This window comes from Agromyces sp. NPDC055658 (genome assembly GCF_053618155.1).
Map to the genome: position 1 here is coordinate 1 of NZ_JBSHHD010000014.1, position 56,048 is coordinate 56,048.

Here is a 56,048-nt window from a genome sequence, read left to right on the forward strand (position 1 = left end):
GGTCGCGGGCGGGGCATCCGGTCACGACCCGCGTGGGAGCACGCGGGTCGCAACGGTGCGCACCCCTCGCGGCCGCCTGTGCAGTGGCGGCCGATCGGCTGCGAGGGGTGACGATCGAGCGCGTGGGTGCCTCGGGCCGAGGCACCCACGATCGAGCGGCTCAGCGAGCCGAGTACTCGAGACCGTGCGCCAGGGCCACCGGCTCGTTGGTGAGCTTGCCTGCGGTGGCGTTGAGGCCCTTGGCGAGCGCCGGGTCGGCGTCGAGGGCCGCCTCCCAGCCGAGGTCGGCGATCTTCAGCGCGTACGGGAGCGTCGCATTGATGAGCGCGGGCGCCGAGGTCGCCGGCACCGCACCGGGCATGTTCGCGACGCAGTAGTAGATCGCGTCGTGCACCTTGAAGGTCGGCTCGGCGTGCGTGGTCGGGCGCGAGCCCTCGAAGCAGCCGCCCTGGTCGATCGCGATGTCGACGAGCACCGCGCCCGGCTTCATCGTGGCGACCATCTCGTCGGTGACGACCTTCGGCGCGGCCGCACCCGGGATGAGCACGGCGCCGACGACGAGGTCGGCGGTCTTCAGCGCGCGGGCGATCTCGTACGACGACGAGGACATCGTCTTGATGCGGCCGTGGTAGCGGCCGTCGATCTCGCGCAGCTTCGGCAGCGAGATGTCGAACACGGTGACGTCGGCGCCGAGGCCGAGCGCGGTCGCCGCAGCCTGCTCGCCCGCGACGCCGCCGCCGATGACGACGACGTTGGCGGGGGCGGTGCCGGGCACGCCCGCGAGCAGCACGCCGCGGCCGCCCTTGGAGGCGTGCAGCTCGGCGGCGCCGACCTGCGGGGCGAGCCGGCCGGCGACCTCGCTCATGGGGGTGAGCAGCGGCAGCGAGCGGTCGGCGAGCTGCACGGTCTCGTAGGCGATCGCGGTGACGCCCGAGTCGAGGATGGCCTTCGTCAGCGGCAGGTCGGCCGCGAGGTGGAGGTAGGTGAAGAGCGTGAGGTCGTCGCGGAGGTAGCCGTACTCGCTCGCGATCGGCTCCTTGACCTTCAGCACGAGCTCGGCCGACCACGCCTCGGCGGCGGTGGCGACGATCGAGGCACCGGCCTCGGTGTACTCGGCGTCGGTGTAGCCCGCGCCGAGGCCGGCGCCGGCCTCGATCGCGACCGAGTGCCCGCGCTGCGTGAGCGCGTGCACGCCGGCGGGGTTCATCGCGACGCGGAATTCGTTGTTCTTGATCTCAGCAGGCACGCCGATGCGCATGTTGGCTCCGAATGGTGTGTGGGGTGTTCCTCATATCATCGCCGGTTGTTCGTCGTCGAGAAAGAACCACCGTGGAAAATTCGGTATCATCGACCAATCCTGTTCGTTCGTTCGAAAGGTGGTCGCATGATGACCGATGCACCGCAGATCAGCGCCCCGGGGTCCGACCCCACGGCGGTCGCACTCGACGCGATCGACCGGCAGATCATCGCGCTCCTCCACGAGAACGCCCGCATCCCGAACGTCGAGCTCGCCCGCGCCGTCGGCGTCTCGCCGTCGACCTGCCTCGCCCGCGTGCGCTCGCTGCGCGAGCGGGGCGTCATCGTGCGCTACACGGCCGAGATCTCCCCGGCCGCGCTCGGCTACCACCTGCAGGCGCTCGTGAGCGTGCGCATCCGACCCGGAGCGAGGCACCTCATGGAGCAGATCTCGGACGACCTGCGACGCGAGCCCGAGGTCGCCCAGCTCTTCTTCCTCGGCGGCACGGAGGACTTCCTCATCCACGTGCGGGTGCGCGACAGCGACCACGTCCGCCAGTTCGTGCTGAAGAACCTCTCGGCGAACCCGGCCGTCGCCCTCACCGAGACGAACCTCGTGTTCGAGCACCACACGGCGATGTCGGCGGGTCTTCGCGCGGTGCTCTGACCCTGGTTCGCGACCTCGCTCCGCGCCTCTTCAACCCTCGGCGGGACCGAGCGGCAGGATCTCACCGAGGTCGAGCCCGTCGGGCGCCTCGAGCTGTGCGTACGTGCAGCTCTCGGGCGTGCGGTCGGTCCGCCACCGGCGGAACTGCGCCGTGTGCCGGAACCGGTCGCCCTCCATGTGGTCGTACGCGACCTCCACGACGCGTTCGGGCCGCAGCGGCACGAACGAGAGGTCCTTGCCGGCGCTCCACCGGCTCACCGCTCCGGGCATGCGGGTCGTCGCATGCGCCTGGGCCTCGGCCCATTCTCCCCACGGGTGGTCGGACAGGTCGGTGGCGACGAGCGGTGCGAGCTCGGCGACGAGCTCGGCGCGACGGGCCATCGAGAACGCGGCCACCACGCCGACGTGGTGCAGCCGCCCGTCGTCGCCGTACAGCCCGAGCAGGAGCGACCCGACGACGTCGCCCGACTTGTGCCACCGGTACCCGGCGACGACGCAGTCGGCCGTGCGCTCGTGCTTGATCTTGAACATCGCGCGCTTGTCGGGCAGGTACGCGCCCTCGAGCGGCTTGGCGACGACCCCGTCGAGCCCGGCACCCTCGAAGCGCGTGAACCAGTCGCGGGCGACGTCGAGGTCGGCCGTCGCCGGCGTCACGAACACGGGGTCGGATGCCTCGGCGAGCGCCTGTTCGAGCCGGCGACGCCGCTCGCCGAACGGCGTGCCGGTCAGGTCGTCGTCGCCGAGCGCGAGCAGGTCGAACGCGACGAACGAGGCCGGGGTCTCCTCCGCCAGCAACTTCACCCGGCTCGCCGCGGGGTGGATGCGCTGCTGCAGCGCGTCGAAGTCGAGCCGGCCGCCCCGCACGAGCACGATCTCGCCGTCGACGACGCACCGGTCGGGGAGCTCGCGCCGCAGCGCCTCGATGAGCTCGGGGAAGTAGCGGGTCATCGGCTTCTCGTTGCGGCTGCCGAGCTCGACCTCGTCGCCGTCCTTGAACACGATCGTGCGGAAGCCGTCCCACTTCGGTTCGACGTGCCCGACATCGGGGATCTCCTTCACCGACTTGGCGAGCATGGGAGCGACGGGCGGCATCACCGGGAGATCCATTCGACCATCCTGCACCCGGCCGCCGACGAGCGGTAGCACGCCCCCACGGCGGGGTCAATCCCTCGCCGTGCCGCGTCGCCGACGCGTAGCGTCGTCAGCGACCGACGGGGACGTCGGCATGAGCGAGTCGACCGCGAGGGAGCTGATATGAGTTCGATCATCGACCGCCCCGTTCATCGTCGTGACCGGGACCCCGACTTCGCGCTGCCGCCGATCGGCCTGTGGTGGCCGATGCTCGAGGGCACGCTCCGACGCGAGATCCTCGAGAACCTCGAGGCTCCGCTGCGTGCCGTCGTCGTCCGCCGCATCTTCGAGCTGTGCGAGCTCGACGTGGGCCCGACGCCGCGCATCGGCGTGCACCTCGACGAGAACCAGCGCGCGTACATCGCCGGCTGGATGCACGCCGTCGACTGGACCTGAGCGCCGTCCGGTGTGCGCAGGGCATCGTCGTGATGCGACGATAGACGGATGCCCTCCGATTCCTACCCGCTCGTCGAGGAGCTCGCGATCGCCCGACTCGTCGGGCCGTTGAGTCTCAGTCGCGGGCGCACGGTCGAGCGCGCGGGCGCGGTCCGGCACCTCGCCTGGGATGCCTCGGGCTTCCGTCTCTCGGCAGCCGTCGACGGCACCGCGACGGCGCCGTACCGGGTGGAGGTCCGCCTCGACCTCGGCGTCCCCGGCCGCACCACGATCCTCTCCGGCACCTGCACCTGCCCGGTCTCGCGCAACTGCAAGCACGTCGCGGCCGTGCTCCTCGCCTCCGGCGAGCGCCATCGCCTCGACGAGGCGCCGCCGGCGCCCGCGTCCCCCGTCGATCCGGCAGAGCCCGAGTGGCGCACGGCGCTCAACGCGCTCACGGCGACCGCGACCGCGACCGACGTCGAGGCCGCGCCGCGGCAGCCGCTCGCGCTGCAGTTCGAGCTCCGCGAACGGATCACCCGCCGCGGGGCGCGCCAGTCGGCACGCGACGAACCCGCGACCAACGAGGAGGCGGTCGAGCGGCTCGCCGTTCGACCGGTGACCCGCGGTGCACGAGGCGGCTGGATCAAGGCGAACCTAACCTGGCAGAACGTCGGCTTCCAGGGGCGGGCGGGCGGATTCGACCCGCGACAGGCACGCTGGTTCGCCGAGTTCTCCATGCTGAAGGGCGCGAGGCACGCCGGGTTCGCCGAGTACGGCTCCGCGTGGATCTCGCTCGACGACTACGAGAGTGCGACCCTGTGGGCGCTGCTGGCCGCCGCCCCGGCCCACGGCATCGAGTTCGTGGGCACCGGGGCGCGCACGGTGATCTCGGTGGCGGCCGCCGCCGACATCGGCCTCGAGGTCCGGCGGGCCGACGCCGAGACGGAGGCGGCGCCGACGGACGACGCCGAAGCTTCGTCCTCGGCGACGAACCGGCTCGAGCCCGTCGCCGAGGCGCCGACCCCGATCGCGCTCGAGCTCGCCTCGAGCGTGACCGTCGACGGGGAACGCCACGCGAGCCGACGCGCTCGGCTGATCGGCGACCACGGCGTCTACGTCTTCGACTTCGCCCGCGGGCGGATCGTGCTCGCCCCGCTCGCCGCGCCGCTCCGTCCCGCCGCGCGGGCGGCGGTCCGGCGACGCGAACCGATCGTCGTGCCGGCCGACGAGGTCGCGACGTTCACCCGCGAGCAGTACCCCGTCCTCGCCCGCTCACTGCGGATCTCGAGCGACGACCCGGCCGTCGACCTTCCCGAGCTGCCGCCCGCGACGCTCGTCGCGGTCCTCGCCCACGAACCGGGCCAGGTGCTCCGCATCGGCTGGGAATGGGAGGCCGACGGCGGCCGCCGGCTGCCGTTCGACGTGCCCGACGCCGAGTTCCACGATCCCGTGCTCGAACGCCGGCCGGCGTTCGAGGCCGCCGGGATCGCCGCCGACGAGCCGGCGGGTGCGCCGCTCCTGCGCGCCGCAGCGCGCGACGGACGCTCCGACCCCGCGCTGCGGCCGACGACCGTGCTGCGCGGCATCGAGGCGGCCGAGTTCTCGACCCGCGTGCTGCCGCGACTGCGCGAGCTCGAACGCCTGCGCATCGACGAGACCGGCGAGGCACCCGAGTACCGCGAGCTGACCGAGGCACCCAGGCTCGCCGTCACCGCGGTCGAGAGCGAACGCACCGACTGGTTCGACCTCGGCGTGATCGTGACCGTCGAGGGCAAGAAGGTGCCGTTCGGCCCGCTGTTCCGTGCCCTGTCCCGCGGGCAGAAGAAGCTGCTCCTCGTCGACCACAGCTACCTCTCGCTCGACCACGAGGTGTTCGCGCCGCTGCGCGAGCTCCTGGAGGAGGCCGGGACCCTCGACGAGTGGGAGACCGGCGAACTCCCCATCCATCGCACCCAGACGGCGCTGTGGTCGGAGTTCGAAGACCTCGCCGACGAGTCCGAAGCCGCGGTGTCCTGGCGCGAGACGGTCGCCGGGCTCCGCTCCCTCGAGCGCATCGACCCGGTGGCACCGCCCGCGGGCCTCGCGCTCGAGCTCCGTCCCTACCAGCTCGAGGGCTACCGCTGGCTCGCCTTCCTGCACCGGCACCGGCTCGGCGGCATCCTCGCCGATGACATGGGGCTCGGCAAGACGGCCCAGACCCTTGCGCTCGTCGCCCACGCCCGCGAGCTGGATGCCTCGGAGCCGCCCTTCCTCGTCGTCGCGCCGACCTCGGTCGTGTCGAACTGGGCCCGCGAGGCATCCCGCTTCGTGCCGGGGTTGAAGGTCGCGACCGTCACCGCGACCCAGGCGGCGAGCCGGGTGCGGCTCGCCGACGCGATCGCGGGCGCCGACCTCGTCGTGACGAGCTACGCCATCCTGCGGCTCGACGCCGAGGCCTTCGCCGAGCCCGAGTGGGCCGGGCTCGTGCTCGATGAGGCCCAGTTCGTGAAGAACGGCAACTCGAAGGCGAACCAGGCGGCCCGGGACATCCGTGCGCCGTTCCGGCTGGCCGTGACCGGAACGCCCGTCGAGAACAACCTCATGGAGCTGTGGGCGCTCATGAAGGTCGTCGCGCCCGGGCTCTTCCCCTCCGCACGGGCCTTCGCCGAACGCTATCGCCGCCCGATCGAGAACGACCGCAACACCGAGCGGCTCGCGACGCTCCGCCGACGCATCCGCCCGCTCGTGCTGCGCCGTACCAAGGAGCTCGTCGCGCCGGAGCTGCCGGAGAAGCAGGAGCAGGTGCTGGCGGTCGCGCTCGACCCCGCGCACCGCCGCATCTACGACACATTCCTGCAGCGCGAGCGGCAGAAGCTGCTCGGCCTCATCGACGATCTCGACCGCAACCGGTTCACGATCTTCCGCTCCCTCACGCTGCTGCGCATGCTGAGCCTCTCGCCGGCGCTCATCGACTCCGAGCAGTACGCCGACGTGCCCTCGGCGAAGCTCGACGCCCTCTTCGAGCAGCTCGACGAGGTCGTCGCCGAAGGCCACCGCGCGCTCGTCTTCAGCCAGTTCACGTCGTTCCTGCAGCTGGCGGCCGCCCGTCTCGAATCGGCGGGGGTGCCCTACGCCTACCTCGACGGCGCGACCCGCCGCCGCAGCGAGGTCATCGACCGGTTCCGCACCGGCGGTTCGCCCGTCTTCCTCATCAGCCTGAAGGCCGGCGGCTTCGGGCTCAACCTGACCGAGGCCGACTACGTGTTCCTGCTCGACCCCTGGTGGAATCCCGCGAGCGAGGCCCAGGCGGTCGACCGGGCGCACCGCATCGGGCAGTCGAAGAACGTCATGGTCTACCGACTCGTGGCCGAGGACACGATCGAGGAGAAGGTCATGGCGCTCAAGGAGAAGAAGGCGGCGCTCGTCTCGTCGGTGATGGACGACGAGGAGTTGTTCGCGACGGCGCTCACCGCCGACGACCTCCGCGGGCTGATCCAGCCCTGAGCAGGGCCGACGAGGTGCCGCCGGGCCGGTGAGGGGGAATCACCGGCCCGGCCGTCGACAGCCCACGCGGGTAGGGTCGCGAGCCCATCGACGGCGTACACCTGAAGGCACACGCGTCGCAAAGGCGAGGAAGGAGCACATACCCCCGAGCTTCTCCCCCGTCGCTCTCCGCGCACGCAGTAACGAGGAGGCGATGAACCCGAATCATCGCCGCCGCTACGTCGCGGAGTCCTTCGACTCTATCGGGTGTCGTCCCCCGGTCAGGGGGACGACACGTGCCGAACGTCCCGAATTGGACGATTCGGCTCGAGCACGCGTGGTGCCCCTGGAGGGACTCGAACCCCCAACCTGCTCCTTAGGACGGAGTTGCTCTTCCATTGAGCTACAGAGGCTGACCGGAAGAGTCTAGCCGCTCCGCTACCGTGGAACGCGGCGCACGCGGGTGCGCCATGGAGCGGCTCGTCCGCGAGCGACGGAAGGCGGGCATCATGGCCGACGGCACCACGAGGTTCTGGGTCGGCGCCTCGACGCTCGGAGCCCTCGGCTCCGCCGCGACGGGCGTGCGATCGCTCGACGTCGACACCGAGGGCCGCGCCGTGCTCGGCGACCCCGTCGAGGTCGGCGAGAACCCGATGTTCCTCGCGATCTCGCCGGCGAACGGCGTGCTCGCCATCGCGCACGAGCTCACCGACGGGCGTATCTCGACCTGGACCCTCGAGGGCGACGGGCTCGCCGCGTTCGGCCGTGCCGGCTCCGCGTCGGGCGATCCCTGTCACGTCGCCTTCGACGAGTCGGGCGAACTCGCGTTCGCCGCGAACTACTCGGGCGGCCGGCTCACGGTGCACCACATCGCACCGGATGCCTCGGGCGACGCCGTGCTCGAGGCCGAGTTCGCCGGCACCGGTCCCGACCGAGCGCGCCAGGAGTCGTCGCACCCGCACCAGGCGGTCCTCGACTCGGCGCGCGACCGGTTGCTCGTGCCCGATCTCGGCGCCGACCGCGTGCGGGTCGTCGGCCTCGCCGCCCTCCCCGAATCGCTCGGGCACGACCCGGCCGCCGACATCGTGATCCACGCCGGCGCCGGGCCCCGCCATCTCGTGGTCAGCGGCGACCTCGCCGTCACCGCGAACGAGCTCGACCGCACCGCGAGCGTCGTCGACCTCGCCGAGGGCCGCGAGCTCGGCTGGTTCCCGATCGGGCCTGAGACGCCTCCGCGCGGCCTCGGCTGCTCTGCGATCCGCCTCACGCGCGGCGGCATCGTGCTCGTCGGCGACCGTGACGCGGACGCGCTGCGCGGCCTGCGGCTCGACCGCGATGCCGCGACGCTCGAGCTCGTCGCGACCGTGCCGACCGGCGGCCGCCACCCGCGCGACCTCGAGCTGACGCGCGACGAGCGATTCGCGCTCATCGCCGACCAGGGTTCCGACTCGATCGCGATCGTCGCGCTCGACGGGGAAGGCGTGCCGGTCGAGGTCGTCGGCACCGTGTCGACGCCGGCGCCGGCCTGCCTCGCACGGGTGCCGTAGGGGTCTCGATACGCGTCGACTCCGTCGGCGCTACTCGACCGACGGAACCCACCGGGTCGGCTCCGTCGGCGCTGCTCGACCGCCGGATCAGCCCGTCAGACCGGCGGGTACAGGTACAGCGCATCGCCGGCGGGGATCGTGCGCCGGTGGTACGAGTGGTCGGAGTTCTGGTTGTACTCCTCGATGTTCACCGAACCGTCGGCGTTGATCGACTGCACGTAGGCGACGTGGTTGTAGGGGAACCACGCGACCGCGCCGACGACCGGCGTCGACGAGGTCGGCCAGCCGTGGGCGACCCATTCGTCGGCCCACGCATAGGCGCTGCCGGAGGCCAGGTTCGACCAGTCCCACTTCCACGGGGCGCTCGTCACCCCGGCATCGCGGTTGAGTCGCCACGCCACGAAGTCGACGCACTCCCGGTAGTAGTAGCGCAGCGGCGACAGCCCCCCACCGTAGTCGTCGGGCAGCTGGTCCCACCAGGGGTAGTCGTCGCCCTGGGCCTGCACGGCCGGCTTGGCGTACGCGCCGTTGCCCCGTGACGCGAGTTCGGCCGCCCAGGCTCGCCGTTCGGCCTCCTCGGCCGCGAGCCGGGCCTCCTCGATCTCGGCCTTCGTCGTCACCGCGTAGCCGTCGACCGTGATCGGGGCATCGCTCGCCATTGCGCCGACGCTGAGCCCCTGCGCCTCGGCGACCGACTTGCTGAAGGCTCCGGATGCCTCGAACTCGGTGCCGTTCGGCACCATCGCGTAGGCCGGCAGCGCGACCGTGCCGACGATCGCGGGCACGATGACGATCGTCGAGAGCACCCGCAACCGGCGGTCCCGCGAACGGGCCGTCGCGCTCGGTACGGGCGCCTGGCGCGGGGACGGAACGCGCCGTGCCGTCCGATGCGTCGACCGGGCCTCGGCAGCACGACGACCGTGCTCGGGTTCTCGGGGGCGGCTCCGCACCCGACCTACCCTAGGGCACCTCGCGACGCTTTGTCACGATCGACCCGCGCCGGCTCCCCCGCGTGTCCCGAACCGGTGGACGGACGTCAGGCGGCGGCCGCGAGGAACTCGCTCCACTGCGGCAGCGGGCGCTCGACGCCCCGTACGACCCAGGTGCGTCCGTGCGGCATCTTGGGGGTGAAGCGCAACTCCCACCCCATCTCCGCCGGAGTGCGATCGCTCTTCACGTTGTTGCACCGCAGGCAGCATGCCACGAGGTTCTCCCACGTGTCGCGCCCGCCGCGCGAACGTGGAAGCACGTGGTCGATCGTCGCCGCGCTGCGTCCGCAATAGGCGCAGCGGTGATCGTCGCGTCGGAGCACGCCGCGTCGGGTCACCGGAATACGGTGCGCTCGTGGCGCCCTGACGTAGCGCGTGAGCAGGATCACGCTGGGTCGCTGCCAGCTTCCGCTCGCCGCGCACACCGGATTGCCCTCCTCGTGCACGAGGACCGTGGCCTTCTGGTTCATGACGAGCAGGAGCGCCCGCTTGAACGAGACGACGGCGAGCGGTTCATATCCGGCGTTGAGCACGAGAGTGCGCATGGGGGGCCTTTCGTTCGGTGCTGGATGGCTTCCAGCCGCGTGGACGGTTCGGCGACCCGGTGTCGGCCGTCCTGGCCGAACCGGCAGGGCGTGCAGCGCCGAGCCCCGGAGAACGCGAAACGGGCACCGCCATGAAGACAGTGCCCGTCGAAGTGCTCGCCCGGATGATGCTCGGCTGACTGCTCGGCCGATGGTCGAAATGCGCGCGCGCATCCGTGGAATGGATGCTGCGCCAGCCCGCCATCGCCCTCCCCCTGCTCGGATTCTGGGATCGTCAGGGCTTCAGGGTAGAACACGAACGGCGCGCCGGATACTCCCGGCGCGCCGTTCGTCGCGTGCGAGTCACGCGGTGTTCATGTTCAGATGCCGATTCGGACGATGTAGTAGTCGCTCGTCCAGATCGGCTGCACGCGCACCGAGGCCCCCTCGTACGGCGCGTGCAGGATCATGCCGTTGCCGGCGTAGAAGCCGTCGTGGCCGTCCATGATGACGAGGTCGCCCGGCTGCGCGTCGGCCTCCGAGATGACCGTGCCCATGGCGCCCTGGCCGGACGACGAGTGCGGCATGCTGACGCCGAACTGCGCGTAGACGTACATGACGAAACCGGAGCAGTCGAAGCCGGCGGGCGTCGCGCCGCCGTAGACGTAGGGCACGCCGACGTACTGCGTCGCGACGTCGTAGACGCTCGCGAGGTCGAAGTCGGGGTAGGGCGGGTTCGCGAGGAGCTCCGAAGCGCTCGGCCCGTCGTACGACGCGGCGTACGAGGCCATCGCGTTCTCGGCGGCGATGCGAGCGGCCTCGGCCTCGGCCGCAGCGCGTTCGGCGGCGCGGATCGATTCACCGGTGACCGTCTTGTACCCGTCCTCCGTGACGGGGGCGGCGATCACGTCGTCGGTCACCTCGACGGTCTGGGCCTGCGCCTTCGAGAGCTTCGTCGCATCGGTCTCGCCGAACTGCGGACCGATGCTGCCCGGGGCGATGGCGTAGGCGGGAATCGCGAGCGTGCCGACGATGCCGGCGGCGACGGTCATCACCATGATGTTCGCGAGACCGCCGCGCCGGAACCGGCGGGTCGACGGCAGCGGCTTCGTTGCGACAGCCTTCGCGAGATCGGGAGTGGGGGGATTCTGGGGCGCCTTCGAGGCGATGATCGCCTTCGTCGCGGCCCCGCGGGTGCGGCTCTTCGAGAGCCGACGCCGTGAGAGTCGAGCCAAAACGTGTACCTCCGTCGCCCCGCGACACCTGGATGCCGCTCCACCTGTTGCGCACGCGGCGCTTCACGGGTACCGGATCGAGCAGTGGAACGCGGGAGGCGTCTCGACCCTGGTCCACCGGCGGGCTTCTCGCCAGCAGACTCGTACGAGGGTACGCGAGTGCCGCCCGAATGTCACATTCTGATCACGGCGCGGCGCAGATCACCCGATCAGCGGCCAGAATGCGCCATCACTCGGCGATGAAGATGTGGCTCGCGACCTCGGTCGGGAGCTCGAGGCCGCCGCCCGCTCCGTCGACGCGTACGAGCACGTAGCCCCCGGCACGACTGAAGGTCGCCACGGCGCCGGGGACGATCCCGGCCTGCTTCAGCTGGCCGAGCAGCTCGGGGTCGAACTGCACGGGCTCGCCGAGGCGGCGCACCGTGCCGCGCACCGGTTCGTCGCGATCGGCGACGAGCTCGACCACGTTGACGACGCCGGCGAGGAAGGGATCGGCGGGTGCGAGCCCGAGTTCCTCGAGGCCGGGGATGGGGTTGCCGTAGGGCGACTCCTTCGGACTGCCGAGGATCTCGATGATGCGTCGCTCGACCTGCTCGCTCATCACATGCTCCCAACGGCATGCCTCGTCGTGCACGTACTCCCATTCAAGCCCGATCACATCGGCGAGCAGGCGTTCGGCGAGCCGGTGCTTGCGCATGACGTGCACGGCCTTCGAACGCCCGGTCTCGGTGAGCTCGAGGTGGCGGTCGCCGGTCACGACGACGAGTCCGTCGCGCTCCATGCGCGCGACCGTCTGCGAGACGGTGGGACCGGAGTGACCGAGACGCTCGGAGATGCGCGCGCGCAGGGGGACGATGTTCTCTTCTTCGAGGTCGAGGATCGTGCGCAGGTACATCTCGGTGGTGTCGATCAGATCGGTCACGCGTGTCCTCCCATTGCGTCGCAGCCCGTCATCCAGCCTAGTGGCCGCCGCCCGCTCGCTAGACTCGTCGCATGCCGAGCCTCGTGATCCCCGCTTCCCTGCTGCCCGCCGACGGACGCTTCGGCTGCGGCCCGTCGAAGGTGCGTCCCGAGCAGCTCGCGCACCTGGCCGAGTTCGGCCCGGCGATCCTCGGCACGTCCCACCGCCAGGCGCCGGTCAAGGACCTCGTGGGCCGCGTGCGCACCGGCCTCGCGGAGCTCTTCTCGCTGCCCGACGGCTACGAGGTGGTGCTCGGCAACGGCGGCTCGACCGCGTTCTGGGACGCGGCGTCGGCGTCGCTCATCGACCGTCGCGCGCAGCTCGCCTCGTTCGGCGAGTTCGGCGCGAAGTTCGCGAAGGCCGCCGGTGCCCCGTGGCTCGAGGCACCCGATGTGCGCACCGCAGCTCCGGGCGCGAGTGCGCGGCCCGAGGCTGTTGCCGGCATCGACGTGTACGCGTGGCCGCAGAACGAGACGTCGACGGGCGTGCAGGCCCCCGTCGCCAGGGTCGCGGGCGACGACGGCGCACTGACCGTGATCGACGCGACGAGCGCAGCCGGCGGCGCCGCCGTCGACGCACGCGAGTTCGACGTGTACTACTTCGCGCCCCAGAAGAACTTCGCGGCCGACGGCGGCCTCTGGTTCGCGATCCTCTCCCCCGCGGCGATCGAGCGCATCGAGCGCATCGCCGCGACCGACCGGTACATCCCCGAGTTCCTCTCGCTGAAGAACGCGGTCGACAACTCCCGGCTGAACCAGACGCTCAACACCCCGGCCCTCGCGACGCTCCTCCTCATGGAGAACCAGATCGACTGGATCAACGCCTCCGGCGGCCTCGCCTGGGCCGACGCGCGTACGCGCGAGTCGTCCTCGCTGCTCTACAGCTGGGCCGAGGCGAGCGACGTCGCGACGCCCTTCGTCGCCGACCCCGCCGACCGCTCGCAGGTCGTCGTCACCATCGACTTCGACGAGCGCGTCGACGCCTCGGCGATCTCGAGGACGCTCCGCGAGAACGGCATCGTCGACACCGAGCCCTACCGCAAGCTCGGTCGCAACCAGCTGCGCATCGCGACGTTCACGGCGATCGAACCCGCCGACGTGCGAGCGCTCATCGCCTCGATCGACCACGTGCTCGAGCGGATCGGCTGACCCGATGCGGCTCTGGCTGAGCGAGAGCGAGCGCAGGCCCGATCCGGCGCCGGCCCGGGCCGACGCGCGCAAGGCACTCGTCGCCGGAACGATCGGCTGGATCGCCCTGCTCGGCGCGTGCCTCGCGTTCGGCGACTGGTTCGAGGCGTCGGGCCTCGGCTGGCTCACCGCGGCGTCCGTCGTCGGGGTCGCGCTCGGCCTCATCGGCCTCGGCGTCGTGCAGACGATGCGCCGACGCGCACGTCAGTCGCCGGCGGGCGTCTCCGACTCGGGCGCCTGAGCGGCGTCCACCTCGGGCGATGGGTCGTCCCCATCGACCTGGCCGGCATCGTCGTCGTGGTCGCCCTCGTCGTCGTCTCCGTCGTCGAGCGCGTCGATGTCGATCCCGTCGAAGTCGTCGTCGGCCTCGAGCCCCTCGTCGAGCCCGTCGTCCTCGTCGTCCTCGTCGTGATCGTCGCCTTCGCCGTCGTCGAGACCCTCGTCGTCGTCGATCTCGTCATCGGCGGAGGTCTCGTCGTACTCGTCGTCGTCCGCCCCGGCGGCCTCGGCGGCCGCAGCTGCCTGGACGGCCCGGTACTCGGCGAGCCGCTCCGACCAGGGCACCCACTCGGGCGCGAGCAGCGCGTGCTCCCCCGGCATGAGTTCGGTCTCGAGCACCGTCGGCTCGGCGTCGTCGACCCTCGCGATCGTGACGCTCCAGTGCCAGCCCGGATAGCCGGCGAGGTCGGCGGCGAACTGCAGGGTGAGCACGTGCTCGCCCTCGGCGATGTGCCCGACGACCGAGCCCACGGTCTCGGGCGCCGTCACCTCGAGCAGGGCGCGCTGGGCGAGCGAGGCCGAGGCGAGCAGCACCTCGTCCGCGACGAGGGCCGGCGCCGCGTCGTGTTCGGTCGTCGTCTCGGCGACGACGTCGTCCGTCGCCGTCGCGGGGACGACCTCGTCGTCCGCCGTGTCGGGTTCGCGCGGCTCAGGCATCCAGCTCGTCAGCCACCTTGCGCAGCAGCGCCGCGATCTGACGGCCCCGCGCCTTGTCGGGGTAGCGGCCGCGACGGAGGTCGCTGCCGGCGGCGTCGAGCCACTTCACGAGGTCCTCGACGATGACGGCCATGTCGTCGGCCGAGCGCCGGTTCATCTTCGCGAGGCTCGGCGGCGTCTCGATGACGCGCACCGAGAGCGCCTGCGGCCCGCGGCGCCCGTCGGCGATGCCGAACTCGACCTTCGATCCCGCACGCACGGTCGCGCCGGCGGGAAGAGCGGAAGCGTGGAGGAAGACCTCCTGGCCGTCATCTGAGCTGATGAAGCCGAACCCCTTCTCCTCGTCGTAGAACTTGACCTTGCCGGTGGGCATCGCAGAACCTCGCTTATACGTCGCACGGCGCGCCGAGAGCAACGCGCCGTTCAACCTCCAGTCTAGAGTCCCGGCGACCCACGCGCCGCCCCGCTGCCCTATCCTTGACGAGTGAGCGATTCCGGCCCTATCACCGAACATCGCGCCGAACGCGTCCTCGCCGTGATGTTCGCGGCGATCATCGGCTGCTCGATCGTCGCGTTCTTCGCCGTCATCATCGGCAGCGCCGCGGGCGCCGCTGCGAACGACGGCTTCAGCCAGGGCATCTGGCCGTTCGTCATCATGTTCCCGTGGTTCGGCCTGCCGATCGCCTTCGTGCTCCTCATCACGCTGCTGATCGTCAACGCGGTACGCCGTTCGCGCGAGACGCGGGCCGGATCGAGCTGAGCGGAGACGATGCTCGAACTCGCCGGACGACTTCGCGAACTGCCACGGGACGACCTCGCCGCAGCGCTCCGGTCGCGCGAGTTCGACGCCACCGGGGTCAACGACCTGTTCGACCTCGCCGAGTCGCTCCTCGCACCCGACTCGGTCGACCGCGCGATCGCGCGACTCGACCGGCCCCGCCTCGCCGTGCTCGTGGCGGCGGCCGACCCGGCCTCGACGGTCGACGGCGTGCGGCGGACCCTCGCCGAACTCGGCGCGCCGGCATCGATGGTGGATGCCTCGGCGACGCTCATCGATCGCCTGGCCGAGTCGCTCCTCGTGGTGCGCGGCGACCAGCACCTGCACGTGCCCGCCGGCGTCGCCTCCCGGCTCCTCCCGCGACTGGGCGTCGACTTGCCGACGCTCGCCGAGCTCGCGGCGCCCGCTCCGCCCGTGCTCGTGGGCGACGACCCCGTCGACCGCTCCCTGCTCGAGCGCCACTCGTCGGACGCCGCGTACGCGACGGTCGCGGCGACCGCCGAGCTGCTCGCCGCGCTCGGTGCGCAACCGGCCCGCGAACTCGCGAAAGGCGGGCTCGCCCTGCCCGACTCGAAGCGGCTCGCCGAGGCGAGCGGCACGCCCCTCGAGGCGCTGCCCGGCCTGTTCCACCGGGCCGACGAAGCCGGCCTCGTCGTGCGCGACGGGGCGTACTGGCTCGAGTCCGATCGTGGCGCGGCTTGGTCGATGGAGTCGGCGCGCGGCCGCTGGATCGTGCTCGCGGGGTGCTGGCGCGATCGCATCCCCGAGACGCTGCGGGAGCTCGTCGCGCGGCGAAGCGACACGCTCACCTCGGGGGCGCTCCGCGACGACGTTCGCTGGCTCTACCCCGCCGGCGGCGCCTGGCTCGACGACGGGCTGCAGCGCCTGCTCGGCGAGGCCGAGGCGCTCGGGCTCGCCGTCTCCGGCGAGCCGGTCGAAGCGGGCCGTCTCGTGCTCGCCGGCGAACTCGAGCGGGCCGCCGACCTCGTCGCCGCCCACTTCCCCGCCCAGGTCGATCACGTCTACCTGCAGCACGACCTCTCGATCGTCGCGCCCGGGCCGCTCGAGCCCGAGCTCGACGCGCGACTCCGCGGCATCGCCGACGTCGAGGCCCGCGACCTCGCATCGACGTATCGCGTGAGCGCGGCATCCGTGAACCGCGCGCGCGCCGCGGGCGAGCGCGCCGATTCGATCCTCGAGTTCCTGTCGTCGATCTCGCTGACCGGAATCCCGCAGCCGCTCGCGTACCTCGTCTCCGAGGCCGCCGAACGTTTCGGCGCCGTCAGGGTCACGGCCGCGGCCGAGTCGGAGGCACCCGCACAGGCCTCCATCCGATCCGACGACGCCGAGCTCGTCGGCACGCTGGCCGTCGACCAGGCGCTCGCCTCGCTCGCGCTGCGCCGCGCCGGCCCGCACCGGCTGCTCACCCGGTTCACGCCCGACGTGGTGTTCTGGGCGCTCTCCGACGCCAAGTACCCGGTCGCCGCGGAGAACGCCGACGGCGAGATCGTGCGCCTCCAGCGGCACCGGCTCGCGCCGGCCCCGGTCGTCGCTCCTCGCGCCGACCCCGTCGCCGCGCTCCTCGACCGCCTCGAGGCGACGCAGGGCGGCGACGGCACCGAGCAGGCCTGGCTCGCCCGCCAGCTCGAGGCGGCCGCCCGCTCGAAAGAGAGCCTCACCGTGACCGTCCGCATGCCCGGCGGCGACACGGCCGACTACCTGCTCGCGCCCGCGAGCGTGGCGAACGGGCGGCTGCGCGCGCGCGACCACAAGGCCGACATCGAACGCACGCTGCCGCTGTCGGCCATCGCCGCCGTCGCGCCGGCGCCCGCGGCGACGCCGGAGGGGTAGCCGGCAGCGCGACCGCGACCCACGCGACCGGGACGAGCACGAGGCATCCGCGCCGGCCGGGCGCCCACGAACCGGGCGTAGACTGGACGGTCATGTCGGACGGCCCACTCATCGTTCAGAGCGACCGCACGGTCCTCCTCGAAGTCGCGCACCCCCTCGCGGAGGACGCGCGGCACGATCTCGCCGTGTTCGCCGAGCTCGAACGCGCGCCCGAGCACGTCCACACCTACCGCATCACGCGCCTCGGTCTCTGGAACGCCAGGGCCGCGGGCCACGACGCCGACGACATGCTCGCGACGCTCGAGCGGTACGCGAAGTTCCCGGTGCCCCAGACGGTCGCGGTCGACCTCCGAGAGACCGTCGGCCGATACGGCCGGCTCGTCATCGACCGCACCGACGACGGCGCGCTCCGCCTTCAGAGCACCGACCTCGCTGTGCTCACCGAGGTCGTCGGCGCGAAGAAGATCGCTCCGCTCGTCGGCGACCGCATCGACGAGCGGAGCTTCCTCGTCGCGCCCTGGGCGCGCGGGCAGCTCAAGCAGGAGCTCGTGAAGCTCGGCTGGCCCGCCGAGGACCTCGCCGGCTACACGCCCGGCACCCCGCACGAGATGGGCCTCGTCGAGAACGGCTGGCACCTGCGCGACTACCAGCAGAAGGCGGTCGACAACTTCTTCGACGGCGGCTCGGGCGTGGTCGTGCTGCCGTGCGGCGCCGGCAAGACCCTCGTCGGCGCGGGCGCGATGGCGACCGCGAAGACCACGACGCTCATCCTCGTGACGAACACGGTGAGCGCCCGCCAGTGGCGCGACGAGCTGTTGAAGCGCACGACCCTCACCGCCGACGAGATCGGCGAGTACTCGGGTCAGGTGAAGGAGGTCAAGCCCGTCACGATCGCGACCTACCAGATCCTCACCGCGAAGCGGAAGGGCGAGTACGCGCACCTGTCGCTGCTCGACGCGCTCGACTGGGGCCTCATCGTCTACGACGAGGTGCACCTGCTGCCCGCACCCGTGTTCAAGCTCACCGCCGAGCTGCAGGCTCGCCGCCGGCTCGGGCTCACGGCGACCCTCGTGCGCGAGGACGGCCGCGAGGGCGACGTGTTCAGCCTCATCGGGCCGAAGCGCTTCGACGCCCCGTGGAAGGAGATCGAGGCGCAGGGCTTCATCTCGCCCGCGGCCTGCTACGAGGTGCGCATCGACCTGCCGCAGTCCGAACGGCTCGCATACGCGGCATCCGCCGACGACGAGCGCTATCGGCTCGCCGCGACCGCCCCCGCGAAGCTCGGCGTCGTGAAAGAGCTCGTCGCCCGCCACGCGGGCGAGCGCATCCTCGTGATCGGCCAGTACCTCGACCAGATCGACGAGCTCGCCGAAGTGCTCGGCGCCCCGCAGCTGACCGGCTCGACGCCCGTCGACGAGCGCGAGCGCCTGTACCAGGAGTTCCGCGAGGGCACGACACCGGTCCTGGTGGTGTCGAAGGTCGCGAACTTCTCGGTCGACCTGCCCGAGGCGACCGTCGCGATCCAGGTGTCGGGCTCCTACGGCTCGCGCCAGGAGGAGGCGCAGCGGCTCGGCCGCCTGCTGCGCCCGAAGGAGTCGGGCCTCAGCGCCAACTTCTACACGCTCGTCGCCCGCGACACCGTCGACCAGGACTTCGCGCAGAACCGGCAGCGGTTCCTCGCCGAGCAGGGCTACAGCTACACGATCCTCGACGCGCACGCGCTCGAGGCCGCCTGATCGTCCGAGCGGCCCGAGACCCGACAGCGGTCAGCGTGCGCGCTCGTAGCGCAGCAGCAGCAGGTCGCCCGCCGGGATGGCGTGCACGAGACGCATCGGGCGGTCGAGCTCGGGCGCGCCGCGCACGATGCGCCCGGCATCGCCGGCGACGATCGTCGGACTGAGGCTCAGGCACAGCTCGTCGACGCGGTCGGCCTCGAGGAGCGAGCCGAAGAGGTGCGGCCCGCCCTCGCAGAGGACCTGCGGCACTCCCGCGGCGGCGAACGCGTCGACGGCGGCGCCGAGGTCGACCGCGACGTCACCGCACACGAACACGTCGGCGACCGCGGCGAGCGCCTTCCGCCGCTCAGGGTCCGACGCGGCGTGCGTCACGACGATCGGGCGGGTGGTCGCCTCGGCGAAGAAGGGATGCTGCGGCTGAAGCTCGAGCGCCGACGACACGACCGCGAGGCGGGGCTGGTCGGCGAGGCCGTGCTCGCGTCGCCAGGCCACGTTCTCGGGACGCAGCCGCACCCCGCCGTAACCTTCGACCCGCACGGTGCCCGCCCCGACGAGGACGAGATCGGCGAGGGTGCGCATGACGCCCATCGCGAGCCGGTCGGAGGCGTCGCCGAGTCCCCCCGACCGCCCCTCGATCGTGACGGCACCGTCGAGGCTCGACACGAAGTTCATCCGCACGCGCGGGGTCGTCCGGTCGGCGAAGGCGTAGGCCTCGACCAGCCGCTCGCGGTCGACTCGCGGCGCCTCGGCCTGCTCGGGGGCGTCGCCCGGTGTCTCGGTCATGGCTCCTCGTTCGGCCCGTCGACCATGTTGTGCTTGAGGTACGCGGGCTCGCGCCATCCCATGATCGCCTCGACCATCCGGGCCGCGTCGACCGACTCGGGCACGTTGTGCATGCGCAGGATGCGTGCGCCCTGCGCCGCGCAGAAGACCGCCGCGGCGATCGACCCGGCGAGGCGCTCACCGCGGGGGCGGTCGAGGCTCTCACCGATGAAGTCCTTGTTCGACACCGCAGCGACGAGCGGGAAGCCGAGCCTCGTGAACTCGCCGAACCTGCGAGTGAGCTCGAGCGTCTGCAGCGTGTTCTTGTTGAGGTCGTGCCCCGGGTCGAGCACGATGCGCTCCTCGGGCACGCCGCGCGAGACGGCGAGCGCGACGCGCTCCTCGAGGAACGCGCTGATCTCGCCCACGACGTCGTCGTACTGCGGCTTCGGGAACCACTGACGGGGCTCCGCTCGGCTGTGCGTGATGACGAGCGTCGCGTCGGAGCCGGCCACCACCTCGGCGAGCGCCGCGTCGTGCACCCCGGTCGTGTCGTTGATCACGTCGGCGCCCGCGGCGATCGCCGCCGCCGCGACCTCGGCGTGGAACGTGTCGACCGACAGCGCGGCCCCCGCCCCGGCGAGCGCCGCGACCACCGGCACGACGCGATCGATCTCCTCGGCGATCGGGATCGCGGGTCCAGGCCCGAACCTCGCTCCGCCGACGTCGATCCAGGACGCGCCCGCCTCGATCGCGCGGCGCCCGGCCTCGACCGCGGCATCGAGGCCGAAGGTCGCGCCGCGGTCGTAGAACGAGTCGGGGGTGCGGTTGACGACCGCCATCACGGCGATCTCACGACGGAAGTCGACCTCGCGGCCGGCGATCACGCGCACCGGCCGGGCGAGGTTCGGCTCGACCCAGCCCGCAGGCTCCGCCGTCACGCGGATGCCTCGGCGACGAGCCGCTCGAGCGGCACCGACGCATCGGCGAGCCGGGCCGGGTCGATGCGGGCACCCGATCGGATGAGCTGCTGGACCTGGTCGTTGACGTCCCAGACGTTCACGTTCATGCCCGCGACGACGCGGCCCTCCCGCTGCCAGAACGCGAGGAACTCGCGCGCGGCCCGGTCGCCGCGGAAGACCGGGTCGATGCCGTCGGCGAGCGTGCCGTAGCCCGAGTACTCCATGCCGAGATCGTACTGGTCGGTGTAGAAGTACGGGATCTCGGCGTACTCGACGCCCTCACCGGCGAGCGAGCGACCGGCGGCTCGCCCGGCGTTCTCGGCATTGGCCCAGTGCTCGACGCGCAGGTGGGACTGGAGCACCGGGTGGTAGACGCTCGCGACGTCGCCGACGGCGTACACGTCGTCGGCGCTCGTGCGGAACGAGGCGTCCGTCACGATGCCGCCCCGCACCTCGAGTCCGGCCGCCTCGGCGAGGCCGGTCTCGGGCACGGCGCCGATGCCGACGAGCACGAGATCGGCGGGCACGGTCTCACCGGTGTCGAGCTCGACCCCGGTCACGCGTCCGCCCTCGCCGCGGATGCCGGCGACGCCGGTCGACATGCGCAGGTCGACGCCGTTCGCCCGGTGCAGTTCGGCGAACACCTCGCCGACCGCGCTGCCGACGGCCGCAGCGAGCGGCACCGCCTCGGGCGCGATGACCGTCACCTCGTCGGCGTACCCGCGCGCCGCCGCCGTGGCCTCGAGGCCGATCCAGCCGGCGCCGATCGCCACCATCCGCCGGCCGCCGACCGCGAGCGCGGACCGGAGCGCCTCGGAGTCGGCGAACGTGCGCAGCACGTGCACGCCCGCGAGCTCGCCCTCCGGAGCACGCCATCGCCTGGCGCTCGCCCCCGTCGCGAGAAGCAGGCGCCCGTAGTCGAGCGTGCGGCCGTCGGCCAGCCGGAGCCGGTGCGCGGCGGGGTCGAGCCCGGTCGCGCGCACGCCGCGCAGCACCTCGACGCGCTCGTCGGCGTACCAGTCGGCCGGGAACACGTCGACGACGTCGCGTTCGGCCGCACCGGTCAGGAACTCCTTCGACAGCGGCGGCCGGATGTACGGCATCGCGTCTTCGCCGGCGACGATCGTGATCGGGCCCGTGTGCCCGGCCTGCCTCGCGCCCTCGGCTGCTCGGGCGCCCGCCAGCCCGCCGCCGACGACCAGGAGCCGTTCGTCACCCATCTCAGTTCTCCGTTCTGCCGATGCCGCAGCGCTCGAGGAACTCGCGGCGGACGCGGTCGTCGTCGCGCACGACGCCCGCGAGCGAGCTCGTGACGGTGCGCGTGCCCGGCACCTGCACGCCGCGGAGCGACATGCAGAGGTGCTCGGCCTCGAGCACGACGCCGACCCCGTCGGGCTCGAGCACCTCGACGAGGCGGTCGGCGATCTGCCGTGTCAGCCGCTCCTGCACCTGCAGGTCCCGGGCGTACTGCTCGACCACGCGGGCGAGCTTCGAGAGCCCGATGATGCGGTCGCCGGGGACGTAGCCGAGGTGGGCGACGCCGCGGAAGGGCAGCAGGTGGTGCTCGCAGAGGGAGTCGAACGGGATGTCGCGGACGACCACGAGTTCGCCGTAGCCCTCGCCGGGGAAGGTCGTCGGCGAGAACGGCCGCGGCGTCAGGAGCTCGATGAAGGCGTCGGCGACGCGTCGCGGGGTGTCGGCGAGGTGCTCGCTCTCGACGTCGCGGCCGAGCGCGACGAGCAGCGCCCGCACCGCGCGGGCGGCCCCCTCGCGGTCGACGGCACGCTCCGGCGCCTCGTCGGCGGTGACGGCGTGGAGTCTCGGCACCTCGGCCGCCCCTGCGAGTTCGATCGACGTCATGCGCACCTCCCGGGCCCTCGATGCCGAGGCTAGGCCCGCGTGATTCTTTTGTCAATGATTTCTGCATTTAGAGATATGATCGGGCCATGGCCTCCGCAGCGCAGGGCGACGCCGACGCGATCCGGGCGGTCGGCGCCCTCGCCGACCCGATCCGCAGACGCGTCTACCGCATCGTCTCGGCGAGCCGCGACGCCGTCGGTCGCGATCACGTCGCCGAGGTGCTCGGCCTGCCGCGATCGACGGCCGCGTTCCACCTCGACCGCCTCGCGGACGCCGGTCTGCTCACGACCGAGTCGCGCCGCCTGACCGGCCGATCGGGACCGGGGGCGGGCCGACCCGCGAAGCTCTACCGGCGCGCCGACGACGAGATCGCCTTCAGCATCCCGGCCCGGCTCTACGAGCTCGGCGGCGGCGTCATGGCCGAGGCGATCGGCCGAGCCGTCGACGAGGGGGTCCCGGTGCGCGACGCGCTGCGCGACGCGGCCGAACGAGCTGGGCGGCGTCTCGCCGAGGCATCCGGCGACCTCACCGAGGCGCTCGGCGACGCCGGCCTCGAACCGCGCGACGACGGCGGCGAGGGGGTCGTGCTCGGCACCTGCCCGTTCCATCGGCTCGCCCGCGAGAACCCCGGCGTGGTGTGCGAACTCAACCACGCCCTCGTCTGCGGCATGGCCGACTCGACCGGGTCCGACCCCGAACGCGTCATGCTCGACCCCGGGGCGGGCGCATGCTGCATCCGCATCGTCGACGCGCCGCACTGACCCGCCGCCCACACGACTCACAGCCACGTTTCAGCAAACGTCAAGAGAATCGAGCCATGAGCGACGGACCTCGCATTCTCATCGTCGACGACGAGCCCAACATCCGCGACCTCCTCACCACCAGCCTGCGGTTCGCGGGCTTCGCGGTGCGCGCCGTGGGCAACGGCGCGCAGACCATCTCGGCCGTGCTCGAGGAGGAGCCCGACCTCATCATCCTCGACGTCATGCTGCCCGACATGAACGGCTTCGGCGTCACCAAGCGGCTGCGCTCGGCCGGGTACACCGCGCCGATCCTCTTCCTCACCGCGAAGGACGACACCGAGGACAAGATCACCGGCCTCACCGTCGGCGGCGACGACTACGTGACGAAGCCTTTCTCGCTCGACGAGATCGTCGCGCGCATCAAGGCCATCCTGCGGCGCACGATGCACGCCGAGGAGGACGCGGTCATCCGCACCGGCGAGCTCACGATGGACCAGGACACCCACGAGGTGCTCGTCGGCGACGTGCCGGTGGAGCTCTCCCCCACCGAGTTCAAGCTGCTCCGCTACCTCATGCTGAACCCCAACCGGGTGCTGTCGAAGGCGCAGATCCTCGACCACGTCTGGGAGTACGACTTCAACGGCGACGCCGGCATCGTCGAGAGCTACATCTCGTACCTGCGCCGCAAGCTCGACCAGCACTCGGCCGAGCCGCTCATCCAGACCAAGCGCGGGTTCGGCTACATGCTGAAGAGCTCCAAGCCCTGACCCAGCTTCCGCCGCCTAGACTCGGCCAGCCATGAATCAGACGATGTTCGAGCGGTGGAACCGCATCTCGCTGCGCACCAAGATCACCGGTGTGACGGTGCTCATGCTGACGCTCGGGCTGCTCGTCTCGGGCATCGGCACGGCCGCGATGCTGCGCTCGTACGTCGAGGACCAGATGGAGTCGAAGCTCCAGTCGCTCGCCTCGGGCGACGGGCTCACGAAGTACTTCGAGATCGACAGCGACCGGCCCCGGGCGCAGACGAACCTCAACCAGCTCGACTTCAGGCCGAGCGACGACGTCTTCGTCGCGATCTACACCTCGAGCGGCGAGTACCTCCGCAGCAACTGGGAGGACCGGCCCGAGGCCGACTGGCCGCGGATCCCCAAGACGCTCACGCAGGGGAAGGTCACCTCGCTCAACGACGGGGGCTACCGGACGTTCGCCCTCGACGACGACGCCGACGAGCCGACCTTCCGCGCCGTGACGACGCTCGTCACCGCCGACTCGCACGGCACCCTCGTGCCGATCGTGATCGCGATCTCGTCGAAGGACACCGAGCGCCTGCTCGCGGTCTACCTGACGATCTTCTTCGGCTTCGGGCTCGGCGTCGTGCTCGTCGGGGCGCTGCTCACCCGGATGCTGGTGACGAGCACCTTCGCGCCGCTCCGCGAGGTCGAGCGCACGGCCGCCGCGATCGCCGACGGCGACTTCAGCCAGCGCCTCGGCGGCGCCACCCCGAACACCGAGGTCGGCCGGCTGAACCGGTCGCTCAACACGATGCTCAACCGCATCGACCGCGCCTTCCGCGACCGCGCGCGCACGATCGACCAGATGCGCCGCTTCGTCGGCGACGCATCGCACGAGCTGCGCACGCCGCTCGTCTCGGTCCGCGGCTACGCCGAGCTCTACCGCATGGGCGCACTGCAGTCGCCCGAAGAGGTCGGCCAGGCGATGGAGCGCATCGAGAAGGAGGCCATCCGCATGGGCGGTCTCGTCGAAGACCTCCTCGCGCTCGCCCGCCTCGACGAGGCGAAGCCGCTCGAGCTCGCCGAGGTCGACCTGGTTCCGCTCGCCCGCGACGCAGCGCTCGACACGATGGCGGCCCACCCCGACCGCACCGTGACGGTCATCGCCCCCGAGGCCGGCACCGTCGAGGACGCCTCGGAGCCCGTGGAGCTCGCCGTCGACCTCGAGCAGGCCCCCATGCGCTCGACCGGCGCGATCGCGTTCGCCGGCGCGACCCTCGCGCGACTCCGTGGCCGACGACTCGCACCGGCGCCGCGGCGCACCTCTTCGCGCGCGGCCGGACGCGAGGCGCAGCGACGGCGCCAGCTCGACGCCGCCGGCATCGAGCTCGAGGCATCCGCAGCCGCATCGGCCGGCGAGCCGACCGGGCCCGCGCCCACGATGCCGGTGCCCATCGGGTCCGGTGAACCCGCCCCCGTGCAGCGCGCCGTCGTGCTCGCCGAGGAGAACAAGATCCGCCAGGTCATCACGAACCTGATGGGCAACGCGATGCGCTTCACGAACGACGGCTCGCCGATCGAGATCAGGGTGAGCATCGACCCGGCCGACGAGCGGGCAATGGTCGAGGTGATCGACCACGGCGAGGGCATCCCGCCGCAGATCCGCGAGAAGATCTTCCAGCGGTTCTGGCGCGCCGACACCTCGCGCACGCGCGAGACCGGGGGCTCCGGTCTCGGGCTCGCGATCGTCTCGTCGATCGTCGCGGCCCACAACGGCAGCGTCGACGTCGTCGAGACGCCCGGCGGCGGCGCGACCTTCCGCGTCATGCTGCCGCTCGCCGGTTCCGCCGCCGCTCCGCAGTCGATCTCCGAGGCCTGAGCCGCGGACCCGTCCTCGACAGCCGCCGACGTGCGCCGTCAGTGCACGACGGCAGCGGACTCGCGGTTCCGAGCGGACGCGCCCGCCTAACGTTCGGGAAGACACCGAACGAGAGGACTCCCATGAGCAGCTATCACGTCGACGCCGACCAGGTCTCCGCCGCGACCCAGACCGTGCAGGGCACGATCGGGCGCATCCAGTCCGACGTCGCGGCGCTCATGTCGCAGCTCACCGGGCTGCAGTCGTCGTGGTCGGGCCAGGCGTCGTCGGCCTTCCAGGGCGCGGTCGCCGACTGGCGGGCCACGCAGTTGCAGGTCGAGCAGAGCCTCGTCGGTCTCAATCGCGCACTCGGGCTCGCCGCGGCGCAGTACGCCGACGCTGAGCAGTCGAACGCCCGGCTCTTCCTGCGCTGAGCCGGGCGCATTCCCGGCGTCGGTGCCACGTGCCCGAGACCGGGTCCATGACGAACGAGACACCGCTCGACCTGTCGCCGGCGGACGCCCGGCGGGCGGACACGACGAAGGGCGCCTCCCGGGGGAGGCGCCCTTCGCGCATTTCGTGCGGACTGCTTAGAAGTCCATGCCACCCGTGGGGTCGCCGACCGGAGCCGGGTTCTTCTCGGGCTTGTCGGCGACGACGGCCTCGGTCGTGAGGAAGAGGCCGGCGATCGACGCGGCGTTGAGCAGCGCCGAGCGGGTCACCTTCACCGGGTCGTTGATGCCCGCGGCGAGCATGTCGACGTACTCGCCGGTCGCGGCGTTGAGGCCCTGGCCGACCGGGAGGTTGCGCACGCGGTCGACCACGACGCCCGGCTCGAGGCCGGCGTTGAGGGCGATCTGCTTGAGCGGGGCGTCGATCGCGACGCGGACGATGTTCGCGCCGGTCGCCTCGTCGCCCGAGACGTCGAGCTTCTCGAAGGCGGTCTTGCCGGCCTGGATGAGCGCGACGCCACCACCGGCGACGATGCCCTCCTCGACGGCGGCCTTCGCGTTGCGGACGGCGTCCTCGATGCGGTGCTTGCGCTCCTTGAGCTCGACCTCGGTGGCCGCGCCCGCCTTGATGACGGCGACGCCGCCGGCGAGCTTGGCGAGGCGCTCCTGGAGCTTCTCGCGGTCGTAGTCGGAGTCGGTGTTGTCGATCTCCTTGCGGATCTGCGCGACGCGGCCGGCGATGGCCTCCTCGTCACCGGCACCCTCGACGATGGTCGTCTCGTCCTTGGTGATGATGACCTTGCGGGCCTGGCCGAGCAGGTCGAGGGTGACGTTCTCGAGCTTGAGGCCGACCTCCTCGGAGATGACCTGGCCGCCGGTGAGGATCGCGATGTCCTGGAGCTGCGCCTTGCGGCGGTCGCCGAAGCCGGGAGCCTTGACGGCGACCGACTTGAAGATGCCGCGGATCTTGTTCACGATCAGGGTCGCGAGCGCCTCGCCGTCGACGTCCTCCGCGATGATGAGCAGCTGCTTGCCGGTCTGGATCACCTTGTCGACGATGGGCAGCAGGTCCTTGATGTTCGAGACCTTGCTGTTGACGATCAGGATGTACGGGTCTTCGAAGACCGCCTCCTGACGCTCGGGGTCGGTGACGAAGTACGCCGACAGGTAGCCCTTGTCGAAGCGCATGCCCTCGGTCAGCTCGAGCTCGGTGCCGAAGGTGTTCGACTCCTCGACGGTGACGACGCCCTCCTTGCCGACCTTGTCGATCGCCTCGGCGATGAGCGCACCGATCTGCTCGTCGGCGGCCGAGATCGAGGCCGTGGCGGCGATCTCTTCCTTCGTCTCGACGTCCTTCGCGTTCGCGAGGAGCTCGGCCTCGACGGCCTGGACGGCCTTCTCGATGCCGCGCTTCAGCGAGATGGGGTCGGCGCCTGCGGCGACGTTGCGGAGGCCCTCGCGGACGAGCGCCTGAGCGAGGACGACCGAGGTCGTGGTGCCGTCACCGGCGACGTCGTCGGTCTTCTTCGCGACCTCCTTGACGAGCTCGGCGCCGATCTTCTCGTACGGGTCGTCGAGTTCGATCTCCTTGGCGATCGAGACGCCGTCGTTCGTGATCGTGGGGGCGCCCCACTTCTTCTCGAGCACGACGTTGCGGCCGCGCGGGCCGAGGGTCACCTTGACCGCGTCGGCGAGCGTGTTGAGGCCGCGCTCGAGGCCGCGGCGGGCCTCTTCGTCGAAAGCAATGATCTTTGCCATGTGTGTCTCTCGTCCCTTCTCGGACGTCTTCAAAGATTCGTGGTTTAGCACTCAAAACGAGTGAGTGCTAAGACGATTCTGGCACTCTCGTGCTGGGAGTGCAAGCGAGCACCGGACCCTTCCGCACGCTCGCGGCGAACACCCGCCGCTGCGTGCGCGGCGGTCCGAGACCTCCCGGATGCCTCGTGGCCGGCGCCGTTCAGGGCGCGAACTTCACCGAACCCGACTTCGGCACGAGTTCGATCCAGGTGTTGCCCGGCGCGAGCCGAAGCGGCGACCCGTCGTCGGCGGTGAGCACGATCGGCGCCGCCTGCGAGTCCTTCTTCCAGGTTCCGTGGGCGGTGCGCCCGGCGCTCGAGACCCACACCTCCCCCGAGCCGACCATCACCGTCTTCGGCACCTCGCCGTATCGCCAGTCGATGCCGACCCGCATCGTGACGACATTCGTCGCACGGACGCGTTCGCCGCCCTCCTGCGTGTCGGCCCGCCCCTCCTGCGAGCGGAGCCAGCTCGAGGTGCCCGCGTCCCAGTCCCACGAGGGGTTTCGGGCATCGGAGAACACGAGCGCGATCTTCGAGGTCGGTGCCGCCTTCAGGGCGGGGTCGGCGAGCGGGTCGGCCGTGCCGTACGCGAACTGCACCGGCGGCGGATCGAGCTTCGCGTTGCGCCCGACCGCCTCCTTCGAGCGCAGGATCACGTCGTGCGGTCCCGGCCGCTCGTCGGCGCGGTGGAAGAGACCGGTGTCGTCGTAGTCGAACACGATGTTCTTGAGCGGGGTCGCCATCATCATCGCGACGAACTGGTCCTGCCCGCCCGAGTACGCGATGATGCCGCCGAGCGGCGTCACGATGTCGGGATCCATCGGCCGGATCGACCGGACCGGTCCCACGCTGTCCGGCACGTCCGAGTGCCAGACCGCGACGTAGCGGGTGATGCCGCCCTCGACGAGCTCCTCGAAGACGAGGTCGGTGCGGTTGAGCGCGATCTGCGGCCGCGCCTCCTCGTGGTCGTCGATCTTGACCGCGAGCGACGGGTGCGCGGGCGCCGCGGGGTCGGTCGTGGTGCCGCGCAGCGGCGAGAACGAGACCGCGACGGGCTGCGACGTCCCGACCGGCCGCGGTTCGGCCGACGGCGTCGGCGCCTCGGTCGGTTCGGGCGGTGACGACTGGCACGCCGCGGTGACGAGCACCGCCGCGGCGAGCACGAGGACGGCGATCGCACGTCTCGCGCCCGGGCGGACCCCCTTGACCATGCCGTCATCGTAGCCATCGCCGGGCTTCGCCGGCCGGGATGCGGCCCGGGACACGCCGCGCCCGCCGCACGTCGCCGGGTCGCGCGACGAACCCCACGAACACCGAACGCGCCGCCGATCGGCGACGCGTTCGGGACGCTCGGATGACGCTCAGGCGGGACGCACCGCCTCGGCCTGCGGCCCCTTCGACCCGGTGCCGACCTCGAAGACGACCTGCTGGCCCTCTTCGAGCACCTTGTACCCGGCCATGTCGATGGCCGAGTAGTGGACGAAGACGTCCTGGCTGCCGTCGTCGACGGTGATGAAACCGTATCCCTTTTCAGCGTTGAACCACTTGACGGTTCCGTTCGCCATGCGTTGCTCCCATAACTGCAGTGTGTCGATCAGCACGTGCCTGTCGCCTGTACCGGGCCGGCTCAGTCGATGCACTGGCACGAGCCCCGAGGGGGCGCCTGCACAGCGCGGGCGCGAGCGACCAATTCCAGATACTCACAGACCCGACATCCCGCGCACAAGGGGTCCGATGCAACGAATGGTCGCAGAATGGCAACGATTCGCGGGCGATCAGCCGGCGGACGCCTCCGCGTAGTCGGAGCCCAGGACGAGGACGAGCGGCGTGCCCGTCTCGGCGAAGCTCTCCGACAACCGGACGTCGGCTTCCGGCAGGAGTCCGGCGACCCCGCGCGCCGCGCCCTCGAGGTCGGGTGTCGCATAATAGACGACCGTCTCCGTGATGTCGTTCTCGCTGGCGTTCGCGGTGGCGCCCACCGTGACCCCGCCGGCCGTCAGCGTCTCGCTCGCCTTCGCCGCGAGGCCCGCCGTCGAGGTGCCGTTGAGCACCGTCACCGGCACCGGTGCGATCGTCGGCGGGGCCGTGGCGGCGGGCGACGCCGACGCCGTCGCAGCGGGCCCGCCGCCCGAGATGTCGAGGCGGTCGTTGAAGATCATGACCCCCGCGATGCCGATGCCGGCGAGCACGACGGTCGCGAGCGCCGCCCAGCCGAACCTGATCCACTTCGCACCGCGGCGGGCGGGAGCGCGATGCGCGCCGACGCGGTCGATGCCGTGCGGGATCGAGTCGAAGCGGTCGCGGGGGAACTTCTGCGCCATGGGGTCCAGATCGGGGTCGGGGCCGGCTCAGTCGAGCGGTCGGCCGAGGGAGAGCGAACGTTGCGATCTCGCCGCGCGGCGTGCGGACCGCAGGCGTTGCAGTCGCTTGACGAGCATCGGGTCGTGGCGCAGCGCCGCCGGCGAATCGATGAGCTCGCCGAGGATCCGATAGTAACGGGCGGCCGAGATGCCGAACTCGTCGCGGATCGCCTCGGCCTTGCGGGCCGGCTGCTGCCACGCGCGCGCCTCGAAGGCGAGCACGCGCAACTGGCGATCGTCGAGCGGGGCGTCGTCGGGGCGGTGCGGCACGCGCTCGGCGCTCATCCGGTCCTCCCGTCGCGCGAGCCGGGCGGCCCGCCTGCAGCACATCCTAGGCAACGCTCGCCGAGAGGCCGCCGCATGGCGGCGTGTGTCACCGCGGAACAGCCGGGCCGCTCGCGGCGTTGCATCCGATGTCGTCGCCGCCCCTGAGAACTGCGACGATGGAACCGACCCCGTGAACGAGAGGAGCGCCCATGTCACACCCGGTGCAGAAGAGCGATGAGGAATGGCGCGCCGAGCTCGACCCCGCACGGTACTCGGTGCTCCGTGAGGCCGCGACCGAGCGGCCGTGGTCGGGCGAACTGCTCGACGAGGAGCGCGCCGGCGTCTACACCTGCGGCGCATGCGGTGCCGAGCTCTTCAAGAGCGGCACCAAGTTCGACTCGGGGTGCGGCTGGCCGAGCTTCTACGAGTCGGTGCGGCCCGAGGCGGTCGAGCTCATCGAGGACCGCACCCTCGGCATGGTGCGCACCGAGGTCCGCTGCGCGGCGTGCGGCTCGCACCTGGGGCACGTCTTCCCCGACGGGTTCGGCACGCCGACCGGCGACCGCTACTGCATGAATTCGCTCGCGCTCGGCTTCACGCCCGAGCAGTGACGACGGATCCGGCACGCCGGGCGGCGCTCCTGCGCCGCTCGGCACCCAAGGTGACGGAGGCCGCGCCCGACGACGCCGAGCTGCTCGTGCTGCTCGAGGCGGCGGAACGGGTCGCCGATCACGCGGGCCTCCGTCCGTGGCGGACGATCGCCCTGCGCGGCGACGCGCGGAGGCGGCTCGGTGCCGCACTCGTCGAGGCATCCGGTCTCGACGGCGCGGCCGCCGACAAGCTCGCGGCCAAGCCGTTGCGCGCCCCGCTCCTCATCGCGCTCGTCGTGCGCCGCACCTGGCACCCGAAGGCTGCCGACTGGGAGCAGGACGCCGCGGCGGCCGGCGTCGCGCACATGCTGAGCCTCCTGCTCGACGAGGCCGGCTGGGGCGTCATGTGGCGCACCGGGCCGTATACGAGGCATCCGGCCGTCGCCGACATGCACGGCCTCGCGCCCAACGAGCAGCTGCTCGGCTGGCTCTACGTCGGCGGCCGCGACGGCGAACGGGCGCCGAGGGGCCCGGCCAGGCCGCCGCAGTTCAGCTCGATCGATTGACCGCGTCGGGGCGCTCGACGACGTCGGAGCGGTGCCGGTGGCGCGACCACCGGATCGATGCGACCGCGACCGCGGCGAGCGCGAGGAGGGTGCCGCCGATCGTCGCCGCGTCCACGGCGCGTCCGGTCGGCAGGAAGAGGTCGAGCGCGAGCGCGCCCGCGAGCTGTCCGGCGACGCCGCACAGCGCGAGCAGGAGCACGCCGACGACGCGCACGACGAGCGCCTGGCCCGCGATGAAGATGCAGCCGATCGCCCCGCCGGCGTAGAGCCACGGTTCGGTCGGCAGGCGTTCGGGCCAGCCTGCGGCGACGCCGTGCACGACCGCCGCCGCGACGAGAGCGACGGTGCCGACCGCGAAGTTCACGAACGCCGCCGTCAGCGCGCTCGACGCCTCGGCCTTGACGCGGCCGTTGACGGCCTGCTGCCACGAGACGGCGAGGCCGGCCGCGAACGGCAGCAGCATGACGACGAACGGCACGTCGTGGGCGAGCTGCGCCGAGACGGCCCAGGCGATCGCCGCGAGGGCGAGGACCGCGCCGAGCACCCGGGTCGGCGAGAGCGGCCTCCTGCCGCCCGGGCCGAGGCCCGCGAGGTCGAACACGATCCCGCCGATCGTCTGGCCCGCGACGATCGCGACGGTGAACATCGCGACGCCGAGGAGCCCCGCCGACAGGCCCTGGGTCGTGACGAACCACGCACCGCTCAAACCGCCGAGCACCATCCACCAGGCGAGCCGGCGCGCGCCGAGCGCGGCGATCACCCGCCGGAGGCCGACCCGACCCGGACGCCACACGCAGAGGGCGACGGCGAGGATCACGAGCCCCGACCCGAACGAGATCGCGGCGGCCGTGAACGCGTCGTCGAGGTCGGCCGCGAGCGCGCCGTTGACCCGCGACTGCAGGGCCGTGAACGCCCCGAACACGATCGCCAGCGCGATGGCGATCCAGCGCGGCATGCGGGTGCGTTCGGCGTGCTGGTGGTGCTCGTGCACGTCGGCGGGATGCTCGGTCAAGAGCCGACTGCGGGACTTGAACCCGCAACCCCCGTATTACAAGTACGGTGCGCTACCAATTGCGCCAAGCCGGCATGGCCCGACCGGTGCGGGCCCCGACAATCCTACTCGGAGCCCGGCCGCCGGTGCGCGGAGACGACGAAGGCCCGGCGACGCGCGCCGGGCCTTCGTGCGATCGCGATGGGTCAGCCCGCGGGCGTGGGCGTCGGGGTGGGCGACGGGGTCGAGTTCGACTCCGAGAACGCCTCGCCGGTGGCCTGCAGCACGAACGACTGGAACTCGGCCGGGTCGGTGAGCGAACCCTGGTACTGCTTGCCGTTCACGAGCACCGTCGGGGTGCCCTTGATCGACTCGAGCTCCGAGTTCGGCACGGGCTGGGTGAGCGCGCGGGTCGTCGCCTCCTGCACCCACGACTTGAACTGGGTCTCGTCGATGCACTTCTCGATCGTCGACGTCGACTTGGCACCCGACTGCGACACGAACTCCTTCAGCTGGTCGTTCGTGAGGCCGTCGCTGCCCTCCTCGGGCTGGTTCTCGAAGAGCAGCGCGTTGAAGTCGAGGAACGCCTCGGGCGAGGTGTCGGCGACGCACGCCGCCGCGTTCGCGGCGCGCAGCGAGTACTGGGTGCCGTTCGATCGGTTCGTGAGGATCGCGAGCGGGTGCACCTCGAGCGTCGCCGCCCCCTGCTCGACCATCGTGCTGATCGCTTCGCCGTTCGTCGTCTCGAACTGGCCGCAGAAGGGGCACAGGTAGTCGACGTAGACGACGATGTTCGCGACCGTGCCGCTGTCGTCCTGCTCGGTCGGCTTGGGCGTCGCACCGGCTGCCAGCGCCGGGGTGTCGACCGGCGTGATCGTGCCGTCGGCCCCCGTGAGCACGATGCCGTCGCTCGCCATGTTGGCGGGGCCGGGGCCGGCCGGCTTCACGCTGTTGAAGATGAGCGTGCCGACGAGCGCCGCGATCGCGATGACCGCCACGATGATTCCGCCCTGGATCAGCACCTTGTTGCGGCGGTCGCGCTTCTTCTGCGCCTCGCGGAGCTCGCGCGCCTTCTCGCGCGCGGCCTCCCGCTGCTGGTTACGGGTGGGGCGTGGCTGGTTGGATCCGCCGTTGCTCATCGATGGTCACTCCGGTCGCTGTGTGGGCACGCCGAAACAGGGGGGCGCACGTGAACACGATAGTAGGAACGGCATCTGGGAATCACCCGAACCCCGGCTGGACATCGCGACGACGGTCCGGCGGTCCGCCCCGAGAGGTCCGTGCGAGGCATCCCCGCGAATTCCTCCGTGGTCGGGAGCCTCTGCCGCGCGTGCGATACTGAGGAGGCGTCACCGTCGACGCGCTTCCATTCACAACGGATCGTCCGGCACGTACCTGCCGGTGAAGGAGAGAAATCAACATGGCGTCAGTCACGTTCGACAAGGCCACCCGCCTCTACCCGGGCGGCACCCGCCCCGCGGTCGACCAGCTCGACCTCGAGATCGCCGACGGCGAGTTCCTCGTGCTCGTCGGCCCGTCCGGCTGCGGCAAGTCCACGTCGCTCCGCATGCTCGCCGGCCTCGAAGAGGTCAACGACGGCAACATCTTCATCGGCGACCGCAACGTCACCGACGTCCCCCCGAAAGACCGCGACATCGCGATGGTCTTCCAGAACTACGCGCTCTACCCGCACATGACGGTCGCCGAGAACATGGGCTTCGCGCTCAAGATCGCGGGCGTCGGCAAGGACGAGCGCGCTGCGCGGGTCCTCGAGGCCGCGAAGCTGCTCGACCTCGAGCCCTACCTCAGCCGCAAGCCGAAGGCCCTCTCTGGCGGCCAGCGCCAGCGCGTCGCGATGGGCCGCGCGATCGTTCGCCAGCCCCAGGTCTTCCTCATGGACGAGCCGCTCTCGAACCTCGACGCCAAGCTCCGCGTGCAGACCCGCACCCAGATCGCGTCGCTCCAGCGCCGGCTCGGCGTCACGACCGTCTACGTCACGCACGACCAGACCGAGGCGCTCACGATGGGCGACCGCATCGCGGTCCTGAAGGACGGCCTGCTCCAGCAGGTCGGCACCCCGCGCGACCTGTACGAGAAGCCGAACAACGTGTTCGTCGCCGGCTTCATCGGCTCGCCCGCCATGAACCTGTTCCACGCCGACCTCGTCGACTCCGGCGTCAAGTTCGGCACGGCTGTCGTTCCCGTCGACCGCGACGTGCTCGCCGAGGCCAACGGGGCTGTCGCCACGATCGGCGTGCGCCCCGAGGACATCGTCGTGTCGGCGACCCCGGGCGAGGGCCTCGAGGTCGACGTCGACCTCGTCGAGGAGCTCGGCGCCGACGGCTACCTCTACGGCCACTCGACCGTCGAGGGCAAGCGCACCGACATCGTCGCGCGCGTCGACGGCCGCCTGCACCCGAACGCCGGCGACAAGGTCTACCTCACCGCGACGCCGAACCACGTGCACCTCTTCGACGCCGAGTCGGGCGACCGCCTCGGCAACAAGGCCGTCGTCAGCTGACGCGCCTCACGACGATCGATGCCGGTCGGGCCCTCGGCCCGGCCGGCATCGTCGTCTCCGGCGGCGCCCCGCCCGAGGCATCCCGTTTCTGCAACCGCCGCAGGGCTGCAAGGATCGACATATGAGCGGTTCCCTCTCGATCACCTCGGCCATGACCGACCCGGCGCTCCTCGATCTGCCGTGGGACCTCCCGCTCGAGTCATGGCCGTCCGACGCGATCGCCGCGCTGCCGAAGGGCATCTCGCGGCACCTCGTGCGCTTCGCCCACCTCGGCGGCCACGTCGTCGCGATCAAGGAGACGACCGCCGAGATGGCGCGGGGCGAGTACGAGATGCTGCGCACCCTGCAGCGGCTCGAGATCCCCTGCGTCGAACCGGTCGCGGTCATCACGAACCGCACCGACGACGAGGCCGAGGAGCTCAAGCCCGTGCTCGTGACGCGGCACCTGCGGTTCTCGCTGCCGTACCGGGCCCTGTTCTCGCAGACGCTGCGACCCGACACCGCGACCCGGCTCGTCGACGCCCTGGCGGTGCTGCTCGTGCGGCTCCACATCGTCGGCTTCTTCTGGGGCGACGTGTCGCTCTCGAACACGCTCTTCCGCCGTGACGCCGGCGCGTTCGCCGCCTACCTCGTCGACGCCGAGACCGGCAAGCTCTTCGAGGGCGGCCTCTCGAACGGCCAGCGCGAGAACGACCTCGAGATCGCGCGCGTGAACATCGCCGGCGAGCTGCTCGACCTCGAGGCCGGCGGCAAGGTCGCCGACGAGCTCGACCCGGTGCGCATCTCGAACGGCATCGTCGACGCCTACCGCAAGCTCTGGGGCGAGCTCACCGGGCCGGAATCGTTCCCCGGCGCCGAGCGCTGGCGCATCACCGAACGCGTCAACCGCCTCAACGAGCTCGGCTTCGACGTCGAAGAGCTGGCGATCAAGACGGATGCCTCGGGCACGACGGTCCGCATACAGCCGAAGGTCGTCGACGCGGGCCACCACCAGCGGCGCCTGCTGCGCCTCACCGGCCTCGACGCGGGCGAGAACCAGGCCCGCCGGCTGCTCAACGACCTCGACTCGTACCGCGCGGCGTACGGCAAGGCCGACCTCGACGAGGAGATGGTCGCGCACGAGTGGCTCATGCGGGTGTTCGAGCCGGTGGTCCGCGCCATCCCGCTCGAGCTGCGCCGCAAGCTGGAGCCGGCCGAGGTGTTCCACCAGCTGCTCGAGCACCGCTGGTTCATGGCGCAGCGCGCCGGACACGACATTCCCCTCGCCGAGGCCGTGACCTCGTACGTCAACGAGGTGCTGCGGCACCGCCGCGACGAGGCGACCGTGATCGACCCGCCGACCGGATCGATCACGGCGGCGATGGACGTCGTGCCGACCGAGACGGCTGCGATCAGCGCGATCGACCCCGACGACGAGGACGACTGGCGGCTGAAGGTCTGACGCACGGGCGTCGCGCCCGCGGGTCGGCGCCCGCGGGGGTCGGCGCCCGTGGGTCGGTCGCGCGGCGGCGCGCTCGCTACTCGGCGGCGCGCAGCTTCGCGATCTCGTAGAGCGTGACCGATGCGGCGATGCCCGCGTTCAGCGACTCGGTCGAGGCGCTGATCGGGATCGACACGATCGCGTCGCACGTCTCGGCGACGAGGCGCGAGAGCCCCTTGCCCTCGCTGCCGACCACGATGACGATCGGGCGATCGGCCCAGCTGAGGCCCGGCAGCGACACGTCGCCGTCGCCGTCGAGGCCCAGCACGAAGACACCGCGCTCCTTGAGGCTCTTGAGCGTCTGCGTGAGGTTCGCGGCCATCGCGACGGGCACGCGAGCCGCGGCGCCCGCGGAGGTCTTCCACGCCGCCGAGTTCACGCCGACCGAACGGCGCTGCGGCACGATGACGCCCTGGCCGCCGAACGCGCCCGTCGACCGCAGGATCGCGCCGAGGTTGCGCGGGTCGGTGACGCCGTCCAGGGCGACCAGCAGCGGCGTCTCGTCGCGGGCGATGACCTCGTCGAGCAGTTCGATCGGGTGGGCGTACTCGTAGGGCGGCACCTTGAGCGCGAGGCCCTGGTGCACGCCGCCGTCGCCGGCGAGCCGGTCGAGCTCGGGCCGCATGACCTCGAGGATCGGGATGCCGCGGTTCGTGGCGAGCTTGACGGCCTCTTTCACCCGGTCGTCCATCTCGACGCGGGCGGCGATGTACAGCGTCGTCGCGGGAATGCGGGTGCGCAGCGCCTCGACGACCGAGTTGCGGCCCGTCACGATCTCCGACTCGTCGCCGGACTTGGCGCGGCGCGATGCGCCCGAGGCGCCGCGGGGCGCGCTCGCGCCCCGGCCCTGACCTGCGACCTTGCCGGCCGGCTTGCCCTTGCCGCCGGCCGCGGCGTAGCGCTCCTGCGCCGCCTTGCGCTTGCCGGCGGGGTGCCAGGCGCGATCCTCCGCCTTCGGGGTCGGGCCCTTGCCCTCGAGCGCCTTGCGCCCGTGCCCGCCGGTGCCGACCTGCTTGCCCGCCGCGCCCTTGCCGCCCTTGCGTACGGCTCCGGCGCGTGACTTGCCGCTGCTGCCCTTCATGATCCCAAGCTCCAATGCGTGCCGGTCTGACTGTCTTCGATGGTGATGCCCGCCTCGGCGAGCTCGGTGCGGATGCGGTCGGCGGTCGCCCAGTCCTTCGCGTCGCGCGCTGCGCGGCGGTCGTCGATGAGGCGTTCGACGAGCGAACCGAGGGCGGATGCCGCGGGGCCGGCGTCGGCCGTGGCCCAGTGCGGGTCGCGGGGATCGATGCCGAGCACCTCGACCATGGCGCCCACCTGCCCGTGGGCGACGGCGGCGTCGTGCAGTTCTTCGTCGTCGAGCGCCTGGTTGCCGGCGCGCACCGTGTCGTGCAGCACGGCGAGCGCCTGCGGAACGCCCAGGTCGTCGTCCATCGCCGCGGCGAACGCTTCGGGGACCTCGGGCGCGCCGACGCCGACGAACCGGGTGCCGGCGAGTCGGCGTTCGACGCGCTGCAGGAACGTGCGGATGCGATCGACGGCGGCCTCGGCCTCGGTGAGCGAGCCCGGCGAGTAGTCGAGCGTCGAACGGTAGTGGGCCTGCCCCAGCAGGTACCGCACGGCGAGCGGAGAGGCGAGGCTCAGGAGCTCGGCCGCGTAGACCGAGTTGCCGAGCGACTTCGACATCTTCTGCCCGCCGATGTTCACGAGGCCGTTGTGCACCCAGTAGCGCGCGAACGCCTGGCCGGCCGCGGTCGACTGGGCGAGCTCGTTCTCGTGGTGCGGGAAGCGCAGGTCGAGGCCGCCCCCGTGCACGTCGAACTCGTCGCCGAGGTAGCGCGCAGCCATCGCCGAGCACTCGATGTGCCAGCCGGGCCGGCCCACGCCCCAGGGCGAGCGCCAGCCCGCGGACTCGGGCTCGCCGGGCTTGCGTCCCTTCCACAGGGCGAAGTCGCGGGGGTCGCGCTTGCCGCGCGGGTCGGCGTCGGCCGCGGCCTCCATCTTGTCGCGCGACTGACGCGTGAGCTCGCCGTAGGCGGGCCAGCTCGAGGTGTCGAAGTACACATCGCCCGAGTCGTCGGCGGCCGGATAGGCGTGCCCCGATTCGATGAGGCGGGCGATGAGCTCCTGCATCTGCTGCACGCTCGCCGTCGCCCGCGGCTCGTACGTCGGCGGCAGGATGCCGAGCTGCGCGTAGCCCGACGTGAACTCGAGCTCGATGCGGTAGGTGAGGGCCCACCACTCCTCGCCCGAGCCCTGCAGCTCGCGGTGCGCGGCGTCGAGGATCTTGTCGTCGATGTCGGTGACGTTGCGCACGAAGACGACCTCGTTGCCGCGATAGGCGAACCAGCGCCGCATGATGTCGTAGACGAGCGCACTGCGGAGGTGCCCGATGTGCGGGCTCGACTGCACCGTCGGACCGCAGACGTACATGCCGACGCGCCCCTCGCGGAGGGGCACGAAGTCGCGCAGCGCCTGGGCCTTCGAGTCGTAGAGTCGCACGGTCACCCGCCAAGCCTACCGGCGGGGGGCCCGAACGTCGTGCGGCTCAGGCGGGCAGGATGAGCGCGGTCGCGATCGCCGCGACCCCCTCGCCGCGCCCGGTGAAGCCGAGCGCGTCGCTCGTCGTCGCGGCGACGCTCACGGGGGCGCCGAGCACGCGGGAGAGCAGCGCCTCGGCCTCGGCGCGACGCGGCGCGAGCTTCGGCCGGTTGCCCACGACCTGCACCGTGACGTTGCCGATGACGAACCCGGATGCCTCGACGAGGCGCCGCGTCTCGGCGAGGAATACCTCGCCGTGGGCGCCGGCGAAGCGCGCGTCGGCCGTGCCGAAGATCTTGCCGACGTCGCCGAGGCCCGCGGCCGCGAGCAGCGCGTCGCAGATCGCGTGGGCCGCGGCGTCACCGTCGGAATGGCCCGAGAGCCCGCGCTCCCCCGGCCACTCGAGCCCGGCGAGCCACAGCGGCGTGTCGTCCTGCCCGAACGCGTGCACGTCGGTGCCGGTGCCGATGCGCGGCACCGCGGCGCTCCTGCCCCGGGCGGCCGCCGCGGCGGCGCCGGCCGGGTGCGGCTCGGCGAGCAGCTGCTCGGCGCGGCGCAGGTCTGCGGGCACCGTGATCTTGAAGGCGCGCACGTCGCCCGGCACGGTGTCGACGACGAGCCCGGTCGCTGCGACGAGCGCCGCATCGTCGGTGTGTTCGGCGTCGGCCGTACGGTAGGCGTGGTCGAGCGCCCCGCGCGGGAACCCCTGCGGGGTCTGCACCGCCCGGAGCTCGGACCGGTCGATCGTCTCGACCACCGACCCGTCGGCGACGCGCTTGATGGTGTCGACGACTTCGAGTGCCGGCACGATTCCGTGACCCCGGGCGCGCACCGCGGCGGCGACCTCGTCGAAGACCGGTGCGGGCGTGAGCGGCCGGGCGGCATCGTGCACGAGCACCGTGTCGACGCCAGCGGCGACGACCGCGAGGCCCCGGGCCACGGAGTCCTGCCGGCTCGCACCGCCCGCGACGACCTCGAGCGGAGCGCCGGCGGCCGCGACGACCGGGGCGAGCCCGCCCCGCACCTCGTCGACCCGGTCGGCGGGGGCGACGACGACGATCGCCGGCGTCTCGCGCATGGCGAGCACGCCGGCGATCGCGGTCGAGAGCACCGTGCCGTCGCCGAGCGGCACGAACGCCTTCGGCTCGGGACGGCCCAACCTCGTGCCGCTTCCTGCGGCGACGATGATGACGGCGGTGCGCGGGGTGCTCATGGGATGAGCGTAGCCGCGACCCCGGTGGCCTCGATACGGCGCTGCGCGCCTACTCGACCGACCGTGACGTCAGGAGGCGAGGACCTCGTCGAGGACGGTCGACGCCGCCTCTTCGTCGGTCTTCTCGGCGAGCGCGAGCTCGGAGATCAGGATCTGGCGGGCCTTCGCGAGCATGCGCTTCTCACCGGCCGAGAGGCCGCGGTCCTGATCACGGCGCCACAGGTCGCGCACGACCTCGGACACCTTGATCACGTCGCCCGAGGCGAGCTTCTCGAGGTTCGCCTTGTAGCGGCGCGACCAGTTGGTCGGCTCCTCGGTGAACGGCGCGCGAAGCACCTCGAAGACCTTGTCGAGGCCCTCTTTGCCGATGACGTCGCGCACGCCGACGAGGTCGACGTTCTCGGCCGGAACCTCGATGACGAGGTCGCCCTGCGTGACGTTCAGCTTGAGGTAGAGCTTCTCTTCACCCTTGATGATCCGTTTCTTCACCTCGGTGATCGTTGCGGCTCCGTGGTGGGGGTAAACGACGGTTTCGCCAACCTCAAAAAGCATGAATAAAAGTCCTTTCGGCAACTTTCAGGATATCACATTCGTGATCGTGCTAAGGTTCGCCTCCCCTTCCACGCCGGCCTCCTGCCGTGCGATATGCTCGGAGTCGATCGCGCGCGCCATCTGGGCGCGCGTGCGCACGCTCGCACTTGGAGGTTCTGTGAAGGCGCGTCTCGCGGCATCAGCTGCTCTGGCCCTCGGCATCGCGATCGGCGCGAGCGGCTGCTCGATGCTGACCTATCAGGCGACGACCGAGCCGTACGACGCGAGCGACGGCGTCGGGGTCAACGTCGGCGACCTCCACCTCCGCAACGTGCTCGTCGTGAGCGACGACGGCGTCGACGGCACCCTCGTGCTGACGATCGTGAACGACGGCGCCGACGACGTCGAGCTCGGTGTCCAGGTCGCCGACGGCGAGACGCAGACCATCCCGGTCGACGCGGGCGCCACGGTCGCCTTCGGCGTCGCCGACGAGGACCAACTCGACGTCGTCCCGCCGCTGGTCCTCGAGGGCATCGACACGAAGCCCGGCGCGCTGCTGCCCATCTACTTCCAGTACGGCTCGGCCGAGGGCATCGAGAAGGAGGTCCCCGTGCTCGACGGCCGCCTGCCCGAGTACGCAGGCCTGCTTCCGGCCGAGGTCGCCGTCGAGGACGTCGCGACCGAGGCGCCGACCGCGGGCTGACCCCACCGACGACGACGGAGGGCGGATGCTTCGGCATCCGCCCTTCGTGCACCCGGGCGAGCCGCCCGGAGCGGGTCAGCCGGGGAAGGTGCTCGCGACGCCGCCGAGGAATCCGACGAGGAACATCACCGTCGCGGTGACCGCCGCGATGACGCAGATGCCGATGCCCACGAACGCGGGCCACTTCGGGCGCGGACGGAAGATCGCGATCACCGACACCGCGAGTGCGGCGATCAGCAGCACTCCCCCGACGAACTCGAACAGGATGCTCGGGCTGGCCACGCCGACCAGGGCGAGCACCCCGAGGCCGATGCCGAGGTACCCGAGCACGTTGTGGCGCCGAGGCCGCTCTCCTGCGCTCGGTTCGGGCGTGGTCGTGCGTTCGGTTCCGTCGGCAGGGGCGTTGGCGGTCATCACCCGATCGTCGCAAACGCCGCTCGCCCGGTGCAAGGGCGCGACGCCGGCGGCACACGGGCCATGCGGGTCGGCCTAGCCCTCGAAGCGGTAGCCGAGCCCCCGCACCGTCACCAGCTGGACGGGCTCGGAGGGCTGCACCTCGATCTTCGAGCGGATTCGCTTGATGTGCACGTCGAGCGTCTTGGTGTCGCCGAAGTAGTCGGACCCCCACACGCGGTCGATGAGCTGGCCCCGCGTGAGCACCCGCCCGGGATTGCGCATCAGCAGCTCGAGCAGCTCGAACTCCTTCAGGGGCATCGGCACCTGGACGCCGTCGACCTCGACCGTGTGCCGGTCGACGTCCATGCGCACGCGCCCGCCCTCGAGCACCGACTCGTCGAAGTCCTCGATCTCGGTGCGTCGGCGGAGCACGGCACGGATGCGGGCGAGCAGCTCGCGCGTCTTGTACGGCTTCGTGACGTAGTCGTCGGCGCCGAGCTCGAGCCCCACGACGATGTCGATCTCGGAGTCCTTCGCGGTCAGCATGATGATCGGCACCGACGAGCGGTTGCGCAGCTCCCGGCACACCTCCGTGCCCGGCAGGCCCGGCAGCATGAGGTCGAGCAGCACCAGGTCGGCGCCTTCGCGGTCGAACGCCGCGATCGCCGAAGGACCGTCGGCGGCGACCTCGACCTCGTAGCCCTCGCGCTCGAGCAGGAAGCTCAGCGGGTCTGAGAGGGCGATCTCGTCTTCGACGAGCAGGATGCGGGTCACTGGTGTTCTCCTCGGTCGGATGCTGCGGCCTTCGCAGCGTGTCGGCGCGCGCCGGCGCCACTCGCCGGAGGCTCCGCGGATCGCGCAGCATCGGCGCCGGCCGGTTCGTCGACCGGCGGCAGCTCGGCGAGCGGAAGCCGGATCATGAAGGTCGACCCGCGCCCCGGCTGCGACCAGACGCGCACGTCGCCGCCGTGGTTCTGAACGGTGTGCTTGACGATGCTGAGGCCGAGGCCCGAACCGCCCGTGTTGCGGGAGCGGGCCTGGTCGACCCGGTAGAACCGCTCGAAGACGCGCTCGAGCTCGTCGCCGTCGATGCCGATGCCCTGGTCGGTGACGGCGATCTCGACGGAGCCGTCGACGATCTTCGTGCCGACCCCCACCCTTCCGCCCTCGTTCGAATACGCGATCGCGTTCGCGACGAGGTTGTGCACGGCGACGACCATGAGGGCCCGATCTCCGTAGACCTTCGCCCCGGTCGCGGCCTTGACCGCCATCTCGACGCGCTTGCCGCCCGCGACGACCCGGTTCTGGTCGACCGCCGACGCCACGACCTCGTCGACGTCGACGAGGGAGTCGGGGCGCAGCGCGTCGCGCGCCTGAAGCCGGGACAGCTCGATGACCTCGCTCGTGATGTGCGCGAGCCGCGTCGCCTCGACCGACAGGCGGCCCGCGAAGCGGCGCACCTGGTCGGGCTCGTCGGCGGCCTGGTCGAGCGCCTCCGCGAGCAGGCTCACCGAGGCGATCGGCGTCTTCAGCTCGTGGCTGATGTTGGCGACGAAGTCGCGCCGCACCTCATCGAGCCGGTGCGCTTCGGTGCGGTCCTCGGCGAGGAGCAGCACGAACCGGGCGCCGAGCCGGGCGACCCGCACCCGGAGGCGCATCGTCGCCTCGCCCTGTGCGGACCTGGCGACCGCGAGCTCCTCGGCGATCGGCTCGCCCGAGCGGCGGACCGCGGCCACGAGCTCGATGAGTTCGGGATGCACGAGCGCCCGCTGGCGCACGAGCCCCATCGCGAGCGCCCCGGGCGAGGCGCGCAGCACGTTGTTCGACGGGTCGAGCACGATCCCGGCGGACTCCAGCACCTCGAGCACCTGGTCGACCCCGTCGGGGATCGTCGGTGCCACGACCTTCGCGGCGCTCGAGCCACGGCGCTCGGCCATGTGCAGCACGACCATGAAGGCGGCCCCGAGGAACAGGCCGAAGGCGAGCGCGGTGAGCACTGCCCAGGTGGAATCCATGGCACCAGACTAACGACGCCGCAACGGCCCGATTCGCCGTCTCGCCCGCCGTGGAGCGGTACGTTGGTGAGTGTTCAGCCAACCGGCACCTGTTGTTCACCTGCGCCGGAGAAGATGGCGCGGAGCCGGAATCGACCCGGCCGGTTCGTGCTGTGCGCGCGGCCGATGAGAGACAGAGGTATCCCGAACATGCGTGAGGTGTTCCAGCAGGAGCTGGCCGAGGTGCAGGAACGACTCGTCGAGATCGCCGACCTCGTCGCCGTTTCGATCGACAAGGCGACCCGGGCGTTCAACGAGTCGGACGTCAGCCTGGCCGAGGAGGTGATCGCCGACGACGACAAGATCGACCAGGCGGCCGTCGAGCTCGACGAGCTCGCGATCACGATCCTGGCCCGCCAGCAGCCCGTGGCGCGCGACCTGCGCATCGTCGTGAGCGCACTGCGCATCAGCGCCTCGCTCGAGCGCATGGGCGACATGTCGACCCACATCTCGCAGCTCGCCCGCTACCGGTTCCCCGACAAGGTCGTGCCGAAGTCGCTGCGCCCGACCTTCGCCGAGATGGGCCGCCTCGATGTCGAGATCGCCCGCCGGCTCGTCGAGCTGCTGCGCACCGAAGACGTGCACCTCGCCGAGGAGATCCGCAACGAGGACGACAAGGTCGACGCCCTGCACCTCTCGGTGTTCGACAAGGTGCTCGGCGAGAAGTGGAAGGGCGAGACGGTCGACACGGTCGACGCGACCCTCGCGAGCCGCTACCACGAGCGCTTCGCCGACCACGCCGTGTCGATCGCGAAGAAGGTGCAGTACCTCGCGACGGGCGACTGGGACCCGGAGAAGTCCGCACTCTGAGTGCGACGCGGACCTGACGAGGGGGATGCCGGGCGGCATCCCCCTCGTCATGTCCCAGCGGCTCGCGCCTACTTCTTGCCCTGCGCGGCGACCGCGGCAGCGCCGGCTGCAGCGGCCTCGGGGTCGAGGTACTCGGCCGGCTTCGTCGGGCGGAACTCGTCGTCGAGCTCGTACACGAGCGGGATTCCGGTGGGGATGTTGAGCTCGGCGATGTCGTCGTCGCTGATGCCGTCGAGGTGCTTCACGAGGGCGCGGAGCGAGTTGCCGTGCGCGGTGACGAGCACGGTCCTTCCCGCGGCCAGGTCGGGGACGATGCCCACCTCCCAGTACGGCAGCATGCGCGCGATCACGTCTTTCAGGCACTCGGTGCGGGGCAGCTCGTCGTCGCTCAGCGCCGCGTAACGCGGGTCGCCGACCTGCGACCACTGGGCGTCGTCGGCGAGCGCGGGCGGCGGCACGTCGAACGAGCGGCGCCAGAGCTGGAACTGCTCGGGGCCGTACTTCTCGAGCGTCTCGGCCTTGTCGAGCCCCTGCAGCGCGCCGTAGTGGCGCTCGTTGAGGCGCCACGTGCGGCGGACGTCGATCCACGCGCGGTCGGCGACGTCGAGCGCGATGTTCGCGGTCTGGATCGCGCGCGTGAGCACCGACGTGTGCAGCACGTCGGGCAGCACGCCGTGCTCCGCGAGGAGTTCGCCGGCGCGCGCGGCCTCGGTGCGGCCGAGCTCGGAGAGTCGCACGTCGACCCAACCGGTGAACAGGTTCTTCTGGTTCCATTCGCTGTTGCCGTGGCGGAGCAGCACGAGGGTGTGAGGCATGCGAACAGCCTACCGGCGAGGCATCCGGCGCCCCGTCGCGTGAAGCGCGATGACCGGATGCCTCGCCGAGTGCCTGACAGACTGGAGGCATGCCCGACGCCTCGCCCCACCCCCGGCGCCTGCGGCCCGGACAGCGCGTCGGCACCGTGACCCGCGGCACCACGAACGCGAACCGGCTGCGCCGCGTCGACCGGTGGATCGCGGCGCACCCCGCCCTCGTGCACGCGACCGACCCGTTCGTCGTCGACCTCGGCTACGGGGCGAGCGGCGTGACGACGCTCGAGCTCGCCTCGCGCCTCGTGCACGTGCGACCCGACGTGCGCGTGCTCGGCCTCGAGATCGAGCCCGAGCGGGTGCGCGTCGCCCGCGAGCAGCTCGAGCGGGTGCGCGCAGGCGACGCCCACTTCGACCCGGGTCTCGACGTCGGCTTCGCGGTCGGCGGGTTCGAGGTGCCGACGCCGGGCGATCGCCGACCCGTCGTGATCCGTGCGTTCAACGTCCTGCGGCAGTACGACGAGTCCGACGTCGCGGGCGCCTGGGCGCACATGACCGCGCGCCTCGCTCCCGGCGGACTCGTGGTGGAGGGCACGTGCGACGAGCTCGGCCGCGTAGCGAGCTGGATCGGGCTCGGCGGCGACGGGCCGCGCACCTTCACGATCAGCCTCCGCCGCTCGGGGCTCGAGAACCCCTCGGTCGTGGCCGAGCGGCTGCCGAAGGCGCTCATCCATCGGAACGTCCCCGGCGAGCCGGTGCACGAGCTCCTCGCGGCACTCGACGCCGCGTGGCGGATGCATGCCCCCCTCGCGGTCTACGGGCCCTCCCAACGTTGGATCGCGATGGTCGCCACCCTGCGGCACGAGGGATGGCCCGTGATCGGCGGTCCGCGCCGGAGCCGGCTGGGCGAGCTCACCCTGCCGTGGGCAGCGGTCGCACCGCGCTGAGTTCGGGCCCGAAACGCCCGTTCAGGGGCCCTTTCAGAGTGCCTTCCGAGGCGCAAGTTCTGCGCGTGTTCGATCATTACAGACCGCCGTGTTCGAGTAAGAAGACGATACGCAACCAACTTTTGCTTGACGCACGACATAAGTCGCCCTAGGTTCAGGACCGGGCTCGCACTCGATCCGCCATATCGCGTGTCCAGCATCTGAAACCAACGGAGGTCTCATGCTGACGAAGTTGCACCACGTCCTCTCCCGGCTCCTCGCCGGAACCGTCGCCGCGATCCTCGCCGCAGGCGCGATCACGGCGATCGCCGCACCCGCACAGGCCCACGACGGCACCCACGTGCTGATCTTCACCAAGACGACGCAGTTCCGGCACACGGACGCGATCGACAAGGGCACGCCGCTCATCACGGCTGCGCTCGAGGCCGAGGGGATGGAGGTGACGCACACCGAGGACTCCACGATCTTCAACGACACCGATCTCGCCGGCTTCGACGCGCTCATCATGTTCCAGGCGTCCGGCGACCCGTGGAACGCCGACCAGAAGGCGGCCCTCGAGCGCTACCAGGAGGCGGGCGGCGGCATCGTCGCCATCCACAACGCGACCGACATGCGCGGCAACTACGCCTGGTGGGACCAGCTCGTCGGTTCGCTCATGCCGGGCCACGCGGCCACCGGCACCGACCCCGGCCAGCCGGGCACGGTGCGGATCGAGGACCATGCGCACCCGTCGACGGCCCACTTCGACGACGCGCGATGGGAACGCTCCGACGAGTGGTACAACTTCTCGAACAACGTGCGCGGCACCGCGCACGTGCTCGCCTCGATGGACGAGTCGACCTACGACGCCGGCGGCAACGCGATGGGCTACGACCACCCGATCTCGTGGTGCAAGCCCTACGACGGCGGACGCGCCTGGGCGACCGCGATGGGGCACTTCGGCTCGCACTACCTCGAGCCCGACTTCATGGCCCACATCGTCGGCGGCGTGAAGTACGCCGCCGGCATCGAGCCAGGTGACTGCGGCGGCACCGTCTGGAACGACTTCGAGAAGGTCGCCCTCGACGAGAACACCTCGGCACCGTTCGCCATGGACATCGCCGACGACGGCCGCGTCTTCTACACGGAGCTCGTACGCGGCCAGGTACGGGTCTGGGACCCGGCGACGAACAACGTCACGACCGCCCTCGAACTCGACGTGTACTCGGGCGGCGAGGACGGCCTGCTCGGCATCGCCCTGGACCCCGACTTCACCGACAACGGTCGTGTCTACCTCTACCGATCGCCCGACACCGCCGACAACGCGGACCCGTCGAACTTCTTCAGCCGTGTCTCCCGGTTCACGATGGAGAACGGCGTCATCGACCCGGCCAGCGAGGAGCTCATCATCGAGGTCCCGGCCCGGCGCCTGCCCGACGAGCCCGGCCACACGGGCGGCGGGCTCGACTTCGACGCCGACGGCAACCTCTACCTCAGCGTCGGCGACGACGTGAACCCGCACTCCGAGCCCTCCGGCGGCTACGCGCCGCTGTCGACGCGCGACGGCACGTTCCACGACGCGCGGGCGACGTCGGCGAACACCAATGACCTGCGCGGCAAGCTGCTGCGCATCACGCCGAAGGCCGACGGCCCCGGCTACACGGTGCCCGAGGGCAACCTGTTCCCCGAGGCCGACGACCCGGGCGACAAGACCCGTCCAGAGATCTACGCGATGGGGTTCCGCAACCCGTTCCGCTTCTCGGTCGACCAGGCGACCGGCTGGATCAGCCTCGCCGACTACTCCCCCGACAACGGCACCGATGCGCCCGAAACCCGCGGCCCCGCCGGCATCGCCGAATGGAACCTCATCAAGAGCCCCGGCAACTACGGCTGGCCCCTCTGCATGGGCGACAACGAACCGTTCCGCGACGTCGACTACACGACGAGCCCGGTGACCGTCGGCGACTTCTTCGACTGCGACGCCCCGGTCAACGACTCGCCGCGCAACACCGGCCTGACCGAGCTGCCCGCGGCCCGCGCCGCCGACATGTGGTACGGCTACAAGCGCTCGTCGGTGCCCGAGATGATCCCCCAGGGCGGCGGCCTCGCCCCCATGGGCGGTCCGGTCTACGACTACGACCCCGACCTCGCGTCCGACACGAAGTTTCCCGCGTCGTACGACGGCAAGCCGTTCTTCTACGAGTGGGCGCGCAACAAGATGTACTCGATCCAGCTCAAGGACCCGGCCGCGGAGTCGGGCTCGCAGGTTGAGAAGGTGAACGCCTTCCTGCCGCAGGAGCAGTTCCTCGCGCCGATCGACTCGAAGTTCGGTCCCGACGGTTCGCTCTACGTGCTCGACTGGGGCGGCGGCTTCGGCCGCGACAACCCGAGCTCGGGCCTGCACCGGATCGACTACATCCAGGGTTCACGGTCGCCGATCGCGAAGATCGCGGTCGACCGCGACTCGGGCCCGGCGCCCCTCGAGGTCGCCTTCGACGGAACGGCCTCGACCGATCCCGAGGACGCCGCGCTCGCGTACGAGTGGGACTTCGACGGCGACGGCACGACCGACGCGACCACCGCGACGGCGAGCCATTCGTACGCCGCGACGGGCGTCTTCGACGCACGGTTGACCGTGACCGACCCCGACGGCAAGACCGGCACCACGACCGTGCCCATCACCGTCGGCAACACGAGGCCCGACGTCGGCATCTCGCTGCCGCCGGACGGCGCGTTCTTCGACTTCGGCGACGAGCTCGCGTGGGCGGCCCAGGTGACCGACCCCGAGGACGGCACCGTCGACGGCTCGGAGGTCATCATCCAGCCGGCACTCGGCCACGACGACCACGCCCACCCGCTGACCCCGTTGAGCGGGCTCACGGGGACCACGGAGACGAGCCTCGGCGGCCACGCGCCCGACGAGGACATCTTCTTCGCGATCGACGCGCGCTACACCGACCACGGCGGCGAGGGCGGCGCGAACCCGCTCACGGGTTCGGCGACGACGCTCGTGTTCCCCAAGCTCAAGCAGGCCGAGTTCTTCGACGGCGCCTCACCCGGGGTGACCGTGGCACCGAGCCGCGACACGGAGGGCGGCGAGGCCGACAAGGTCGTCGTCGGGCACGACGGCGACTGGGCGCACTACGAGCCGGTGAGCTTCCACCGCGTCGACGAGCTCGCGCTGCGGGTCTCGGCGAACGCCGAGGGAGGCTCGATCGAGCTGCGAAAGGGCGCGGCCGACGGCGAGCTGCTCGCGACCGCCGACGTGCCCGCGACCGGATCGACGCGGTTCGCCGACGTCGTCGTCGACGTGAGCGCGTTCCCGAGCGACTCGCTCGACCTCTACCTCGTGTTCCGGGGCGGCGAGACGAAGCTCAACTTCATCGAGGCGATCGGCCGCGGCTCCTCGCCGACCGCCGCGCCGGACGTCGCGATCACCGCACCCGCCCCGGGCGTCGAGCTCGAGCCCGGCCAGGACGTGACGATCGAGGCCGCGGCGACCGACCCGCACAACGCCGACGGCGGCGTCACCGCCGTCGAGTTCTTCGTCGACGGCGAATCGATCGGCACCGACGAGTCCGCGCCGTTCACCGCCGCGTGGACGAGCCCGGAGGAGGGGCTCTACGAGCTCACCGCGGTCGCGAGCAACGAGGCGGGCAAGTCGCGCACCTCGCGCGTCGTCGTCGCCCAGGTCGGTGAGCTGTTCGGCGACCTCGTGCCGTTCACGAACGCCGACGGCGTGTTCGAACGCCTCGGCGAGGGTCGCTTCCGCATCACCGGCGCCGGAGCCGACACGTGGCAGGGCATCGACGAGTACTCGACGCTGTACGCCCCCGCCGGCGGCGACGAGGACTGGGAGGCGGTCGTGAAGGTCGACGCCCAGCAGGACACGAACGGCTCGGCGAAGGCCGGCGTCATCGTTCGCAACGACCTGACGCAACCGGGCACCTCGCCCGGCTACGCGATGGTCGGCATCCGCCCCTCGGGCGGCGTCGAGTTCCTGGCCGACCCCGACGGCAACGGGCAGCTCAACACCTCGGTCGCGGGCGGCACCACCAGCTACCCCGTCTGGGTGAAGCTCAAGCGCTCGGATGCCTCGTACACGGCGTACTTCTCGAAGAACGGCACGAGCTGGACCCAGGTCGGCGGCGCCGTGACCCTCACGGGTGCGGCGAGCACGCAGGACGTCGGCATGTTCACGGTGTCGCACGCGAGCGGCGCCGGCACGGTCGACTTCGCCGACTTCGCGATCGACACCGACCCGCAGGGGCCCGAGCCCGAACTGCCGCTCGAACCGCTCATGTGCGCGGGTGCGCCGCTCTCCGACGAGTTCGACGGCCCGGCCGTCGCGCCTTCGTGGGCCTTGCGCACGGGCCCGGTTCCGATCACCCAGTCGGGTGGCACGCTGAAGCTGCCGGTGACGACGGGCGACATCAACGAGACGTCGACCGGCCCCGTGAGCTTCGCGGGCAAGCCGCTGCCGACCGGTGCCTGGGAGGCGACGACGAAGCTCTCGCTCGCCCACACCTCGCACTGGCAGTGGGCCGGGCTCGTGGTGCACCAGAGCGACGACGAGTACAACAAGCTCGCCTTCGTCCGCCACCAGAACGGAAACCGGTTCATCGAGTTCCAGAGCGAGACGGGCGGATCGCGGACCACCGCAGCGGCGCCCACGCTTCCGGCCGACTTCCCGTCGACGATCCACCTCAAGCTGACGAGCGACGGCACGACCCTCACGGGCGCGTACTCCGCCGACGGCACGACGTGGACCCCGCTCGCCGGAAGCCTGCAGCTCAAGGCGAACGCGAGGATCGGACTGATGTCCGCGGGCGACCTCGGCAGCACGCCGGTGGTGGCGACGGCCGACTGGTTCCGCTTCGCCCCGGAACCGGAGCCCGGTGATCCGGTGACGCCGAACGACGAGTTCGACGGGACCACGCTCGACGGCTGCCGCTGGTCGCAGAGCGTGCGCTACGACTCGAACCACCTGGAGGTCGCCGACGGTCACCTGAGGATCGAGACGCAGCCGGGCGACATCAACGGCACGAACCCGATCTCGCCGCGCAACTTCATCCTCACCGAGGCGCCTGAGGGCGACTGGGTGGCGACGACGAAGTTCACGGCGCCGCTGAAGCACCGCTGGCAGCTGGCCGGGCTCATGATGTGGGCCGACGACGACAACTACGTCAAGGCCGACGTCGTGGCGTACAACAACCCGGGTACGCCGCTCGACCTGCGGGCGGAGCTCGCGGGCGAGGCCGACGCGGTGGGCATCGGCAACCGGAACCTCAACATCGCGGACTCCAGCGAGAGCGGGTACTGGTACATCCGGGTGACCAAGACGGGCGACCTGTACACGGCCGAGGTGAGCGACGGCGGCGTCAACTGGACGTCGATCGGCGCCGGCATCACCTTCGACCGGCCGCTGCGGGGCCTCGGCCTCATGGCGATCGGTCCGCAGCAGGAGGAGTCGGTCGTGGTCGGGTTCGACTCGTTCACGCTCGACGCCGAGTCGGAGGACACGACGTCGCCGACGACGACGCTCACATGGGATCCCGCCGAGCCCGACGGCGAGGCCGGCTGGTACACGACCGCGCCGAGCTTCTCGCTCGAGGCGAGCGACGCCGGCGGATCGGGGGTCGCCACCACCGAGTACGCGATCGGCGACGGAGCGTGGACGGCCTACACCGAGCCGGTCGCCGTCACCGTCGAGGGCGAGGCGACCGTCGCCTACCGGTCGACCGACACGGCCGGAAACGTCGAAGAGGCGGGATCGGCGACGGTCCAGGTCGACACGGTGGCGCCGGTCACCACCGCCACGGTCGACGCCGGCGACGGCGACGCCCGCGTCACGCTGACCGCGACCGACGACACCTCCGGCGCGGCGCGCACGGAGTTCCGGGTCGACGACGGCGAATGGGGCGCGTACGCCGACCCGATCGTCGTGACCGGTGCCGGCGACCACACCGTCGCCTACCGCTCGGTCGACGTCGCCGGCAACGCCGAGGAGGAACAGGCGGCCACGCTCACGATCGACGAGCCCGTCCCCGTCGAGATGGGCGTGACGGCGACCGCCGCCAGCCAGTGCCTCGCCGGAACCGCCCAGGTCGCCGTGTACGCGGCGAACACGGGCAACACGCCGGCCGACCTCGTGATCTCGACGCCGTGGGGCGACCACGAGATCGCCGACGTCGCGGCGGGCTCGGCGGTGTACCACCTGTTCGACACAGGCACAGCGCGACTCAAGAAGGGCACGCTGGAGGTGACCGCCCGCCATCAGGACGGCGAGCACGAGGCCGAGGCGCGCGCGGCGTACGCCAAGGCGAACTGCAGGTAGCCCCGTGACGACGGCCCCGGCGCTCCGGCGTCGGGGCCGTCGTCGTGCGCGCGAAGGAGCCGGCGCGCGACGGACGTCGGCACCCGGCAGATCAGCCGGTCGGCGGTGTCAGGGCTTGCGCACGCCGAGGCGGGGCAGGCGCGGCACCTCGACGGCGGCGCCCGCATCGGCGGGCACGATCTCGACCTGGGCGGCTGCCACCTCCACGCCGTGGCGCTCGACGATGAGCGGCAGGTCGGCGGGAACCGCGCGCTTGACGAGCGCGAGCGCGATGGGGCCGAGCTCGTGGTGCATCGCGCTCGAGGTGACGTGGCCCACGACCTTGCGCTCGGGCGCCTCGCCCTCGGCGGGCTCGGGCCGCACCTTCTCGCCGACCACCTCGTCGCCCGGCACCGGCAGCACGGTGTCGCTGCCGTCGAGGTGCAGCAGCACGAGTCGCCGGGGCGGCCGGCCGAGGTTGAGCACCTTCGCGACCGTCTCCTGGCCCTTGTAGCAGCCCTTGCCGAGGTCGACCGCGCTGCGCAGCCAGTCGACCTCGTGCGGAATGGTCTTCTCGTCGACCTCCGTCGCGAGGCGCGGACGCCACGCGGCGATCCGCAGCGCCTCGGCGGCGAGCGCTCCGGCGGCGGCCACGCGGCCCGAACGGACCGATGCGGCCGCGTCGGCCAGCGCTTCGCGTTCGACGATGCGCTCGATCCAGCGCCAGTCGGCGCCCGGGTGCCCGGCTGCGGCTGCGTACTGGTGGCCGCCCGGGCGGGGTTCGGCCCAGGGGTCGACCCAGTCGAGCGCGACGCCGGCGGGCGCGTACGCCGCGACCGCCGCATCGAGCGCGTCGGCCGACATCGCCGCGATCACGGCCAGGTCGGCCGTTCGGTCGGCGACCTCGACCCGGAGCATGAACCGCATGCGGTCGAGCCAGGCGGCGAGCGGAGCCGCTTCGTCGCCCTCGACGATGAGCCACACCGACTCACCGTCGTCGACCGCGTGCACCGCGTGCTCGACACGGCCGGAGGCGTCGAGGAGCAGCGCCTCGATACCTTCACCCGGCCGTAGGCCGGTGAACGACTGGCTCGCCATGGAGTGCATCCAGCTCAGCCGGTCGGGACCGGTGACGACGACGAGACCGCGGTCGGACAGATCGACGATCGCCTCGCCGCGCTCGAGGCGACGCTGCTCGATCATCGGCTCGCCGTAGTGGCCGGCGACGCCGGGCGACGTCTCGAGGGCGACGGCTCCGGGAAGGGCGAGGAACGGCGACGGCGACCCGGTCATCAGTCGACCTTCGCGAGGCGGGCCGACGCATGCGTGCGCAGGTCCTGACCGAGCGCCGCGATGTCCCAGGCCCACAGGAGGTGCCCCTCGACGAGGCCGTACAGCCGCGTCGCGGCCGCGTAGTCCTTCGCACCGGCCGAGCGCATGACGGCGTCGGTCGCGAGGTCGATGCGCGGGCCCTTCACCTGGCCGAGGTAGAGCTCGCTCACCCCGCCGGGGTGCACGATCGACACTTCGAGGTCGAACCCGCCCTCGGCGTTGCGCAGCCGCTCGACGGCCTCGGCGTCGCCGTAGCGCGGCTCGCCGACGGCCGGCAGCATCGCTGGGCCCGGGTCGCCCTCGCCCTGCGCACGTGCGAGCCGCCAATACCCCGTCTCGGTGGCGAGCGGCGTCGGCTCACCGCCCTCGTCGTCGGGGAAGAGCCACGTGTACGAGGTGTAGTTGAGGTGCGGCAGTCCGTCGTGGCTGAAGCTCACCCGCTGGCCGAACTCGTGCGTGACGGACTCGTCGCCGACCTTGTAGTCGATGACGCCCGACCCCTCCCACACGCCGAGGAGCCACGAGAGCGGGACGAGCTCGGCGGGAAGGTCGACGGGCAGCTCGATCATCGCCACGCCTTCACCAGCGCCTAGCGCTGACCCTTGAAGAGCTTGTAGACGACGACGCCGCTGATCCACGCGATCGCGAGGCTCGCGAGGCCGAGCAGGCCGATGAAGAGGAGTTCGAGGGCGAGCAGCTCAGACATGCCTCGAGTCTAGCCCGCGGCGACGGGGGCGACGATCGCCGCCGCGACCGCGACGACCACGAACGCGCCCGCGATCGACGCCGAGACGCGACCGACGAATCCGGCCGGCCGGCGGCTCGCGAGCTGGACCACGAGCGTGCCGAGCACCGAGACGGCGAGCACGACGCCGAGCGCGCCGAACACGCCGAGCCACGAGTCATCCTCGAACCAGTCGTCGACGCCGCCGAACGCCAGCCCGGCGACGATCGCGGAACCGACGACGGCGACCGCCCAGATCAGGACGATTCCCGGCCATCCCGTGCGCGTCTCGGTCTCGTCGGTCATGCCGCTCCGTTCGGTTCGCGGGACGGCGTCGGCCGTCCCGTAGTATTGACCGCACCTTACTACTGGAGGGTGTGGCGTGGCGCAGCTGCTCATTCTGACGCCGGCGGCCGACGACGTTCTCCCGGCGCTCGCACTCCTGACGCATCGGGTGCGGGTCATCCCCGCCTCGCCCGAGCGCCTCGTCAACGCGCCCGACGCCGAGCTCGTGCTGCTCGACGCCCGCACGAACCTCGCCGGCGCCAAGGCGCTCGCGCAGATCCTGCGCACCACCGGGCTCTCGGCGCCGCTCGTGCTCGTCGTCACCGAGGGCGGGCTCACCGCCGTCTCCCCCGACTGGGGCGTCGACGACGTCGTGCTCGAGGGGGCCGGCCCGGCCGAGGTCGACGCGCGCATCCGGCTCGCGATCGGTCGGGCGCTGCAGTCGCAGCCCGCGGAGCGGATCCAGACCTCGGGCGTCGTCATCGACGAGGCCAGCTATTCGGCCAAGGTGCACGGCAAGCCGCTCGACCTCACCTACAAGGAGTTCGAGCTGCTGCGCTTCCTCGCGGCGCACCCGTCGCGGGTCTTCACGCGCGAGCAACTGCTGAGCGAGGTGTGGGGCTACGACTACTTCGGCGGCACCCGCACCGTCGACGTGCACGTGCGGCGACTTCGGGCGAAGCTCGGCGACCTCGACAGCCTCATCGGCACCGTGCGCAACGTGGGCTACCGGTTCAACGTGCACGAAGAGGATGACGAGAGCGCGCCCGTCACCGCCCGTTAACCCTGCCCTCATCGGCCGCAACCGCGTGCGTGCCATGATGAGTGGATGAGCCCGGACAGCA

The 56,048-nt window shown here is 71.6% G+C and carries 53 protein-coding genes and 2 tRNA genes (1 of these 55 running past the window's edge); 23 read left to right on the forward strand and 32 right to left on the reverse strand.

Going from position 1 to position 56,048, the window contains the following annotated elements; translation table 11 throughout:
- Positions 1-160: 160 nt before the first annotated feature.
- On the reverse strand, positions 161-1,258 hold the full coding sequence (gene ald / locus ACWGPE_RS08450) for an alanine dehydrogenase (protein ID WP_231430280.1): 1,098 nt from the start codon (positions 1,256-1,258) through the stop codon (positions 161-163).
- Between the two features lie 126 nt (positions 1,259-1,384).
- Between ald and ACWGPE_RS08455 the strand changes: the two genes are divergently transcribed.
- On the forward strand, positions 1,385-1,903 hold the full coding sequence (locus tag ACWGPE_RS08455; protein WP_231430279.1) for an Lrp/AsnC family transcriptional regulator: 519 nt from the start codon (positions 1,385-1,387) through the stop codon (positions 1,901-1,903).
- 30 nt (positions 1,904-1,933) lie between these two features.
- Here the strand turns inward: ACWGPE_RS08455 and ACWGPE_RS08460 are convergent, their stop codons facing one another.
- Complete coding sequence (locus tag ACWGPE_RS08460; protein WP_275505556.1) at positions 1,934-3,010, reverse strand: ATP-dependent DNA ligase; 1,077 nt, start codon at positions 3,008-3,010, stop codon at positions 1,934-1,936.
- 147 nt (positions 3,011-3,157) lie between these two features.
- On the opposite strand from ACWGPE_RS08460, the gene ACWGPE_RS08465 reads away from it, so the two are divergent.
- Positions 3,158-3,430 (forward strand): hypothetical protein, encoded by a 273-nt coding sequence (locus ACWGPE_RS08465; protein WP_376931318.1) that lies wholly within the window; start codon positions 3,158-3,160, stop codon positions 3,428-3,430.
- A gap of 48 nt (positions 3,431-3,478) precedes the next feature.
- On the forward strand, positions 3,479-6,895 hold the full coding sequence (locus tag ACWGPE_RS08470; RefSeq protein ID WP_452048497.1) for a DEAD/DEAH box helicase: 3,417 nt from the start codon (positions 3,479-3,481) through the stop codon (positions 6,893-6,895).
- Between the two features lie 317 nt (positions 6,896-7,212).
- On the opposite strand, the gene ACWGPE_RS08475 is transcribed toward ACWGPE_RS08470, so the two are convergent.
- Positions 7,213-7,287, reverse strand: a tRNA-Arg gene (locus ACWGPE_RS08475).
- Positions 7,288-7,383: 96 nt separating this feature from the next.
- Here ACWGPE_RS08475 and ACWGPE_RS08480 point away from each other — a divergent pair.
- Complete coding sequence (locus ACWGPE_RS08480) at positions 7,384-8,421, forward strand: lactonase family protein (protein WP_452048498.1); 1,038 nt, start codon at positions 7,384-7,386, stop codon at positions 8,419-8,421.
- Between the two features lie 95 nt (positions 8,422-8,516).
- Here the strand turns inward: ACWGPE_RS08480 and ACWGPE_RS08485 are convergent, their stop codons facing one another.
- The 4 genes from ACWGPE_RS08485 to ACWGPE_RS08500 form a co-directional block, all read right to left on the reverse strand.
- Positions 8,517-9,206, reverse strand: coding sequence for a CHAP domain-containing protein (locus ACWGPE_RS08485; protein WP_231430274.1), 690 nt, complete (start codon positions 9,204-9,206; stop codon positions 8,517-8,519).
- A 251-nt stretch (positions 9,207-9,457) separates the two neighbouring features.
- A complete protein-coding gene (locus tag ACWGPE_RS08490; protein WP_231430273.1) occupies positions 9,458-9,955 on the reverse strand; it encodes an HNH endonuclease in 498 nt (165 codons plus the stop codon).
- 359 nt (positions 9,956-10,314) lie between these two features.
- The gene (locus ACWGPE_RS08495) at positions 10,315-11,169 is read right to left on the reverse strand and encodes a C40 family peptidase (RefSeq protein ID WP_275505553.1); all 855 of its coding nucleotides are present in this window, start codon (positions 11,167-11,169) and stop codon (positions 10,315-10,317) included.
- A 229-nt stretch (positions 11,170-11,398) separates the two neighbouring features.
- Entirely contained in the window at positions 11,399-12,091 is a 693-nt protein-coding gene (locus ACWGPE_RS08500; protein ID WP_275505552.1) for a metal-dependent transcriptional regulator, read from the reverse strand.
- A 71-nt stretch (positions 12,092-12,162) separates the two neighbouring features.
- Between ACWGPE_RS08500 and serC the strand changes: the two genes are divergently transcribed.
- Positions 12,163-13,278, forward strand: a complete 1,116-nt coding sequence (gene serC, locus ACWGPE_RS08505) for a phosphoserine transaminase (protein ID WP_231430270.1) — start codon at positions 12,163-12,165, stop codon at positions 13,276-13,278.
- A 4-nt stretch (positions 13,279-13,282) separates the two neighbouring features.
- Complete coding sequence (locus ACWGPE_RS08510) at positions 13,283-13,558, forward strand: DUF2530 domain-containing protein (protein WP_275505551.1); 276 nt, start codon at positions 13,283-13,285, stop codon at positions 13,556-13,558.
- On the opposite strand, the gene ACWGPE_RS08515 is transcribed toward ACWGPE_RS08510, so the two are convergent.
- Both ACWGPE_RS08515 and ACWGPE_RS08520 read right to left on the reverse strand, forming a co-directional pair.
- Positions 13,522-14,253 carry a DUF3027 domain-containing protein gene (locus ACWGPE_RS08515; protein WP_231430268.1) on the reverse strand — a complete coding sequence of 244 codons (732 nt, stop codon included), beginning with the start codon at positions 14,251-14,253 and terminating at the stop codon, positions 13,522-13,524. The two genes, ACWGPE_RS08510 and ACWGPE_RS08515, sit on opposite strands and share 37 nt — an antisense overlap.
- The gene (locus ACWGPE_RS08520) at positions 14,246-14,626 is read right to left on the reverse strand and encodes a cold-shock protein (protein ID WP_231430267.1); all 381 of its coding nucleotides are present in this window, start codon (positions 14,624-14,626) and stop codon (positions 14,246-14,248) included. Before ACWGPE_RS08520 ends, ACWGPE_RS08515 begins: the two co-directional genes overlap by 8 nt.
- 111 nt (positions 14,627-14,737) lie before the next feature.
- On the opposite strand from ACWGPE_RS08520, the gene ACWGPE_RS08525 reads away from it, so the two are divergent.
- The 3 genes from ACWGPE_RS08525 (at position 14,738) to ACWGPE_RS08535 (ending at position 18,618) form a co-directional block, all read left to right on the forward strand.
- Positions 14,738-15,013: a multidrug ABC transporter ATPase gene (locus tag ACWGPE_RS08525; protein ID WP_231430266.1), complete on the forward strand. Its 276-nt coding sequence runs from the start codon at positions 14,738-14,740 to the stop codon at positions 15,011-15,013.
- 9 nt (positions 15,014-15,022) lie between these two features.
- Positions 15,023-16,882 (forward strand): helicase-associated domain-containing protein, encoded by a 1,860-nt coding sequence (locus ACWGPE_RS08530; RefSeq protein WP_452048499.1) that lies wholly within the window; start codon positions 15,023-15,025, stop codon positions 16,880-16,882.
- A 92-nt stretch (positions 16,883-16,974) separates the two neighbouring features.
- Positions 16,975-18,618 carry a DNA repair helicase XPB gene (locus tag ACWGPE_RS08535; RefSeq protein WP_452048500.1) on the forward strand — a complete coding sequence of 548 codons (1,644 nt, stop codon included), beginning with the start codon at positions 16,975-16,977 and terminating at the stop codon, positions 18,616-18,618.
- Between the two features lie 30 nt (positions 18,619-18,648).
- On the opposite strand, the gene ACWGPE_RS08540 is transcribed toward ACWGPE_RS08535, so the two are convergent.
- From ACWGPE_RS08540 to folE, 4 genes are read right to left on the reverse strand one after another with little or no spacing between them, the layout of a single operon-like run.
- Positions 18,649-19,401: a pyrimidine reductase family protein gene (locus ACWGPE_RS08540; protein ID WP_452048501.1), complete on the reverse strand. Its 753-nt coding sequence runs from the start codon at positions 19,399-19,401 to the stop codon at positions 18,649-18,651.
- Positions 19,398-20,321 (reverse strand): dihydropteroate synthase, encoded by a 924-nt coding sequence (folP, locus tag ACWGPE_RS08545; RefSeq protein WP_374201101.1) that lies wholly within the window; start codon positions 20,319-20,321, stop codon positions 19,398-19,400. Before folP ends, ACWGPE_RS08540 begins: the two co-directional genes overlap by 4 nt.
- Positions 20,318-21,562 carry an NAD(P)/FAD-dependent oxidoreductase gene (locus ACWGPE_RS08550; RefSeq protein ID WP_231430262.1) on the reverse strand — a complete coding sequence of 415 codons (1,245 nt, stop codon included), beginning with the start codon at positions 21,560-21,562 and terminating at the stop codon, positions 20,318-20,320. Before ACWGPE_RS08550 ends, folP begins: the two co-directional genes overlap by 4 nt.
- Position 21,563: 1 nt before the next feature.
- The gene (gene folE, locus ACWGPE_RS08555) at positions 21,564-22,202 is read right to left on the reverse strand and encodes a GTP cyclohydrolase I FolE (protein ID WP_231430261.1); all 639 of its coding nucleotides are present in this window, start codon (positions 22,200-22,202) and stop codon (positions 21,564-21,566) included.
- A gap of 86 nt (positions 22,203-22,288) precedes the next feature.
- Between folE and ACWGPE_RS08560 the strand changes: the two genes are divergently transcribed.
- The 4 genes from ACWGPE_RS08560 to ACWGPE_RS08575 all read left to right on the forward strand — a co-directional run bounded on the left by ACWGPE_RS08560 (position 22,289) and on the right by ACWGPE_RS08575 (position 25,971).
- Positions 22,289-22,963 carry a helix-turn-helix transcriptional regulator gene (locus ACWGPE_RS08560; RefSeq protein ID WP_452048502.1) on the forward strand — a complete coding sequence of 225 codons (675 nt, stop codon included), beginning with the start codon at positions 22,289-22,291 and terminating at the stop codon, positions 22,961-22,963.
- Between the two features lie 56 nt (positions 22,964-23,019).
- Positions 23,020-23,712, forward strand: a complete 693-nt coding sequence (locus tag ACWGPE_RS08565) for a response regulator transcription factor (protein ID WP_022894322.1) — start codon at positions 23,020-23,022, stop codon at positions 23,710-23,712.
- 31 nt (positions 23,713-23,743) lie between these two features.
- Positions 23,744-25,558 (forward strand): sensor histidine kinase, encoded by a 1,815-nt coding sequence (locus tag ACWGPE_RS08570; RefSeq protein WP_452048503.1) that lies wholly within the window; start codon positions 23,744-23,746, stop codon positions 25,556-25,558.
- A 122-nt stretch (positions 25,559-25,680) separates the two neighbouring features.
- Positions 25,681-25,971 carry a WXG100 family type VII secretion target gene (locus tag ACWGPE_RS08575; protein ID WP_452048504.1) on the forward strand — a complete coding sequence of 97 codons (291 nt, stop codon included), beginning with the start codon at positions 25,681-25,683 and terminating at the stop codon, positions 25,969-25,971.
- 156 nt (positions 25,972-26,127) lie between these two features.
- Here the strand turns inward: ACWGPE_RS08575 and groL are convergent, their stop codons facing one another.
- The 5 genes from groL to ACWGPE_RS08600 form a co-directional block, all read right to left on the reverse strand.
- Positions 26,128-27,747 carry a chaperonin GroEL gene (gene groL, locus ACWGPE_RS08580; protein WP_231430257.1) on the reverse strand — a complete coding sequence of 540 codons (1,620 nt, stop codon included), beginning with the start codon at positions 27,745-27,747 and terminating at the stop codon, positions 26,128-26,130.
- Positions 27,748-27,946: 199 nt separating this feature from the next.
- Positions 27,947-28,999 (reverse strand): DUF3048 domain-containing protein, encoded by a 1,053-nt coding sequence (locus tag ACWGPE_RS08585; protein ID WP_275505548.1) that lies wholly within the window; start codon positions 28,997-28,999, stop codon positions 27,947-27,949.
- Positions 29,000-29,149: 150 nt separating this feature from the next.
- On the reverse strand, positions 29,150-29,353 hold the full coding sequence (locus tag ACWGPE_RS08590) for a cold-shock protein (RefSeq protein WP_231430255.1): 204 nt from the start codon (positions 29,351-29,353) through the stop codon (positions 29,150-29,152).
- Positions 29,354-29,563: 210 nt separating this feature from the next.
- Positions 29,564-30,109 carry a LytR C-terminal domain-containing protein gene (locus ACWGPE_RS08595; protein ID WP_231430254.1) on the reverse strand — a complete coding sequence of 182 codons (546 nt, stop codon included), beginning with the start codon at positions 30,107-30,109 and terminating at the stop codon, positions 29,564-29,566.
- Positions 30,110-30,136: 27 nt separating this feature from the next.
- A complete protein-coding gene (locus ACWGPE_RS08600; RefSeq protein ID WP_231430253.1) occupies positions 30,137-30,433 on the reverse strand; it encodes a DUF3263 domain-containing protein in 297 nt (98 codons plus the stop codon).
- Between the two features lie 191 nt (positions 30,434-30,624).
- Between ACWGPE_RS08600 and msrB the strand changes: the two genes are divergently transcribed.
- Positions 30,625-31,026 (forward strand): peptide-methionine (R)-S-oxide reductase MsrB, encoded by a 402-nt coding sequence (gene msrB / locus ACWGPE_RS08605; RefSeq protein WP_231430252.1) that lies wholly within the window; start codon positions 30,625-30,627, stop codon positions 31,024-31,026.
- Complete coding sequence (locus ACWGPE_RS08610) at positions 31,023-31,571, forward strand: nitroreductase family protein (protein WP_452048505.1); 549 nt, start codon at positions 31,023-31,025, stop codon at positions 31,569-31,571. Before msrB ends, ACWGPE_RS08610 begins: the two co-directional genes overlap by 4 nt.
- Here the strand turns inward: ACWGPE_RS08610 and ACWGPE_RS08615 are convergent.
- The 3 genes from ACWGPE_RS08615 to ACWGPE_RS08625 form a co-directional block, all read right to left on the reverse strand.
- Positions 31,555-32,583 carry a DMT family transporter gene (locus ACWGPE_RS08615; protein ID WP_376931313.1) on the reverse strand — a complete coding sequence of 343 codons (1,029 nt, stop codon included), beginning with the start codon at positions 32,581-32,583 and terminating at the stop codon, positions 31,555-31,557. The two genes, ACWGPE_RS08610 and ACWGPE_RS08615, sit on opposite strands and share 17 nt — an antisense overlap.
- Position 32,584: 1 nt before the next feature.
- Positions 32,585-32,657: transfer RNA gene (locus ACWGPE_RS08620), tRNA-Thr, on the reverse strand.
- A gap of 111 nt (positions 32,658-32,768) precedes the next feature.
- Complete coding sequence (locus tag ACWGPE_RS08625; protein ID WP_231430249.1) at positions 32,769-33,701, reverse strand: DsbA family protein; 933 nt, start codon at positions 33,699-33,701, stop codon at positions 32,769-32,771.
- A gap of 281 nt (positions 33,702-33,982) precedes the next feature.
- Between ACWGPE_RS08625 and ACWGPE_RS08630 the strand changes: the two genes are divergently transcribed.
- Both ACWGPE_RS08630 and ACWGPE_RS08635 read left to right on the forward strand, forming a co-directional pair.
- On the forward strand, positions 33,983-35,083 hold the full coding sequence (locus tag ACWGPE_RS08630; RefSeq protein ID WP_231430248.1) for an ABC transporter ATP-binding protein: 1,101 nt from the start codon (positions 33,983-33,985) through the stop codon (positions 35,081-35,083).
- A gap of 121 nt (positions 35,084-35,204) precedes the next feature.
- Positions 35,205-36,524 (forward strand): DUF4032 domain-containing protein, encoded by a 1,320-nt coding sequence (locus ACWGPE_RS08635; protein ID WP_231430247.1) that lies wholly within the window; start codon positions 35,205-35,207, stop codon positions 36,522-36,524.
- Positions 36,525-36,600: 76 nt separating this feature from the next.
- Here the strand turns inward: ACWGPE_RS08635 and rlmB are convergent, their stop codons facing one another.
- From rlmB to ACWGPE_RS08655, 4 genes are all read right to left on the reverse strand, one after another.
- A complete protein-coding gene (rlmB, locus tag ACWGPE_RS08640) occupies positions 36,601-37,644 on the reverse strand; it encodes a 23S rRNA (guanosine(2251)-2'-O)-methyltransferase RlmB (RefSeq protein WP_275505544.1) in 1,044 nt (347 codons plus the stop codon).
- Complete coding sequence (gene cysS / locus ACWGPE_RS08645; protein ID WP_452048506.1) at positions 37,641-39,071, reverse strand: cysteine--tRNA ligase; 1,431 nt, start codon at positions 39,069-39,071, stop codon at positions 37,641-37,643. The genes rlmB and cysS overlap by 4 nt, the downstream gene beginning before the upstream one ends.
- A gap of 40 nt (positions 39,072-39,111) precedes the next feature.
- Complete coding sequence (ispD, locus tag ACWGPE_RS08650) at positions 39,112-40,317, reverse strand: 2-C-methyl-D-erythritol 4-phosphate cytidylyltransferase (protein WP_452048507.1); 1,206 nt, start codon at positions 40,315-40,317, stop codon at positions 39,112-39,114.
- A 69-nt stretch (positions 40,318-40,386) separates the two neighbouring features.
- Positions 40,387-40,869: a CarD family transcriptional regulator gene (locus ACWGPE_RS08655; protein WP_022889889.1), complete on the reverse strand. Its 483-nt coding sequence runs from the start codon at positions 40,867-40,869 to the stop codon at positions 40,387-40,389.
- A 157-nt stretch (positions 40,870-41,026) separates the two neighbouring features.
- On the opposite strand from ACWGPE_RS08655, the gene ACWGPE_RS08660 reads away from it, so the two are divergent.
- A complete protein-coding gene (locus ACWGPE_RS08660; protein ID WP_452048508.1) occupies positions 41,027-41,551 on the forward strand; it encodes a hypothetical protein in 525 nt (174 codons plus the stop codon).
- 75 nt (positions 41,552-41,626) lie between these two features.
- Here ACWGPE_RS08660 and ACWGPE_RS08665 read toward each other — a convergent pair whose 3' ends face one another.
- From ACWGPE_RS08665 to ACWGPE_RS08675, 3 genes are all read right to left on the reverse strand, one after another.
- Positions 41,627-41,965, reverse strand: a complete 339-nt coding sequence (locus tag ACWGPE_RS08665) for a hypothetical protein (RefSeq protein WP_275505542.1) — start codon at positions 41,963-41,965, stop codon at positions 41,627-41,629.
- 75 nt (positions 41,966-42,040) lie between these two features.
- A complete protein-coding gene (locus ACWGPE_RS08670) occupies positions 42,041-42,721 on the reverse strand; it encodes a response regulator transcription factor (RefSeq protein ID WP_231430241.1) in 681 nt (226 codons plus the stop codon).
- The gene (locus ACWGPE_RS08675; protein ID WP_231430240.1) at positions 42,718-43,962 is read right to left on the reverse strand and encodes a sensor histidine kinase; all 1,245 of its coding nucleotides are present in this window, start codon (positions 43,960-43,962) and stop codon (positions 42,718-42,720) included. The genes ACWGPE_RS08670 and ACWGPE_RS08675 overlap by 4 nt, the downstream gene beginning before the upstream one ends.
- A 189-nt stretch (positions 43,963-44,151) precedes the next feature.
- Between ACWGPE_RS08675 and phoU the strand changes: the two genes are divergently transcribed.
- A complete protein-coding gene (gene phoU / locus ACWGPE_RS08680; RefSeq protein WP_231430239.1) occupies positions 44,152-44,811 on the forward strand; it encodes a phosphate signaling complex protein PhoU in 660 nt (219 codons plus the stop codon).
- A gap of 68 nt (positions 44,812-44,879) precedes the next feature.
- Here phoU and ACWGPE_RS08685 read toward each other — a convergent pair whose 3' ends face one another.
- Positions 44,880-45,626 (reverse strand): phosphoglyceromutase, encoded by a 747-nt coding sequence (locus ACWGPE_RS08685; RefSeq protein WP_231430238.1) that lies wholly within the window; start codon positions 45,624-45,626, stop codon positions 44,880-44,882.
- Between the two features lie 89 nt (positions 45,627-45,715).
- Between ACWGPE_RS08685 and ACWGPE_RS08690 the strand changes: the two genes are divergently transcribed.
- Complete coding sequence (locus ACWGPE_RS08690) at positions 45,716-46,567, forward strand: class I SAM-dependent methyltransferase (protein ID WP_275505538.1); 852 nt, start codon at positions 45,716-45,718, stop codon at positions 46,565-46,567.
- Between the two features lie 220 nt (positions 46,568-46,787).
- Positions 46,788-52,883 (forward strand): ThuA domain-containing protein, encoded by a 6,096-nt coding sequence (locus ACWGPE_RS08695; RefSeq protein WP_452048509.1) that lies wholly within the window; start codon positions 46,788-46,790, stop codon positions 52,881-52,883.
- 108 nt (positions 52,884-52,991) lie between these two features.
- Here the strand turns inward: ACWGPE_RS08695 and ygfZ are convergent, their stop codons facing one another.
- The 3 genes from ygfZ to ACWGPE_RS08710 form a co-directional block, all read right to left on the reverse strand.
- Positions 52,992-54,155: a CAF17-like 4Fe-4S cluster assembly/insertion protein YgfZ gene (gene ygfZ, locus ACWGPE_RS08700; protein WP_452048510.1), complete on the reverse strand. Its 1,164-nt coding sequence runs from the start codon at positions 54,153-54,155 to the stop codon at positions 52,992-52,994.
- A complete protein-coding gene (locus ACWGPE_RS08705; protein ID WP_275505535.1) occupies positions 54,155-54,763 on the reverse strand; it encodes a nitrobindin family protein in 609 nt (202 codons plus the stop codon). Before ACWGPE_RS08705 ends, ygfZ begins: the two co-directional genes overlap by 1 nt.
- Before the next feature lie 146 nt (positions 54,764-54,909).
- Positions 54,910-55,224: a hypothetical protein gene (locus ACWGPE_RS08710; protein WP_231430233.1), complete on the reverse strand. Its 315-nt coding sequence runs from the start codon at positions 55,222-55,224 to the stop codon at positions 54,910-54,912.
- A gap of 76 nt (positions 55,225-55,300) precedes the next feature.
- Between ACWGPE_RS08710 and ACWGPE_RS08715 the strand changes: the two genes are divergently transcribed.
- Together ACWGPE_RS08715 and ACWGPE_RS08720 are read left to right on the forward strand one after the other, a co-directional pair.
- Complete coding sequence (locus tag ACWGPE_RS08715; protein WP_231430232.1) at positions 55,301-55,987, forward strand: response regulator transcription factor; 687 nt, start codon at positions 55,301-55,303, stop codon at positions 55,985-55,987.
- 45 nt (positions 55,988-56,032) lie between these two features.
- Positions 56,033-56,048: the 5' portion of an RNA degradosome polyphosphate kinase gene (locus ACWGPE_RS08720; RefSeq protein WP_231430231.1), read on the forward strand. Its footprint extends 2,192 nt past the window's final position; only the first 16 of its 2,208 coding nucleotides appear in the window; its start codon is at positions 56,033-56,035; the stop codon falls past the right edge of the window.

Coding starts and splice junctions, on each gene's coding strand:
- ACWGPE_RS08460 (WP_275505556.1), bottom strand. CDS start 3,010: ATGGATCTCCCGGTGATGCCGCCCGTCGCTCCCATGCTCGCCAAGTCG.
- msrB (WP_231430252.1), top strand. CDS start 30,625: ATGTCACACCCGGTGCAGAAGAGCGATGAGGAATGGCGCGCCGAGCTC.
- ACWGPE_RS08465 (WP_376931318.1), top strand. CDS start 3,158: ATGAGTTCGATCATCGACCGCCCCGTTCATCGTCGTGACCGGGACCCC.
- ACWGPE_RS08570 (WP_452048503.1), top strand. CDS start 23,744: ATGAATCAGACGATGTTCGAGCGGTGGAACCGCATCTCGCTGCGCACC.
- groL (WP_231430257.1), bottom strand. CDS start 27,747: ATGGCAAAGATCATTGCTTTCGACGAAGAGGCCCGCCGCGGCCTCGAG.
- ACWGPE_RS08665 (WP_275505542.1), bottom strand. CDS start 41,965: ATGACCGCCAACGCCCCTGCCGACGGAACCGAACGCACGACCACGCCC.
- ACWGPE_RS08685 (WP_231430238.1), bottom strand. CDS start 45,626: ATGCCTCACACCCTCGTGCTGCTCCGCCACGGCAACAGCGAATGGAAC.
- rlmB (WP_275505544.1), bottom strand. CDS start 37,644: ATGAAGGGCAGCAGCGGCAAGTCACGCGCCGGAGCCGTACGCAAGGGC.
- ACWGPE_RS08455 (WP_231430279.1), top strand. CDS start 1,385: ATGATGACCGATGCACCGCAGATCAGCGCCCCGGGGTCCGACCCCACG.
- ACWGPE_RS08600 (WP_231430253.1), bottom strand. CDS start 30,433: ATGAGCGCCGAGCGCGTGCCGCACCGCCCCGACGACGCCCCGCTCGAC.
- ACWGPE_RS08530 (WP_452048499.1), top strand. CDS start 15,023: ATGCTCGAACTCGCCGGACGACTTCGCGAACTGCCACGGGACGACCTC.
- ACWGPE_RS08520 (WP_231430267.1), bottom strand. CDS start 14,626: ATGCCCACCGGCAAGGTCAAGTTCTACGACGAGGAGAAGGGGTTCGGC.
- ACWGPE_RS08630 (WP_231430248.1), top strand. CDS start 33,983: ATGGCGTCAGTCACGTTCGACAAGGCCACCCGCCTCTACCCGGGCGGC.
- ACWGPE_RS08595 (WP_231430254.1), bottom strand. CDS start 30,109: ATGGCGCAGAAGTTCCCCCGCGACCGCTTCGACTCGATCCCGCACGGC.
- folE (WP_231430261.1), bottom strand. CDS start 22,202: ATGACGTCGATCGAACTCGCAGGGGCGGCCGAGGTGCCGAGACTCCAC.
- ACWGPE_RS08510 (WP_275505551.1), top strand. CDS start 13,283: ATGCGGCTCTGGCTGAGCGAGAGCGAGCGCAGGCCCGATCCGGCGCCG.
- ACWGPE_RS08710 (WP_231430233.1), bottom strand. CDS start 55,224: ATGACCGACGAGACCGAGACGCGCACGGGATGGCCGGGAATCGTCCTG.
- ACWGPE_RS08560 (WP_452048502.1), top strand. CDS start 22,289: ATGGCCTCCGCAGCGCAGGGCGACGCCGACGCGATCCGGGCGGTCGGC.
- ACWGPE_RS08515 (WP_231430268.1), bottom strand. CDS start 14,253: ATGCCTGAGCCGCGCGAACCCGACACGGCGGACGACGAGGTCGTCCCC.
- ACWGPE_RS08695 (WP_452048509.1), top strand. CDS start 46,788: ATGCTGACGAAGTTGCACCACGTCCTCTCCCGGCTCCTCGCCGGAACC.
- ACWGPE_RS08585 (WP_275505548.1), bottom strand. CDS start 28,999: ATGGTCAAGGGGGTCCGCCCGGGCGCGAGACGTGCGATCGCCGTCCTC.
- ACWGPE_RS08590 (WP_231430255.1), bottom strand. CDS start 29,353: ATGGCGAACGGAACCGTCAAGTGGTTCAACGCTGAAAAGGGATACGGT.
- ACWGPE_RS08470 (WP_452048497.1), top strand. CDS start 3,479: ATGCCCTCCGATTCCTACCCGCTCGTCGAGGAGCTCGCGATCGCCCGA.
- ACWGPE_RS08625 (WP_231430249.1), bottom strand. CDS start 33,701: ATGAGCAACGGCGGATCCAACCAGCCACGCCCCACCCGTAACCAGCAG.
- ACWGPE_RS08655 (WP_022889889.1), bottom strand. CDS start 40,869: ATGCTTTTTGAGGTTGGCGAAACCGTCGTTTACCCCCACCACGGAGCC.
- ACWGPE_RS08535 (WP_452048500.1), top strand. CDS start 16,975: ATGTCGGACGGCCCACTCATCGTTCAGAGCGACCGCACGGTCCTCCTC.
- ACWGPE_RS08540 (WP_452048501.1), bottom strand. CDS start 19,401: ATGACCGAGACACCGGGCGACGCCCCCGAGCAGGCCGAGGCGCCGCGA.
- serC (WP_231430270.1), top strand. CDS start 12,163: ATGCCGAGCCTCGTGATCCCCGCTTCCCTGCTGCCCGCCGACGGACGC.
- ACWGPE_RS08690 (WP_275505538.1), top strand. CDS start 45,716: ATGCCCGACGCCTCGCCCCACCCCCGGCGCCTGCGGCCCGGACAGCGC.
- ACWGPE_RS08705 (WP_275505535.1), bottom strand. CDS start 54,763: ATGATCGAGCTGCCCGTCGACCTTCCCGCCGAGCTCGTCCCGCTCTCG.
- ald (WP_231430280.1), bottom strand. CDS start 1,258: ATGCGCATCGGCGTGCCTGCTGAGATCAAGAACAACGAATTCCGCGTC.
- ACWGPE_RS08490 (WP_231430273.1), bottom strand. CDS start 9,955: ATGCGCACTCTCGTGCTCAACGCCGGATATGAACCGCTCGCCGTCGTC.
- ygfZ (WP_452048510.1), bottom strand. CDS start 54,155: ATGACCGGGTCGCCGTCGCCGTTCCTCGCCCTTCCCGGAGCCGTCGCC.
- ispD (WP_452048507.1), bottom strand. CDS start 40,317: ATGAGCACCCCGCGCACCGCCGTCATCATCGTCGCCGCAGGAAGCGGC.
- ACWGPE_RS08565 (WP_022894322.1), top strand. CDS start 23,020: ATGAGCGACGGACCTCGCATTCTCATCGTCGACGACGAGCCCAACATC.
- ACWGPE_RS08575 (WP_452048504.1), top strand. CDS start 25,681: ATGAGCAGCTATCACGTCGACGCCGACCAGGTCTCCGCCGCGACCCAG.
- ACWGPE_RS08550 (WP_231430262.1), bottom strand. CDS start 21,562: ATGGGTGACGAACGGCTCCTGGTCGTCGGCGGCGGGCTGGCGGGCGCC.
- ACWGPE_RS08635 (WP_231430247.1), top strand. CDS start 35,205: ATGAGCGGTTCCCTCTCGATCACCTCGGCCATGACCGACCCGGCGCTC.
- ACWGPE_RS08480 (WP_452048498.1), top strand. CDS start 7,384: ATGGCCGACGGCACCACGAGGTTCTGGGTCGGCGCCTCGACGCTCGGA.
- ACWGPE_RS08675 (WP_231430240.1), bottom strand. CDS start 43,962: ATGGATTCCACCTGGGCAGTGCTCACCGCGCTCGCCTTCGGCCTGTTC.
- phoU (WP_231430239.1), top strand. CDS start 44,152: ATGCGTGAGGTGTTCCAGCAGGAGCTGGCCGAGGTGCAGGAACGACTC.